The organism is Micromonospora sp. NPDC000207 (assembly GCF_040300925.1).
Lineage (GTDB): Bacteria > Actinomycetota > Actinomycetes > Mycobacteriales > Micromonosporaceae > Micromonospora.
Window position 1 is genome coordinate 1 of sequence record NZ_JBEPEQ010000031.1, and the last position, 50,723, is coordinate 50,723.

Here is a 50,723-nt window from a genome sequence, read left to right on the forward strand (position 1 = left end):
GGGCGGCTGCCTCTTCTCGCGGCCCCCCCGCCCCAAAAACGTTCCTCATCGTTGGGGAACGTTTTGTTTTTGTGGCCGCCGCCCTCGCGGGGTCGCGTGCCCCTGCCCCCTGGGGCACGCGACCCGGCCCCCGTCCCGCCTGTCGTCACGCGGTCCGGTCCTGTCGTCCCACTGTCGGGACGCGACCTGGGCCGAGCCTGGTTCAGGGGTCAGTACCGCCAGGGTTGGCCGGTCTCGCGGTACTCCTCGACCGGGACCAGTGGCACCCCGGGGGTCATCCGGTCGACGTAGAGCCGCCCTTCCAGGTGGTCGACCTCGTGCGCCACCAGGCGGGCCATGCCGAACTCGAACGAGGTGATGATCCGGCTGCCGTCCCAGCGGGCGTGTTCGACGTCGAGCCGCAGCGGCCGGGGCACCAGTCCCCGGTGGTCGAAGAAGGAGAGGCACCCTTCGTACTGCTCGTCGGTGTCGGGGGCGGCGTCGACGACCCGGGGGTTGAGCAGGACGACGGGTTCGGCGGGGCGGTCCGGGGGGCGGACCACTGCCGCCGCCCAGTCGATGCCGAGCTGCGGGGCCGCGATGCCGACCCCCTTGCGGAACGGGTGCAGTTCGTCGAGCCGGGCCAGGGCGGTGTTCAGCCGGTCGACGGTCTCCCGGGCGGCGGGCTCCTGTCGGGGCAGGTCGAACTGGCGGCTGGGCTGTCGTAGCAGGTCGGCACCGCGTTGGACGATGCCGAACTCCCGCATCCGGTCGCTGGCGCGTACCCGGGTGGGGGTCTCGGGGTGCTCCGACTCGGTGTCGGGCTGGGACCGGAACCGCCACTGCATCCGGTAGCGCGCGTTGAGCGGCGGGTCCTCGGTCTTCCAGTCGAAGACCGCCCGCCCGTCGACGTCCTGTCGGGCGACGGGGGTACGCAGTGGCCCCTCCTCGGAGGAGAGCGACGTCTCCGCCCCCCACACCTGCGGGTCGAGGTCGGCGGGGAGGTCCAGGCGGACGGCCAGGTGCCGGGTGGGCAGGCGTACGGCCCGCTGGAACCAGGTGCCCCACTTGTCCCGGCCCACCCGGTACGAGTACTCGATGGTGGCCCGGTGACCCGGGTAGAGCGGGAAACGCCTGTCGGCGTTCTCGAAGAGCAGCCAGATCTCCTTGAAGGCGTCCCTGTCGTGTTTGGCCCGCCAGTGCATCGGCTCCTGCTCGCCGGCGTCGTCGCGCAGGGCGCTCAGTTGCAGTTCGGCGAAGGTGAGGGGGTGTTCCCGGTGGTGCCTGTTGGAGCGGCCCGGGTCGTTGGGGTAGCGGTCGACGGCGACCCGGGCGAGGTAGCGGGTGACCGGTTCGGTGCCGGCGTTGTACAGCTCCCGCCGGATGACGCAGTGGTAGTCGTCACCGGTGTGGGTGAGGGTGGCGTGTTCGCGTTCGACGATGAGGCCGGTTCCCGGTGGCATCCACTGGCCGGGGTGGGGCGGTTCCCGGTGGGCGGGGAGGGACCGGGCGTGTCGGAGGTCGTCGTACTCGCGGTATCGCTGCCAGATGGCGCCGCTGGCTTCGAGGACGGCCTCGGCCCGGCGGGCGAAGTCCTCGGTCGGCCGGTGTCGGCGTCCCTCGACGTGGCTGACGTACGACGGGTCGAACCCCATCATGGTGGCGAGCTGTTTCTTGGACAGCCCCCGCCCGGTGCGGTGGCGGGCGAGCTCGGCCGCGAAGGAGTCGGCGGCCCGGTCGAGCGGGGATGTCGTCATCAGCTTCCTCAGGGCTGGGTAGTACAAGTCTCACGTTCGGTGTCCGTCGACCGAAGAAAGTGACGTCTTCTCGACTTTTGACTTGACATCACCCGGGAATCCCGATCGCGGGCACCAACTTCGACAAACCCTTCCGCTCGGCCGAAAGGTTGGTTAGGCTTGCCTTAGCTGAGACGGCCAAACGGTGACGAAGGGGGTGATTCCGGTGACATCGGTACTACCGAAGCCGGGAACTGACCACCCGCAGCTCACCGTCGGCGAGGCGCTGGCCCCGGTCACCGCCACCCTGCGCGCCATGTTCGGCACCGACGACCTGCCCGGGCTCACCCCCGGCCTGCTGGTGACCGACGAGTTCGGTTGGGAACCGGCCTCCACCCTGATCGACGGGACCCACCTGCCACGGGTGCTCGCCGAGGCGGCCCACCGCTGGGGCGGCACCCCGCACGCCTGCGCCGCACTGGCCTGGAAGTCGTACAGCTACTACGCGGCGCTGCCCGCGATCCTCGGCTGGGCCGCCGCCCGGCGGGTCCCGCTGCTCGACCCGGCCGACGTGCTGATCACCTTCGCCGACCCCCGCCCGCTGGTCACGCTGGGCCTGCGCGCCTCGACCCCCGTCGCGGTGCTGCCCACCGACCCGCTGGCCGGGCTGCCCGGGACCCGGGTGGTCGCCGACGAGTCCGAACTCCTGGCCGTCCTGCGCTCCACCCTCCTGGACGCCCACTTCCACCCGATGATCACCGCCTTCCAGCGGGAGGCCCGGGTCGGCACCCGTACCCTGCTCGGATCGGTCGCCTCCAGCACGGCCCACGCGCTGCTCCAGGCCGCCGACGCGCTACCCGGGCCCACGACGCGCAGCGTCGACACCCTGCTGGACGCCCTCGACCTGGCCGACCTCGTCGAGGTGGTGCCCGACGCCTCCGGTCGGCCGACTGTGCAACGCCGCACCTGCTGCCTGGCGTTCACCCTGCCGAGGCCGAAGGTCTGCCAGGGCTGCTGCGTCCGCTCCTGACCGCCGCTCCGTGACCGCCGGTGCGAGATAGAACACCTGGTCAACCCCGGTCACTCCCGTTCCCAGAAGCGGCATTTCATCCTATTTGATGAGTAGTCATGACAATTCATAGTGTAGTTAGCGCTCCGGGCGCCGTGCGGGGTTCGAGGCACTGGCGTAATATGTGCGGGGTTCGCTGACCGCCGATCTCGCGCCGCCCCCCGACCCACGATTCGGCCATCCTGGTCCCCCGGTTCCGGCACGTTCTGGGCGGGTGATTCACTCTGTCGGTTCAGGCGCGGGTCTAGTCATACCGTGAGGAATCGACGACGATGGCAGAAATCACTGGGGATCAGCGCATCCAGTCAGAGGTGCTCGAAGGCTTGGCCACAGCGGTCAACCACCGCAGATGGTTCGTCGAGCTGGCCCTGCCGTACCTGGGCGACGATCCCATCGAGATCGGCAGTGGCCTCGGCGACTACGCCCTGGAGTGGGCACCGCACGTCCCCCGGTTCACGGCCACCGAGGCCGACCCCGACCGGCTGGTCTCCCTGAAGGACCGGCTCGCCGACCACCCCAACATCGAGGTACGGCAGATGCTGCTGCCGCACTCCGAGGACGGCGGATACAGCGCCGCCGTGTCGTACAACGTCCTGGAGCACATCGAGGACCACGTCGGCGCGCTGAGCAGCATGAAGGACCTGGTCCGACCCGGCGGCGCCGTGATCATCATCGTTCCGGCGTTCATGTTCGCGATGAGCCCGGCCGACGTCGCCACCGGACACGTCCGGCGCTACACCAAGAAGACCCTGGGCGCGGCGATGACCCAGGCGGGCCTGCGGGTCGAGCGGATCCACTACGCCAACGCCCTCGGCCTGATCGGCTACTTCATGGCCACCAAGGTCTTCCGGCTGATGCCGAAGGAGGGCCCGATGGTGAAGGTCTACGACACCCTGGTCCTGCCCGCCACCAAGGGCGCCGAACAGGTCGTCCGCCCCCCGTTCGGCCAGTCCGTCTTCGCGGTGGCCCGCGTCCCCGGCTGAGGGTGCCCCTTCCCTCCACCCACCACACCGACCACCCCGCCTGTCGCCCGCGCCCACGTACCAGTGGGCCGCGCACAGGTTGTGGTGGCCTCCACCCGTCGGCGCAGGCCACCACAACCACGCGTGGCGCGGTCACCGACCGCGCCCGGCCTACTCCTTGACCTGGAACGTCGGGCGGATCACCGCTCGGGCCAGGGTGTGGAAGGCCAGGTTGAACCCGACGTACGCACACGAGACGTCCGGCCCGAGGTCCAGCTTCTCCACGTCCACCGCGTGCACGGCGAAGACGTACCGGTGCGGCCGGTCCCCGGGCGGCGGGGAGGCTCCGCCGTACCCGGAGTCCCCGTAGTCGTTGCGCACACTGAACGCCCCACCCAGCCCGGCCTCGTCGACCCCGCGCGGCAGCTCGGTCACCGAGGCCGGCAGGTTCACCAGCACCCAGTGCCAGAAGCCGCTCCCGGTCGGGGCGTCCGGGTCGAAGCAGGTGACCACGAAACTCTTCGTCTCGTCGGGGAACCCGGACCAGGCCAGCTGCGGCGAGACGTTGTCACCCCCGGCGCTGCCGTGTGCGTACGCCCCGTCCAACGGCTCGCCGTTGCGGACGTCCGCGCTGGTCAGCTCGAAGCTCGGGACGATCGGCAGCAGCTCGTACGGGTCCGGGGCGATCGGTCGTTCCAGGCTCATCGAAACGGGTCCTTCCGGTGTGCGGATGTCGTCTGCGCACCTTCATACCCCGTCGAGCGCGAGGAGCAGCTCTGGAACGCCGAGCAGCGCCTGTTGCGGCGGCGCAGCGCATGACCGGCCTACTGTCCGACGAGATGTATCCACCGGCCCTCGCCCGTCGACTCGTCGAACGGGCCACGACGTGGTGGCCGCCCTCGACGTCGAAGTCGGCCTCTCGTCCCCGGCGGGTGTCACAGGTGCGTGTGAGGATCGGCGCCGTGACTGAGTGGATCTACAACGATCGCCCCGAGGGGCTCAGGGTCCTGGACGAGCGGATCGCCGAGCCGGGCCGTACCCGGATCGAGGACGAGATCTGGGAGTGGGTGGTACGCGGCGAGGACGACCCCGACGAGTTCGTCGACTACCTCGACGGGGACGAGTACCGCCACGGCGCCACCGACGAGGACCTGCGTGCGGCGTACGAGAAGGCGCTGGCAGCCCGCCGGGACCAGCAACAGCAGTGGGGCGAGGTCCGGGGCAACCTGGACCGGGCCTTCGCCGAACTCACCGAACTCGGCGTGGTGGCCAGGGAGAACTTCACCTGCTGCGGCACCTGTGCGGACACCGAGATCCACGACGAGCGCGACGATTCCCGGCACTGGCACGGATACGTCTGGTTCCACCAGCAGGACACCGAAGCGCTGCTCACGAGCGAGGACGGCGAGGTCTACCTCGGCTACGGTGCATTCGCCCCGGCCGACTTCGACGAGGCCGCCTACGTTGCCCTCCCCGAATCCGAACAGCAGGCCCGCTACCAGGCCGACCTGGAACGGCTGCTCGACGACCTCGTGTTCCCGGTGCTCACCAGGAACGGGATGCGGGTGGAGTGGAACCGCCAGCAGAACAGGCGGGTCCGGGTGACCGGAGCACAGTGGTACGCGCCGTTGGTCTGAGGAGATCCGGTTGGGGCGGAGGGTGTGGGATTCGAACCCACGAAGAGATTGCTCCCTTACCGGTTTTCAAGACCAGCGCCATCGGCCACTAGGCGAACCCTCCCGGCCCGCGCCCCGTAGGACGCGACCGCCGACCAGTGTGCCAGAAGCCCGCACGGGCACCGCAGGCCGACCATGATCGTTGGCGGTTTTGCGACTCGACGCGCCGGGGAAGGGGTCGCTGAACCGCCAATGATCATGAGGAGACCGCAGGTGTGAGGAGCACGGGGTGGCGGGTGGGGTGGATCGGGTAAGACTGGGGGATGCGTGCTGTCACGATTCCGGAACCCGGTGGCCCCGAGGCACTCGTCTGGGCGGAGGTCCCCGACCCGGAGCCCGGCCCCGGTGAGGTGCTCGTGTCCGTCCGGGCCAGCGCTGTCAACCGGGCTGACCTGCTGCAACGGCAGGGGCACTATCCGCCCCCGCCGGGTGCGTCGGCGTACCCCGGGTTGGAGTGTTCCGGGGTGGTGGCCGAGGTCGGGCCGGAGGTGACCGGGTGGGCGGTCGGGCAGGAGGTCTGTGCCCTGCTGGCCGGTGGCGGGTACGCCGAACGGGTGGTCGTCCCGGCCGGGCAGCTCCTGCCGGTTCCGGCGGGGGTCGACCCGGTCGACGCGGCGGCCCTGCCGGAGGTGGCCTGCACCGTCTGGTCGAACGTGGTCCAGGTGGCGGGGTTGGCGGAGGGGGAGACCCTGCTGGTGCACGGGGGTGGCAGCGGGATCGGCACCTTCGCGATCCAGTTGGGGGCGGCCCTCGGGGCGACGGTGGTGGCGACCGCCCGGTCGGCCAAGCACGACCGGTTGCGGGAGTTGGGGGCCGCGCACCTCGTCGACTACCGGGAGCAGGACTTCGTCGAGGAGGTACGCCGGGTCACCGGGGGGCGGGGCGCGGACGTGATCCTGGACATCATGGGCGCGGCCTACCTGGGACGGAACGTGTCGGCGCTGGCCACCGGGGGTCGGCTGGTGGTGATCGGCATGCAGGGTGGTCGGAGGGGCGAACTGGATCTGGGGGCGCTGCTGGCCAAACGCGCCTCGGTGACAGCCACCGCCCTGCGGTCCCGCCCGGTGTCGGAGAAGGCCGCCATCGTCGCGGGGGTCCGGGGCGAGGTGTGGCCGCTGGTCGAGGCGGGGCGGATCCGGCCGGTGGTGGACCGGCGGGTGCCGATGGCGGACGCGGCGCAGGCGCACCGGCTGGTCGAGGCGAGTGACCACCTGGGCAAGGTCCTGCTCACCGTCGATCCGGTGGGGTGACCTCGGGTGGCCGGAGCCCGGCCCGCCGCCGGGTTCGGCAGCGGCACCGCCGGAGGGCGGCCCGCCGCCGGGATTCAGATCACCGAGGCCCGGCCCGCTCAGCCGGAGCGGGCGGCCCGGTGACGTGGGGTCAGCGGGGAGGGCCGTCGGACTTGCGGCGGGTCCGCTCCCGGCCGAGGATCCAGATCGCCTCGACGCCGTCCTTCCAGGTGATCTTCTTGCCCTCCTCGCGGCCCCGCGCCCGGTAGCTGATCGGGACCTCGAACGGGCGGATCCGGCGACGCAGCAGCTTGCCTGTCACCTCGGCCTCCATCCCGAACCCCTGGGATCTGATGTCGAGGGAACGGTAGAGGGCCACCGGCATCAGCTTGAAGCAGGTCTCCAGGTCGCTGATGTAGGAGTTGAACAGGACGTTCGCCGCCATCGTGACGCCCTTGTTGCCCATCACGTACCAGAAGCTGTAGGCGCTGTGGCTGCCGAAGGTCCGGTTGCCGTAGACGACGTCGGCCCGGCCGTCGAGGACCGGGTCGAGGAGCTTCGGGATGTCCTGCGGGTCGTACTCCAGGTCGGCGTCGAGGATGACCATGTACTCGCCGTCGGCGTTGTCGACGGCGGTCCGGATCGCCGCGCCCTTGCCCCGGTTGCGGGGGTGGGTGATCACCCGGAGCCGGGAGTCGTCGGCCCGCCCGAGGATCTCGCCCGTGCCGTCGCGGCTGCCGTCGTCGACCACCAGCAGCTCGATCTCACACGGGTAGTCCACCGCCAACGCCTGCTTGAGGGCGTCGGCTATGCGGTCCTCCTCGTTGTAGACCGGCATGAGGATCGAGAGCTTCACGAGGTTCTCCACGGTGGCGACAGTAAATCCGACCTAGCCTAGCCTGGTACCCCCGGCGGAGACGGTTGCCATCGCCAACGGTCGGCGCAGCGCCCCGAACGTGATGGTGTTTACTTCCCGCCATGTCCGCCGGCTTCCTGCTCGTCATCCTGCCGGTCGCCACGGTGGCCGCCCTCACCTACGCGCTGCGCCCGTTCGGCACGACACCGGTGGCTCCGCTCCGGCTGGCCGTGGTGCGCGCGGCGCTGCTCACCGGAGCGTACGCCGTCGGGGTGGTGGAGCTGCTCGGCGCGGTCGGCGGCCTGACCGCACCGGCGTTCGCGTTGGCCTGGGTGGTCGCCCTCGCCGCCGCCGGGGCAGCGGCCTGGCTGCGGCACCGTCGTGACCCGGTCCGTCCGACCTGGAGCGACGTACGGGAACGCTGGGGTACTGCCGGTCGGGGTGAACGCCTGCTCCTCGGCACCGTCGCCGGGCTGATCCTTGTCGAACTGGTCGTCGCCCTGCTCGCCGAACCGAACAACTTCGACTCCCAGACCTACCACCTGCCCAAGGTGGAGCACTGGGTGCAGCAGGGTGACCTGGAGTTCTGGGCGACGGCCATCCACCGGCAGGTGACGATCCCGCCGGGAGCCGAGTACCTGCTGCTGCACCTGCGGCTGTTCACCGGCTCCGACGGGTTGCACAACCTCGTCCAGTGGGCCGCCGGGGTGCTCGCCGTCGTCGTGGTCACCCGGATCGCCGCCCAGTTGGGCGGGGGGCGGCGGGCCCAGCTCATCACCGCGTTCCTGCTGGCCACCACGCCGATGATCGCCCTTCAGGCGACCAGCACCCAGACCGACCTGGTCTGCGCCGCCTGGGTCGCCTGCGCGGCCACCCTCGTCCTCGACGGGCTGCACCGCCGCAGCGGACCGGCCACCGTCCTCGCCCTCGGGGCGGCCACCGGGCTGACGGCGGTGACGAAGACCAGCGGCCTGATCGGGGTGGGACCGCTGCTGGTGCTCTGGGGCCTGGCCCAACTGCGCCTGGCGTACGCCGGCAGGGCCGACCGACGAGGCCGGGGGTACGCGACGACGGTGCTCGGGTCGGTGGCGATCCTGACCGTCGCCGCCCTCGTCGTCGGGCCGTTCCTGGTGCGGGTGACAGCCGAGTTCGGGCATCCGCTCGGGCCGCCCCGGCTGCGCGAATCGATCCCGATGGAGCGGCACGACCCGCCGGCGATCCTGGTCAACGCACTGCGGATCGGGCACACCGCGCTGGACACCCCGTTGGAGCCGCTGCGGCGGGGCTCGGCCGCCGCCATCGTCGCCCTCGCGGAGGCGATCGCTGTCGACCCGCAGGACCGGGAGATCACTTTCGGCCGGGAGATGTTCCCCGAACCGTCCTGGTATCCGGACGAGGACCGGGTGGCGTTCCCGCTCGCCGGGATGGCGGTCCTGATCGCCCTGGTGCTCGCGGTGGCCCGACCGGTGCGGGTGGCCCCGGCCATGCCACCGGCGGTACGGGCGTACGCGGTGGCGATCGGGATCACCCTCCTGCTGCACACCTCGATGATCAAGTGGCAGCCGTGGGGGAACCGGCTGCTGGTGTACGCCCTGACCATCGGTGTACCGCTGGCCGGTCTCTGGCTGGACACCCTCCTGCGCAACAGGTCCGGCGACGGCCGACGGTCGGTGGCGACCGGGCTGGTGGTCACGGTGCTGGCCACCTCGGCCCTGGCCGGTGTCCTCGCCGTGTCGTACGGCTTCCCCCGACGACTGGTGGGGGACGGATCGGTCTTCACCACCTCCGAGTGGGACACCAGGTTCCTGCGCCGCCCCCAGTGGACAGCGGAGTTCCAGTGGGCCGCGTCGGCGGTACGCGAGCACGGGGCCGGTCGGGTCGGGCTGGTGCAGCAGAACGACAACTGGGAGTACCCCTGGTGGCTGCTGCTGCGCGACGCCGACGGGCAGGCCCCGGAGCTGGTCGCGTTGCAGTCGGTGCTGCCCGACCGACCACCTGCCGACCCCACCTCGGTCGACGCGATCGTCTGCACCGGCTCCCGTACTGTCTGCGCCGACCTGGTCCCCGACGGGTGGCGACTGGAGTTCCGCGACCACGTCGGCTACGCCCTGCGCCCGCCGGGCTGACCGGACTGACCGGGCACCCGTCCCGGCCGGGCCGACGTCCCAGCGGGGGCCGAGGTGTCGGCGGGGGCCGAGGTGTCGGCGGGGGCCGAGGTGTCGACCGGGGTCGCTGTCTGGGCCGGGTCGACGGGTTCTCCTCGTACCGTGACGGTGAAGGCGGCGCCCCCCTCGGGGGCGTGCCCGGCGGTGACGTCGCCGCCGAGGCGGCGGGCCAGTCCGGCGGCCAGGGCCAGACCCAGCCCGCTGCCGACCTTGCGGACACCCAGGTAACGCCGGTGCAGGACCCCGCGCTCGAAGGCCACCGCCAGGTCGTCGTCGGTGAGGCCGGGGCCTGCGTCGCGTACCTCGACGAGGCCGCCGTCGGCCGGACCCGGCCCGCCGGCCCGGACCGCGACCACGACCGGCGCGCCGGGCGGCACCACCCGCAGGGCGTTCTCCAACAGCCCGTCGACCACCTGCCGGATCCGCCCCGGATCGGTGTACGCCCGGATTGGATGGTCGGGCACCTCCACCCGTAACGGCACCCCGAGGGTCGCGCACCGGTCCGCCCATCGTTCGCCGACGTCACCGACCAGCCGGGACAGGTCCACCGGCACCGGTTCCAGGGGAAAGTCGACTGCCTCCAGCCGGGCCAACGCCAACAGGTCGGCGACCAACCGGTCCAGGTGTTCGGCCTCGGCCAGCATGGTCCGCCCGACCCGGGCCGCGTCGTCGGCGTCGACCACACCGTCGGCGAGCGCCTCGGCGTACCCGCGCAGTGTCGTCAACGGGGTCCGCAGCTCGTGGGAGACCGAGAGCAGGAACTCCCGCTGCCGTCCCTCGCTGACGGCCAGTGCCGTGGCCAGCCCGTTGAGGGCGTACGCCAGGTCGGCGACCTCGTCGGGCGGGTGCACCGGCAACCTGACCCCCCGCTGTCCGGCCCGCAGCCGGTTGGCCGCGTCGGCCGCGCCCCGGATCGGCCGGGCCAACCGACGGGCGAGCAACGACCCGGCCACCGCCCCGGCGGCGAGCCCGGCCACCAGGGGCAGCCAGAGGCCCCCCGCCACCCGACGCCACAGTCCGGGGCTCGTCGGTCGGGTCAGCACCACAGCGTCGCCACCGGGCAGGGTCCGTCCTTCGACGAGGGCGCGGCGGCCGTCGACGAGCCGTCGACCGGAGACGTCCCGGCCCTCGGCGAGCCGGTTGACCACCTGCCGGGGCAGCCCGGACCGGTCGGTCGTACCGGAGGGCAGGACGTGGACCGTGACGTCCCGGTCGGTGAGGCGGGCCAGCAGCGGATCCCCGGCGGCGGTACGGACCCGGTCGGGCTCGGCGCGCAGCACGTCGGCGACGAGTCGGGCCTGGTCGGCGAGGGCCTCCCGGTCCCGCCGCTCCGCGCTGCGGACCGCCAGGGGAACCGCTACCAGGACCGTCACCACCACCGACACCAGGGCCACCGCGCAGGTCACCAGGATCGCGCGGGCGGTCAGCGTACTGGCGAACCGGCCCCGGGGTCGGGGGCCGTCGACCGGCGGGGACGGATCAGCCATCGGCGGCGTACCCGACGCCCCGGTGGGTCCGGATCACCGTGACCGGGGCGAGTTTGGCGCGTACCTGGGCGACGTGCACGTCGACGGTCCGGGTGCCGGCGTGCGCGGCGTACCCCCAGACCGCGGCGAGCAGTTCCTCCCTGGTGAACACCCGGCCGGGTCGGGCCATCAGGTGGGCGAGCAGGTCGAACTCGGTGGAGGTGAGCTGCACCGGGTGCCCGGCGGCGGTCACGGTCCGGCGGGCCGGGTCGAGCCGGACCGCGCCGACCACCCGGGACTTCCCGGTCGGGTCGGGCACCCCGGCGGTCCGCCGCAGCACGGCCCGGAGCCGGGCGACGAGTTCCCGGGGGCTGAACGGCTTCGTCACGTAGTCGTCGGCGCCCAACTCCAGGCCGACGATCCGGTCCACCTCGTCGTCGCGGGCGGTGAGGAAGACGACTGGGGTCCAGTCCCCGTCGGCCCGCAACCGGCGGCAGACCTCGGTGCCGGGCAGGCCGGGCAGGGCGATGTCCAGCACGCAGGCGACCGGGCGCAGCCGTCGGGCGGCGAACAGGCCCGCGTCGCCGTCGCGTTCCAGGTGGACGCCGAACCCGTCCCGGGTCAGGTAGAGCCGCACCAGGTCGGCGATGGGGGGCTCGTCCTCGACCAGGAGGACGAGCCCACGCCCTGCGGTGTCGACGCTCACCGGCTCATGATGACCGACCACCGGCCGCGCCGGGGGTCGATGGGTGTTCGGGTTCGGCAAGGAGCCGGGCCGGGGTGACTCAGCCGCCGAGCGCGACGGATCCGGCCGTCACCTGGGCGGCGAACGGCTGGCGTCGGTCCCGGGCCGGGCCGTCGGGCCGGAAGAGCTGGTCCGGGGCGGCGGTCACCGGCGGGCGGGCCGGGGTGCCCGGCGGGCGGAGTCGGAACGCCTGCCCGAGCAGGGCGTCAAGGTGCCACACCTGCTTGGCGTGGTGGGCCCGGATGACGAACCGTTCGCGTACCCCGTCGATCGCGGTGGCGGCCAGTTCCAGCGCGGGGGTACGCGGGTCGGGGTGCCAGGTCACGTGGCTCAGTTCCCGCAGCTCGCTGTTGAGGTGCAGGCGAAGCCGGTGCAGGACCCGGGTCTGCCGGGTGACCACCAGGCGGCGATGGGTCAACAGGAGCAGGTACTCGCCGGCCATCGGCCGGTCGGGTCGACTGCACCGGGCCACCATGACGGTGGCGTCGCCGGAGCCCACGCACCGGCGAAAGATCGGCATGTGCCGGCTGACGGTCTGCACCGCCAGGCCCGCCTCGGCGGCGGCCGGCAGGAACGTACGGGAGAAGACGTCCATGCTGGTACCAACGACGGTGTCGTAAATGTGACGTGGGACACGCCAAGATTCTGCGGAACTTCCACGCCACGCGGCGCGGATCGCGGTTCCCGGGCGCGCCGACCGGACTTCCCGACGGGCCGGTCGGATCCCGCCTCAGACCGCAGTCGGACAACCCCCGCTGCCGCCGGGACAGCGGGTCAGACCGGATCCGGCTCGAACAGCTCGGTCAGCCAACCGGGGACCGCAGCGACGTAGCCGTCCCGGGCCGGATCGCCGGTGTCCACCGCCCGACGCCAGGACAGCGCCCGGCTGACCTTCGTCACTGTCATCGCCGGGGCGACCGCCGCCCGCAGGTCACGCCGGTCGTGACGAACGGTCCAGGGCTCCAGGTACGCGTCCCGGAGCCGGAGCAGCGCCGGATCGCCGGGCGGCAGGTCGAAGGCGTACGCCACCGAGCGGAGGGTGACCAGCAGGGTGCCGAACGGGTGGGCGACGGAGGCGTCGCCCCAGTCGAAGAAGCGGTACCCGGTCGCGGTGGCGAAGACGTTCCCGTCGTGCAGGTCGTCGTGCTGGACGGTGGCGGGCAGACCGGACTCGGCCAGCCGGACGCACAGCTCCACGAAGCTCGGCCGGTACGCCCTCAGCCGTTCGTACGCGCTCTCGGTGAGCCCGTCGGCCTCCCCGACGAGCAGCGCCGTGGCGTCGTCGAGGAGGTCGTCGAGCAGGTCGGGCAGGGCCGTCGGCCGGTGGTCCGGCACCCCGGCGGCCAGCAGCTCCCCGACGTGCGGGGCGGAGGCGAGTTGCAGGGCGGCGTACCCGGCCAGGGCGTGTTCCCATCGGGCGAGCCCGGGGCGGCCCTGCTCTGCGGCGGTCCGGCCGTCCGAGCCGAGCACCGCCCGGAGGGTGGGACCCCCGTCGGGCAGCAGTGCCCATCCCCGCTCGACGTCGACGGCCAGCGGGGTGAGCAGCGCCTCCGGGGCGATCCGGGCCAACGTCGCCACCAGGGGGACCTCGTACCGGGTGGCGGGGTTGTTGGCCTTGAACCAGACCGGCCCGGCGTCGGTGGGCACCCGCCACACCACCGACCACGGGCGGACCCGGGGCTCGACCGGGCCGGTGACCCGCCGCCCGGCCCCGGTGGCGAGTCGGTCGGCGATCCACTCCTGTGCCTGTCGGCGCCAGGAGGTCGCCGACCAGGGCGCTCCGACGGCGGGATAGGGCGAGTCGGTGGCGGCGGCGGACGGCGAGGCGGTCATCGGCGCAGCGTAGGCGGGCCGGTGGCGCGTCGGGAAGCCGTTTTCCGCGGGCTCCCTCAGCCGAGCAGGGCGAACGTCCGGCCGAGGGCGAGCACCAGCAGGAGGACCAGGATGGCGGTGGTGCCGACCGACTGGACCAGGGTCCGGTGCGACCTCGGGGCGTACGCCATGACCAACGCGACCATCGCCCCGGTCACCAGGCCGCCGAGGTGACCGGCGATGGAGATGCCCGGCACGGCGAAGGTGAAGATCAGGTTGATCACCAGGATCGGCAGGATCGCCGAGGTGTCCCGCCCGAGCCGTCGCATGATCACGAAGGTCGCCGCGAAGAGACCGAAGATCGCTGTGGAGGCACCGGCGGTGGCCTGGTTCTCCGCGCTGAACAGGTAGGCGGCGACGTTTCCGCCGAGCCCGGCCACCAGGTAGAGCGCGACGAACCGGGCCGGGCCGAGGACCGCCTCCAGGGAGCGTCCGAGGACCCAGAGCGCCCACATGTTCAGCAGCAGGTGGAGCACGCCGTAGTGCAGGAACATCGCGGTGACCAGGCGGTACCACTCGCCCTGGGCGATGCCGCCCACGGTGCCGTCGAGGAAGACCGCCTGCCCGAGGACCGCACCCCAGTTGGTCAGCGGGGTGCTGCCGCCCATCAGGCCACCGAACCCGGACCCGCCCGCCACCGCGTCCCCGCCCCGGTCGGAGAGGATGGACACCAGCATCATCATCAGGTTCAGCCCGATGAGAACCTTCGTCACGTAGCCGTGACGGCCGGCGTCACCGCCACCGAAGGCGGTACGCGCCGGCCGTACACTGCGACGGCCCTCGTCGACACACTCCGGGCACTGGTGCCCCACAGCTGCCTCGCGCATGCAGTCCGGGCAGATCGGACGGTCACACCGGTTGCACCGGATGTACGTCTCCCGACCCGGATGCCGGTAGCAGACCGGCGTGGTCGGCGGGGATTCGCTCACCGTGCCCGCCCTGCGGAGCGCTCAGTCATGCAGGCAAAGGTACCTCGCGGTCCTCGATCAGGCGTCGTTGCGTTCGATGGTGACGCGCTCGATCACGACGTCCTGCAACGGCCTGTCGCTCGGGCCGGTCGGGGTGTTGGCGATCGTGTTGACGACCTTGACCGAGTCCTCGTCGGCGACCTGGCCGAAGATGGTGTGCCGGTTGTTCAGGTGCGGCGTCGGGGCCACGGTGACGAAGAACTGCGACCCGTTGGTGCCCGGTCCGGCGTTGGCCATGGCGAGCAGGTACGGACGGTCGAACCGCAGCTCCGGGTGGAACTCGTCACCGAACTTGTAGCCCGGTCCGCCCCGACCGGTCCCGGTCGGGTCACCCATCTGGACCATGAAACCGGAGATGACCCGGTGCGAGATGGTGCCGTCGTAGAACGGCCCGGAGCCCGGCTGACCGGTCCGCGGGTCGGTGTACTCCCGGTTGCCCTCGGCCAGGTCGACGAAGTTGCGGACGGTCTTCGGGGCGTGGTTCGGGAACAGCTCCAGGCGAATCGGCCCGGCGTTGGTGTGCAAGGTGGCGTAGACAGCCTCGGCCACGGGTACTCCTCAGTCGTTGGTCAGTTCCATGCGGATCCTCCCATGTGCCCGATCTGGCAGTGCGGAGGCATCCGAAGGTGGAGGATGACGGAGGAACGACTCCCAGGAGGTGGGAACGTGTTTGGAATCGCGCGACGGAAGACCCAGGGGCAGTTGGCCAGGGCCGAGCTCAACCAGGGTGTCGGTCACCTGAGGTCCGCCGCGACGCACGCCGCGAAGGGTGCGGGCGCGACTGTCGGCCCACGGGTCCGGGCGGCCCAGAGCTACGTCGCGCCGACCGTCCTGGTGGTGCGGGACCGGGCCACCAGCGGTCTGTCCACCACGGCCGCCGCGATGGCACCGCTGGCCCTGGCGGTCCGCACCGCACAGGCCGAGGCGGCCGGGCGGGCGAAGACCGGGAAGAAGGTCGCCGCGGCGAAGACCTCCGCGATGAGCAAGAAGGCCAAGGCGAAGACCCGCAAGGCCACCGGCCGTCGGCAGAAGCGGTCCCGGGGGATGCTGGTCGGGCTGCTCGCCGTCGGCACCGTCGCCGGGGTGGCAGGTGCCATGGCGGTACGGCGTCGCCGCGAGCAGCAGGAGTGGGCCGAGTACGACCCGGGCCACACCCTGGAGCCGATGCACGACGAGGTGGAGACCCTTGAGGTCCGGACGGCGACCGGGCGTGACTCCTCGTCGGTGCGGACCTCCGACGCGTCGGCGAAGGTGTCCGACGCGTCGACCATGTCGAGCAGCTCGCCGGTGGCGGGTGGCCCGACCGGGGCGGGCAGCTCCCCGGTGGCCGGTGGCGACAGCGCCTCCACCACGCGGCCCGGCACCCAGCCGGTGATCCACGAGAACCCCGGTGTGCCGTCGGTCGCCGAGGGTGCCCGGAACGTCTCCGGCCGTCCGGCCGACGACCTCAGTGAGGCCCTGCGCAACGGGGCCCAAACCCCCACCCCCCGCTGACCCGCACCACCCGTTCGCCTCGTCGATCAAGGGGTTTGCGTCACGGTAGTCGGCCTACCTGACGCAAACCCCTTGATCGACACATCGGTAGGGGGTGGTGCCGGGCGGGCCGGCCCGATTCAGGGGGGTGATGGGCGACCCGACCCACCCGGCACCCTGTGGGGGCGGGGGTGATGCTCACCGCACCGTCCAGGTCGGGCCCGGTCGCACCCTGGGCACAGAGGTGACCACGACCACAACGTGAATGGCGCTCGCGACATTGTCGGGTCGTCGACCGGCCCGGCGGGACCCCCGGGCCGGTCACCATCCGATAACTTTCCCCGGCTACCGCCGGTGGAGTCAGCGGCCGCGGACCTCGGCGACCGCCTCGGCGAGCCGACGGACCCCCTCGTCGATCCGGTCGGCGGTCACCGCCGAGAAGGCCAGCCGCACCGCGTGCCGACCCCCCTCCTCGACGAACTCGCTGCCCTTGACCACTGCCACCCCGCGCTCGGCGGCGGCCGGGGCCACCAGCTCGACGTCGACGTCCTCCGGCAGCTCGACCCAGAGGAAGTAGCCACCGTCGGGCTCCACGAACCGGGCGTCCGGAATGTGCCGTCGCAACGACTCGGCGAGGACCCGCGCCCGCTCCCCGAGGGCGGTCGAGACGGTCGCCACCGAGCGGTCGATGTCACCGGAGACGCAGAACTGGTACACGATCGCCTCGGAGACCATGCCCGGGGAGATGTAGAGGTTGGTCGCCTTCTCGGCGATGTCGGCGATCAACGCCGCCGGTCCGACCAGGTAGCCGACGCGGACGCCGGGGCAGACCGTCTTGGTGAAGCTGGAGGCGTGCACCACGACGTCGCGGGTGTCCAGGGAGAGCATCGACGGCAGCGGCTCGCCCCGGAACCGGACGTCGGCGTACGGGTCGTCCTCGAAGATGGTGAAACCGTACTCGGCGGCCAGGTCGAGCAGCTCCCGACGCTTGTCCAGCGACAGCGTCACCCCGGCCGGGTTCTGGTAGTTCGGGATGATGTGGGCCAGCCGGGGGCGGACCCCGGAATCCAGGAGCTTGCGCAGCTCGGCGGTGTCGATCCCGTCCGGCTGGATGGTCACCGCGTGCACCTCGCTGCCGAGCTGCTTGAGGTTGAACAGGGTCCGGTCGTACGTCGGACGCTCCACCACCACCGCGTCGCCGGGGCGGATCAGGTGGTCGAAGAGGAACGCGTCGGCCTGCAACGACCCGTTGGTGATCAGGACCTGGTCGGCCTGGACGCCGTGCTTGTCGGCGATCCACTTCCGCAGGGGCGGGTACCCGACGGAAGTACCGTACGCGGTGATCCCGGCGGGGTCGGTGTCGAAGGCGCGGACGGCGGCGGCCTTGAGGCCCTCGACGTCGAGGATGTCCAGCGAGGGAGCGCCACGGGCGAAGGAGATCAGCTGCTCGGCGGTCATGGTTCCAGAGCGTACGGGCGGTCCCCGGCCCGTCGTCGACGGCACGGCCGTGTCCGCATCATGAGCCACCTGTCGGGTGACCTCCGACCAGCGGCGCAGCGGGTCCGGGAGCGTTCAGGCGGCGACGGCCAGGGGCTCGTTCCGCAGCTGACGGGAGAACCCGGACAGCTGCACCCCGAGCGCCAGGTAGAACTGACCCCAGTCGAAGTAGGACCGCCACGCCACGATCCGGCCCCGACGGGCCCGGACCACGTCCACCACGTCCCAGCTCACCGTCCGGCCGGTCGGCGCGACGGTGCCGAGCGGGGTGTGCAGGACCCCGGTGTGGGTCCCGGTGAGCCGCTGCTCCAGGGCCAGCCCGCCGGCTGTCTCCACCCGTCCGGTCACCTCTGCCCGCAGGTCGGGGAAGGCCCCGGTCCAGGTACGCAGGAACGCGGGCAGCTCGGTCGGCCGGAGGGTGGCGCCGGGGATCGTGTAGGCGGCGTCCGGCGCGTACAGGCCGGGCAGGCGGGCGAGGTCCCGGCGCAGGATCATCGCGTACTGCTGGCCGGCGAGGCGTTCGGCGGTGCTCATGGTGTGCCCTCCTCCGCGGGCTCGGTGCCCTCCGCGGGTTCCTGCGGCCCGTCCGCACCCGCAGTCAATCTCTACCCGTCGATGGCCCGTTCACACCTGCAAACCGCTGTGACCTGGGCGGAGTCGACCGGTCGCCCACCGTGTGTGGTCGACGCGAAGCAGACCGGCCGTCGCGCGACCGTCGGCCCGCTCGCTACTGTCGTGACGTGTCCACCGAGCCCCTACGCTGCGCCGGCGTGCTGGTCGTCGGCGACGACGGCGCATCCGCACACCTGCGACGGCCCCAGCACCGACGCCTCGTACCCGTCGGTGACGGGCCGATCCGGTGGCGCGTCACCACCGCCACCGCCGCCGGCTGCGCGATCGGTCGGTGAGCGACGCGGTCGAGCTGGCACCGCACCGATTCGCGGGGCTGGTCAACCCGGTGATCGACAGGGTCTTCGTCGCCGGTGTCCTGGCCGGTCGCGACGGTGGCGGTGCCGAGCTGAGCCAACGGTACGGCGGCCCGACCGCCACCGCCTTCCTCGTCGAGTTCCGCACCCGGCTCGCCGCACCGGGCGGGATCGTCGACGCGGCGGGGTTCGCTGCGGTGTGCCGGTACCGGAACCCGGCGGCCAGCCGACGGGCCCTGGACAAGCACGTGGCGCACGGGATGCTGCACCGGCGGGGCAACGGGGCGTTCTCCGCCACCGAACGGGGCACCGCGTTCCTCGGCGAGCTGTACCAGGTGCACGCCGAGGTCACCGAGGAGTTGTGGGCCGGTCACGACGACCGGGTGCTCCGGCTGGTGGAGGCGTTCGGGCGGCTGCTGGAGTACGCGCTGGTGGCGGTGGAGTCCGACGAGACCGCCGAGGCGAGCGCGTTCTGCGCGCTGGCGCCCCCGTACGAGCCGGACGGCACCCCGCCCGGGGTGGTGCTGCTCAACCGGCTCGGCGCGCTGCGGTCCCACCGGGCGGACGCCCACGCCGCCGCCTGGAGCGCCGCCGGGCACACCGCGCAGAGCGTCGACGAACTGTCCGACGGGCCGGAGCGGGTGGCGATCGAGTTGGAGACCGACCGCCGGGCCGCGACGCCGTACGCCGCGCTGACCGCCCCGGAGCGCCTGTCGGTCCTGGCCGACCTGGCCGCCCTCCCCGGCTGACCTGGCCGTTCTCCCCCGGTGACCCGGCCGCCCGCCCCGGTGACCTGGCCGCCCTCCCCCGGCTGACCGGTTGGCCATGGGGCGCGCCGACGGCAGCGCTATCCTCCACCGGTGACCGCAGTCGTACGAGGGAGGACGTCGGCATGATCGGGATGGTGCTCGCCGCCGGTGCCGGACGCCGGCTGCGGCCGTACACAGACACACTGCCCAAGGCGCTGGTGCCGGTGGACGGGGAGACCACGATCCTGGACATCGCGCTGCGCAACCTCGCCGAGGTGGGGTTGCGGGAGGTCGTGATCGTCGTCGGGTACGCCGCCGACGCGGTCCGGGACCGTCAGGCCGACCTGGAGCAGACCTACGGCGTCACCCTCACCCTGGTCCACAACGACCGGGCCGAGGAGTGGAACAACGCGTACTCGCTCTGGCTGGCCCGCGAGCACTTCGCCCGGGGCGTCCTGCTGGTCAACGGGGACACCGTGCACCCGGTCAGCGTGGAGAAGACCCTCCTCGCCGAGCGGGGGCCGGGGGTCCTGCTCGCCGTCGACACCCTCAAGGTGCTGGCCGAGGAGGAGATGAAGACCACCTTCGACGCCGCCGGTCAGCTGACCCGGATCACCAAGCTGATGGACCCGGGCGAGGCGTACGGCGAGTACATCGGCGCGACGCTCATCGAACCGCAGGTGGCCGAGGCGCTCGCCGACGCGTTGGAGGCCACCTGGCGACGGGACCCGAACCTCTACTACGAGGACGGCTACCAGGAGTTCGCCGAGCGGGGCGGCGAGGTCCGGGCGGCCCCGATCGGGGACGTCGCCTGGGTGGAGGTCGACAACCACGACGACCTGGCCCGGGCGCGGGAGATCGCGTGCCGCTACTAGCCCGTACGGTAAACACCCCACTGGCGATCGAGGTACGCCGGGGTGCGGTGGCCGACCTGGGTCTGCTCCTTGCCGATCGGCGGATCTCCGCAGGTGGGGACGTGGCGGTGGTGGTCGGCCCCGGGCAGGGCGAGAAGATCGCCGAGCTGTGCCGTCCGACGCTCGGCTCCGCCGACGTGTTCACGGTGACCGGGGGCACGGTCGACTCCGCCAACGAGTTGGGCGACCAGCTCCGGCTGCGCAACTACGACGCGGTGGTGGGCATCGGCGGCGGGAAGACCATCGACACCGCCAAGTACGCCGCCAGCCGGTACGCCATCCCGATGGTGACAGTGGCGACCAGCCTGGCCAACGACGGGATCGCCTCCCCGGTGGCGTCGCTGACCCACGAGGGCGGCAAGGGCTCGTACGGGGTGCACATCCCGATCGCCGTCATGGTCGACCTGGACTTCGTGGAGAACGGGCCGGACCGGCAGACCCAGGCCGGCATCGGGGACGCGGTGAGCAACCTGAGCGCCTGCGCCGACTGGGAACTGGCCCACGAGGCACGTGGCGAACCGATCGACGGGCTGGCCGTCACCCTGGCCCGGACCGGAGCCGAGGCCCTGATCAACCACCCCGGGAAGATCACCGACGACGGGTTCCTCACCACCCTGGCCGAGGCCCTGATCCTGGGCGGGATCTCCATGTCGATCTGCGGGTCGAGCCGCCCGGCCAGCGGCGGGGACCACGAGATCTCACACGCCATCGAGCACCTGCACCCGGGCCGGTCCTCGCACGGGGAGCAGGCCGGGCTCGGTGCCCTCTTCTGCACCTTCCTCCGGGGCGACCTGGAACGCTTCGGGCAGCTCGCCCGCTGTCTGCACCGGCACGGACTGGCCACCACCCCCGCCGACCTGGGCCTGACCGACGACCAGTTCGTCGAGGTCGTGCAGCACGCGCCACGGACCCGACCGGACCGCTACACCATCCTCGAACACCTCACGCTCACGCCTGCGGAGACCCGGAGGCGGCTTGGAGAGTACGCCGATGAACTACGCCAGCACGTTGGCTGAGCCGACCAAGCCCTCCGTCGCCGACTTCCACCGGGTGAACCGGGGCGGCGGCCTGTTCAGCGAGTCGGTGAGCCAGTGGCTGGGGGCGGTCTTCGCGCTCGTCGCCCAGCGGCTGGGGCTGCGTCCCACAGTGCTGACCATCGTCAACCTGATCCTCGGGCTGGCCACCTCGGTCAGCGTGGTGGCGCTCGCCCCGGCCGTCGCCGAGGGGTCCGTACCGGCCTGGCTGGTGGGGTTGGTGGCGCTGGTCGGGTGGCAGGTGGCGTACGCCCTGGACTGCGCCGACGGTCAGCTCGCCCGGGTGACCGGGCAGGGCAGCCCGGCCGGTGCCCGGGTCGACGTCCTCTGTGACGTGGCCGCCCAGATCGCCCTGGTGGCCGCCCTGGCGGCGACCGCCGTGGCCCAGCGCCCCGAGACCCCGACCTGGCTGGTGGCGATCTTCGCCGGCACCTGGATGGTCAACCTGGTCACCTCGGTCATGCAGTCCGGCCCCAACGCGGCCAGCATGGTCACCTCCACCTCCCTGCCGGTACGCCTGGTGAAGCTGGTCCGCGACTACGGGGCGGTCATCTTCGCCGCCGCCCTGGTGCTGGCGTTCGCCCCGGCCCTGGTCCTCTGGGTGATCATCGCCTTCACCGTCGTCAACGGCGGCTTCCTCCTCGCCAGCATCGCCTTCTCGGCCCGCGCCTCGCTCTGACCGCGCGGGGGGAAGGGGGCGGATTTCGGCCCCTCCGGGGGCCACTTCCTTCCAACATCCGTCGAGGACGAGCGGTACGGTCCTGTCGAGGCGGCTTCCTCGGGTGCGGCGGCGGAGTCACAGGAACTCGGCGGCGGTCCGCTCCACGTCAGCAACGAAGTCTTCGAGCTGGTCCTCGGTCATGCTGCGGTCCCGCAGGAGTTTGCCGAGAAGAACGATCTGGATCTGGAGCGCGGTCTCCGGGCTCATGTGCTCGACCAGGTGCGTCTCGCCGAGCGCCGCTCTGACCAGACCTTCCATCTCCAGCGCCGACAGGGACTCACTGGCCGGAAACTGCGCCCGCGTCTCGGTCACGTAGCGGGCGACCTCGGTCGGCGAGTGCCCCGAGGCGAAGCGGTCGTTGACCGCAATGGCGAACGCCGCACCGATCACCTGACTGCCGCCCTGCCATCCCGAGGTTTCCAGGGTGTCCAGCAGTTGGTCCACGGTGCTCCAGTCACGCCGGGCCATCGCGCGGATCAGGTCGCTGAGTTCCGTCCGTACGCTCACGACTTCGTAACCGCGACGACCCCTCGCCAGTTACACGGCGGGACAGCTCTGCGAGGCGGGTTTGACGATCCCGACGGACCGCGCCACACTCCTTGTATGACACCTGTACGACAGGACTCACCGGCCAGCACCAGCGGAAAGGTGCGCAAGCCAGCCAGAGACACCACCAAAAAGGGACGCGCCGTGGCGACCGACGGACGTGCGACCAAGAAGCGCGAGGCAACTCATCCGACGCGCGGAAAGGGACAAAAGGGCACCTCCGGCGCTAAGGTCGCTCAGGTTCGACTTCAACCAGACGAGGTCGCCGACCTGGAGATGGTCGTCCGGCACCTGAACCTCGGCTCAACCTCCGAAGCCCTGCGGGAGGGGCTCCGTCTGCTGGTTCGAGAGGCGGCGGAGGAGCAGGCAGCAGAGGAAATCCGCGCTTTCTACGACGGCAAGCAGGCCCCCCGGCCCGCAGGTGTCGCCCCCGCCACAGAAGCCGAACTCAGGGCAGCGGACGACACTCAGTGGTAGGTCTGGACATCGCGATGCGGGGTGAGGTGTGGGTATGCGCCATGCCGCAACCGATCGGGCCGCACCCAGCGATCATCCTGACCGTCAACAAGATCGCTCTCCCGCTGTCCTCGGTGACGGTCGCACTGGTGACGGGAACCGCTGGCCCACCCGCCACCCACGTTCCCGTCGGGCGTGAAGCCGGCCTGACCAAGTACGACCAGTCATATGTGAACTGCACCGACCTGCACACCATCGACAAGCCTCGTCTGCGCCGACGACTCGGCCGACTGGCCCCTGCCGAGCTCCGCCGAATCGAGGAACGCATCCGACAGGTCCTCGGCCTGTAGGCGATTTCGCGGTCGAGACGTGGTCACACCTTCGTCTGATAGCGAAGGTGTCGGCCGGTGGCCGTCATGGTCATGACGCTGTACTCGAACGGGGTGCCGTCTGCGGTGAACGTGAGCCGGGTCAACACGATCACCGGATCTCGCTCGGAGATTCGGAGCTCGACCTGCTCCCCGGGAGTGGGGAGGCGGGCGGTGACGTCGTCCACCGCCCGATCGGGGGTAAAACCGAGGTTGGCGAGCAGGGTTACGGCTCCGCCGGGGATCTTGGCAGGTTCGGCCAGCGGGGTGCCGGTGGCGATGCCGCCCGGGTAGTAGGAGTCGGTGAGTTCGACGGGGTGACCGTCCAGCAGCATCACGCGCCGCCGGAGCACGACGGGCGTATTCGGAGCCAGACGCAGGGCCTCGGCGACCTCCGCTGATGCGGCGATTTCTTCCGCTGCGGTGATGCGCTGGGTTCCCCGCCTGCCTGTCGAGGCTGCCTCCTGTGCCCACGCGTCCCCGCCACCCGGGGTCACATACCGGTCTGACGTGCTGTCCTGTCGCATCCGCTCCGGCTCCGTCCCGGGATAGCGAGAGTGCCCCGACTCCAGAGGTGGGAGCCGGGGCACTTCACGAGAGGTCGGGCTAGTTGCTCTTGAGGGAGTCGACGAAGGTGCGCCAGCCCTGGGCCTCGAAGGCCAGCACCGGACCGGTCTTGTCCTTACTGTCCCGAACGGCGACCCCGTCCCGGACGTCCGCCACCTCGACGCACTGCCCGTTGCTCTGGCTTCTGCTGCTCTTGCGCCACTTCGGCTCCACGGCTGCCCCTCCTCCTGGTTACGCCAGACTCCTGGCCACCTCTTCAGCAACGAAGGACCTCGCCAAGCTGAGGCCCAAGGTTATGCGGCTGTGCCTGCGGGAAAGGTCGGTCTAGTTGCTCTTGAGGGAGTCGACGAAGGTGCGCCAGCCCTGGGCCTCGAAGGCCAGCACCGGACCGGTCTTGTCCTTGCTGTCCCGAACGGCGACCCCGTCCCGGAGGTCCGCCACTTCGACACACGCGCCGCCGTTGGCGTCGCTGCGGGTGGACTTGCGCCACACCACGCCGGTGAGGTCCGGGTTCGACATGTCAGCCTCTACTTCATCTCGTCGGCGATCCGCAGGATGAGTCTGCGGGACTCCGCTGGCCCCAGGGCCGCAGCCCGGAGACCATCCCACAGCCGATTGTAGGCCCGGAGCGCCTCGGGGCCGTCGAGGTAGTCCGCGTCGGTGAAGGTCTCCAGGTAGACCACATCCGAGGCGATCTCCTCCCCGAACCGGAGGATGATGAAATTGAACGAAGCGACCACATACGTCTCGGCATCCAGCGGAAAGACCTGAATGGTGACGTTGGGACGCTTGCCGAGGGTGGCGATATGGGACAACTGCTCCCGCATTGCCGCCCGGTCACCGAGGTCGCGCCGCAGGGCGGACTCGCTGAGGATGAAGTTCAGCTCCGGCCCGTCCGGGCGATCGATGACCTTTTGTCGTTCGAGGCGGACTGTGATCTGCTGCTCGACGTCCTCGCCGTCGATCATGGCCCGGATGTAGGGCTCGGTCTGGAGGATGCCGGGGACGACCTCGGGTTGGTACCAGCGGATCTCTGCCGCGTCCGCCTCCAGGTCGAGGTACTGCCGGAACCAGTCCGGGACGACGTTCCGGTACCCGCTCCACCGGCCACGCTGTCGCCCGGCCCGTGCAAGCTCCCGGAGCGGCTCGACCTCCTCCCCGGTCACTCCGTAGAGATCGAGCAAAAGCTTCAGGTCGGTCAGCCGGATGCCGGACTGCCCCAGCTCCAGCCGACTGATCTTGCTTGATGCGGAGTCGATGACCTCCGCCGCCTCGTCCGGGCTCTTACCTGCGGCCTCTCGGGCTCGTCTGAGGGCATTGCCCAAGCGACGTCGCTGGATCGTCGGGGTGACCATGCCGACGAGTATTCCGCCTCACCGACCGTAAGCCCGACGACACGCCGTAGGTTCCCAAAGCATCTCTCTCGTCGTAGCATCCGTTGCTAGGATCCTAATTTGCGAAACCAGAGTCGCTGTCACCTTCCGGGAGGTCCCATGGCTCGGCACGCGAAGACCCCGTCAAGCGGCGGTCTGCTGTGGAGGATGCGCAGGATCTGGCCGTTCGGGCGACCTCGGGCGAGACCGATAGACCGCCCGGGGCTGGCGACGATCCATGCCGAGCGGGTGGCGGCGTACCGGGCGATCGGTGTGGCCCGGGTGGTCTACCTGCCGGAACGGCCGTTGCTGACCCTCGCCGGGGAGTACCGGGCTGGACTCTGGTCGTGACGGTACGACGGCTGCCCTACCTGGTCCGACGGGCCTGGTACGTCCTCGACTTCCACCGGCACCACCGCTGCCCGCGCTGCACGACCGGCGGGTGGTGCCCGGCCGTCCAGGTGGCCCGGACCCGGATCACGGCGTGGCGTCGCTACCCGAGCCGATGACCGGGCTCCGGGCCGGGGACCTGCTCCACCTCACCCGGGCCGCCAGCGTCCAGTTCGGTACGCCGATCAGGTTCCGCCTCATCCGGGTGCTGGACCTGCCGACGTACCCGGGCTGGTCCTGGCTCGACGGCTACCAGGTGAACGAGAGGGGCGAGGCCGTCGCCCGGCGGGAACTCCTCGTCCGGCTCGCCGGACTCCGAAAGCTGCCCACGCGGAGCAGATCCGCTCCGAAGCCACGGCATCCGTGAGGGGATGGCGATGATCAGACGTACCCGGAAAGATCATGACCGGCCGACGGCGGCCGAAGTGCGGGCGGCCGAGGTGCAGGCCGCCGAGCACGAGGCCGCCAGGCAGCGGATCCTCGCCCAGGCCGAGGCGGAACGGACCCCCCTCGACGACACCACCCGGGCAGTGCCGGACCGGCGGTGGCGGGATGGCCGATGAGCTGCCGGTCGGCCGCCAGGTGGCGTACTGGCGGAACCGACGCAGGCTGTCCCAGCAGGTGTTCGCCGACCGGCTCGGCAAGTCCAAGTCGTGGGTCGACAAGGTCGAGCGTGGGGTACGCCGCCTGGACAGGTGGTCGGTGCTGCGGGAGGTGGCCGAGGCCCTCGGCGTGGACCCGGGCATCCTCCTTGGCAGGGCCGCCCCGCCCACACCCCGCCGACCTACCGACGAACCGCCCGCCCATGCCCATCCAGGGGACGAGCCAGCCACCGGGGTCGGCACGGTCCGGGCCGCCCTCACCCGCCACCCCGGGCTGCTGCCGCCAGCCTGTCGCAGCCCCGTCGACCCGAGCAGGTACCGGGTCGGCATCGCCCACGCCGAGGCCGGGTACCACCGCGCCGACTACCCCTCGCTGCTGCGCCTGCTGCCCGGCCTGCTCGACGAAAGCCACCGCCGGGAGGTCCCCGTCGACCTGCGCGTTCGGGCGTACCGGCTCACCGCCCAGGTCATGGTCAAGCTGGGTACGCCGGAGCTGGCCTGGCTGGCCGCCGACCGGGGCCTGGCCCTGGCCACCGGCACCGACGATCCGGTGCTGGTGGCGGTCGCGGCCCTGCCCTTCGGCCAGGCACTGCGGGCGGCCGGTCGCCACCGGGCCGCCTTCGAGACGGCGATCACCGCCGCCCACCAGGTCGCACCGCCAACCCCTGATTCTGGTACGCCGTCCGAGCGGTCGGCCTGCGCGGCGCTGCTCGTCCAGGCCGCCCTCGCCGCCGCCGCACACGGGGACCCCCCGACCGCCCGGGACCTGCTCGACGATGCCAGCGCGTCGACAGAGCCCGACGGGACGCAACGGGCAGCGGTCGACGCGGCCCGGGTCACCGCCGCCACGGCACTCGGCGATGACCGGCTGGCCGTCGAGTTGCACGAGGCGCTGACGACACGGCCCGGGTGGCGGGGGCTGCCGATCGAGCACCGGGCCGCGTGCCTGCTCGACGCCGCCGGGGCGTACCTGGGAAACGGCGATCCTCGCGGGGCCTCCCGGGTGCTGCTGGACGCCGACCGGCTCGCCCCGACCGAGGTGCGGATCCGCCCCGCCGGACGGGCGGTGCTGGCCGAAGCGCTGACCAGGTCGAACGCCCCCGACCCGCATCTCGGGAGTTGTTCCACGTCACCTACTGGATCGCCCGGCACTACACCCGGGATGCGGCCCACCTCCCGGCGAGCGCCCTCACCTTCGACCCGAAGCTGATCGCCCCATCGGACGCCACCGACGTGCGGCAGCAGAGCCAGGCCGAGGTGCAGGCCCTCGCCGAGAAGCTCGCCGCCCGGGACGCGGCCCTGGCCGCCGAGCGGGAGAAGCGTGCCACCCTCGACGCCGAGCTGGCGAAGCTGCGGGCGGAGGTCGCCGCCGCGAAGGCCGCCAACGAGGCCCGCCCCGACGACCACGACTACGACGAGAAGCAGACCCGGGACCTCTTCATCGATCTGATGCTGGCCGAGACCGGCTGGCGGCTCGACGGCCCGGAGGACCGCGAGTTCCCCGTGACCGGCATGCCCAACGCCACGGGCACCGGCTTCGTCGACTACGTCCTCTGGGGTGACGACGGCAAGCCCCTCGCGGTGGTCGAGGCCAAGCGGGCCCGGCGGGACGCCACCGACGGCAAGCAGCAGGCCAAGCTCTACGCCGACTGCCTGGAGCGGCGGTACGGCCAGCGCCCGGTGGTGTTCTACACCAACGGGTACGACGTCTGGCTCTGGGACGACACCGCGTACCCGCCCCGCTCGGTTCAGGGCTTCTACACCAGGGACGAGCTGGCCCTCCTGATCCAGCGGCGCAGCATCCGCCTGCCTCTCGCGGAGGTACCCGTCCGGCAGGAGATCGTCGAGCGGCACTACCAGCACCGGGCGATCCGGAAGATCGGCGAGGCCTTCGAGCGGGACGGGCAGCGGCAGGCCCTGGTGGTGATGGCCACCGGCGCCGGGAAGACCCGGACGGTCATCGCCCTGGTCGACGTGCTGATGCGGGCCAACTGGGTGAAGAACGTGCTTTTCCTCGCCGACCGCAAAGCACTGGTCAAGCAGGCGACCGATGCGTTCAAGGCCCACCTGCCCAGCGCGGCCACGGTCAACCTGGTCACCGAGAAGGACACCGAGGGCCGGGTGTACGTCTCGACGTACCCGACCATGATGGGCCTGATCAACACGACCGGGAGCGGTGGGCGGCGCTTCGGGCCGGGCTACTTCGACCTGGTCATCATCGACGAGGCGCACCGGTCGGTGTATCAGAAGTACCGGTCGATCTTCTCCTGGTTCGACGGCCTGCTGGTCGGGCTCACCGCGACCCCCCGCAACGAGATCGACCGCAACACCTACAGCCTGTTCCAGTTGGAGGACGGGGTCCCCACCGACCACTACGACCTCGACGAGGCGGTGCGGCAGAAGTACCTGGTCCCGCCGCGCGCCTTCTCCGTGGCGACCGACTTCCACCAGCGCGGCGTCCGCTACGACGACCTCAGCGAGGAGGAGAAGGACGAGTGGGACTCGGCCGACTGGGGTGACGACGGCCCGCCGGACAGCGTCGACGCGGACGCGGTCAACAAGTGGCTGTTCAACAACGAGACCGTGGACAACGTCCTGGAGACCCTGATGACCCACGGCCACAAGGTGGCCGGTGGGGACCGGATCGGCAAGACCATCATCTTCGCCCGTAACCAGGCCCACGCCGACTTCATCCAGGAGCGGTTCGACCTGGCGTACCCGCACCACGCCGGGCACCGGGCCCGGGTCATCACCTACAAGACCACGTACGCCCAGAGCCTGATCGACGCGTTCTCGCAGTCGGAGAAGGACCCGCACATCGCGGTCTCGGTGGACATGCTCGATACCGGCATCGACGTGCCCGAGGTCGTCAACCTGGTCTTCTGCAAGCCGGTCCGGTCGAAGTCGAAGTTCCTCCAGATGATCGGCCGGGGCACCCGGCTCTGCCCGGACCTCTACGGCCCCGGGCAGGACAAGAAGGACTTCCTGGTCTTCGACTTCTGCCGGAACTTCGAGTACTTCAACGAGAGCCCCGAGCAGGCGCAGGGGAAGCTGACCGAGTCGCTGACCGAGCGGCTGTTCAAGGCCCGGCTCGACCTGGTCCACCGCCTGGACCAGCGGATTCCCGCCGACTCCGGCCCGGAGACGGAGGCCGACGGCACCCAGAGCGAGGCGGGCCTGCGCTGGGATCTGGCCCGGGGTCTGCACACCCAGGTGGCGCAGATTCACCTGAACGACTTCGTGGTACGCCCCAAGCAACAGCTCGTGGAGTACTACGTCGACTTCTCGAAGTGGCACCGGCTCACGTCGGAGGCGGTGCACGAGATCGGCGGCAACCTCGCCGGACTGCCCACCACAGTGCAGGACAGCGACGAGGCGGCCAAGCGGTTCGACCTGATGGTGCTGCGCCTCCAGCTCGGCCAGTTCGAGGTCGTGCCCGGGTACGACCGACTGTGCAGGCAGGTGCAGGAGATCGCCTCGACCCTGCTGGAGCAGACCAGCATCCCGGCGGTCCGCGAGCGGCAGCAGCTCCTCGACGAGGTGGCCGGGGACGAGTGGTGGGTCGACGTGACCCTGCCGATGCTGGAGCTGATGCGTCGGCGACTGCGCGGTCTGGTCCGGCTGATCTCGAAGGCCAAGCGGGCCATCGTCTACACCGACTTCAGCGACACCCTGGGCGAGATCTCGCTCGTGAAGCTGAACGACATCCGGATCGGCACCGACTTCGAGCGGTTCCGCCTGAAGGCCCGGGCGTACTTGCAGGCCCACGAGGATCACCTGTCGTTGCAGAAGCTGCGCCGCAACAAGCAGCTCTCCCCCACGGACCTCGATGAGCTGGAGCGGATGCTTCTGGCCAGCGGGGGCGGCACCGAGGAGATCGACCAGGCCCGTCGCTCGGCCCAGGGGCTCGGGCTCTTCATCCGCTCCCTGGTCGGGCTCGACCGGGAGGCGGCGAACGAGGCGTTCAGCGGATTCCTGGCCGGTCGTACCCTCACCGCCAACCAGATCAGCTTCGTCGACCTGATCGTCGCCCACCTGATCCAGAACGGGGTCATGGAGCCCATGCGGCTCTTCGAGTCCCCGTTCAGCGACATCGCCCCGGATCCCGACTCGCTTTTCCCGTCGGCCGACGTGGACCGCCTGATCACGATCCTCAAGTCGGTCCGGGAGACCGCCGCGCCGGCCAGCGAGGTGGCCTGACGAAAGAGCCGGACGCCGAGGACCGGTTGGCCTGCTCTGTCAGGTCAACCGGGCAGGGTGTCAACCGGACGCATCGCACCTCTTGGGTGTCGCGATCGGTGGCCGCCCCGGCGGCGACCGCCGTGGCCCAGCGCCCCGAGACCCCGACCCCGGAGGAAAGGCCCCCTGTCGATGCTGCGCGTACAGCGGGGCACCCCTCTAACGACCCCTGCCCTCCATTAGGGGGACAAGGTTCGAACCGAACCGCGCCCCGGCACGTAGGAGGGTCCGTCGACGCCCCCCAGCCCCCACGAACGGAGACCAACAGTGCCTGACGACAGGAACCCATCCCAGGAGAAGAAGCCCTGGGAGATGACGGCAAACGGTCTACGGGACCGGGCCAATATGAGGGCCTTCTCGGGGGACTACGACACTGTCGTTGCGGCAAGAGGAGAACTTGCAGGGCAGGGGATCGACAGCCCTGTGGTGAATCACGTCCAAACCACAATGACCGGGGCTTGGCTGGCCGCATACCGAGACGCCGCGAATTCGGCTGCCTCAAGCAGTTCACCGCAGGCTGACACGTCGTACGTCGCCGGCATGACCTCGCCCTGGGCCGGCGGCACCGTCGCCTCGACGGCTCAGCAGGACGCCCGGTCGAACCCTTCCGCCCCCACCACCCCGGCCAGTACGACGACGCAGGGACCCCACCAGAACAGCAACGGGCACAAGCCCTGACAACCGCTTCTCCCAGCTCGCCAGAGGTCTGCGCATCTGCGGTCGCCCCCGGCGAGCAGGGGACGGAGCGGCCGGGGGTCCCGGCGCGACTTCAGCAGGTGGCACCGGCTCACCCCGGAGGCGGCGAACGAGGCGTTCAGTGGATTCCTGGCCGGTCGTACCCTCACCGCCAACCAGATCAGCTTCGTCGACCTGATCGTCGCCCACCTGATCCAGAACGGGGTCATGAAGCCCATGCGGCTCTTCGACTCCCCCTTCAGCGACATCGCCCCGGACCCTGACAAGCTCTTTCCGCCGGCCGACGTGGACCGCCTGGTCACGATCCTCAGCTCAGTCCGAACCACCGCCGCGCCGACCAGCGAGGTTGCTTGACGGGAAAACCTCCGCCGGGGACCTGTCTGACCTGCTCTGTCGGGTCAGCCGGGCAGGGTGTCGATGGGCTGACCGGTGACTGCGGCGATGAGGTCGAAGTCCTTGTCGACGGCGAGGACGGTGAGCCCCGTCTTCTCCGCAGTCGCCGCGATCAGCAGGTCCGGGATCGAGGGAGCCCGGTGCTGACCCCGATCGGCGAGCAGCATCTGCACCTCCAGGGCTCGGTCCTCGATGGCGGGTGTCAGGTGCTCGATGGGCATCAGGGACAGGGGTGGGGCGCCGAACTGACGACGCCCCACCACCCCGGAGCGTGCCGAGTAGCCGAGTTCGAGCCGGGTGATGGTGGAGAGCCGGACCAGTCCACGACTGATGCGTGCGCTCCACTCGTCGCGGTTCACCGCTTCACCGAGCTGGAGCCGGACGTACGCGGACTTGTCGATCAGCCAGCTCGTCACCGCCACGCGGCCTCCATGAGCGCCGGGTCGGCCAGATCCGCAAACGCCTCGGCGGACCGGTCCCAGTCTTCGGCGGTGACGGTCTGCTCGCCGACGGGGGTGAGGTTCTCCTCGAACTTACGGCGTAGGTACTCGTTGCGGGACAATCCGAGGTTGGCCGCCAAGGCGTCGATCCGGTCGACGGCTTCCTGGCTGAGATCACGAACGAGGATGTTGGGCATGGTGACACCTCCGATCCAGAGCCTGCTATCACGATATCACGGTGACAACGAGCAGGATCTCCGAGCGTGACGGGTCGACTACCAACGGAGCACCCGGAGGGTGGACGGCCACTCGCCGGCCGAGAAACTCGGCACCTCCAGTTGAACCGACGACCCCTCGCATCCGTCCTGACGGTATCCGGCCGGCATCACCACAGTGGGAGCAACGACGAACCAGTCACCGCCACGCGGGCCGCGTCCCGGTGGAGAGCCAAGAGATCTTCGAGCCGATCTGACAGAGGTGAAAGATGAAAGAGAAGTACAGCGCCGAGGAACGCAAGCAACACGTCCTGGGGTGGGCGCAGGCCAGACTCGACGAGGGAAAATCGAGGGACGCGTACGCGAGGGAGAACGGGATCTCGACCGCCTCGCTGGCCAATTGGACGAACGGGGACAACGGCGTCAGATTAACCACTGAGGAAAAGAAGCTGGTAAACCAAGCGAGACGAGTTGCAGATCACCAGATCTACTCACCCGAAGACCGCATTCGACACGTTATGAAATGGACCCAGGAATGCCTGAGGAGTCCAATGTCAACGATCGAATACGCGGAGATGAATGGCATTGCATCCTCAACCTTCACCCGGTGGGTCAACGGGAACGGCACCACCTTCACGCCCGCCGAACAAGAAATCATAAACCAAGCAAAACAAGCGGCCTCCCACCGGATCCACCCGGTCGAGGAACGCATAAAACACGCCGTCAACTGGGCAGAAGAAGGAATTGCAAACGGAACAACCATGGCCGAATACGCCGCAGCGCACGACCTTCCGATAGGAACGCTAAACAATTGGACCAACGGGAACAACGGCGTCACCCTCACACCCCAACAGCAGGATGTCATCGACCAGGCAAAACAAGCCACTCGACGGATTCTGCCGGTCGAGGAACGCATCAAACACGTCGTAAGCTGGGCAGAAGAAGGCGCTGCACGCGGAACGACCATGGCCGAATACGCCGCAACGCGCGGCCTTTCGCTCGAAGCACTGAGAAGTTGGGCGAACGGGGGCACAAACGCCACCTTCACGCCCGAACAGCAGAAAACCATCTACCAGGCGAAACAAGCCAGCTCCCAGCAGACCCCCGTCGCGGAACGCGTCGAACACGCAGTGAGCTGGGCAGAAAAACGCATTGCACACGGAACAACCCTGGCCGGATACGCCGAAGAGAACAACCTTCCACCCCAAACACTGAGCAATTGGGTAAACGGGAAATTCGTCACCTTCACACCCGAACAGCAGAAAACCATCGACCAGGCGAAACAAGCCGGCTCCCAGCGGACCCAAGCACAGGCTCGACCGGATGAAGACCGACGTGCAGCCGACATCGCGAGTACGAATTCGATGGTGGCGTTCGCGGCTGGGAGCAGAGGGAGGAAATACGCCTGGATGTCCCCAGGAGGGGCCGGTGCCACCTCCAGCGCCGCGGAACCACCTGGTAGAGCCTGGCGCACCGACCAGAGCAGGCCGGAACGGCGGAGCCAGTCGCCCAGATCCTGAGCGATTCCCGCCCCGGCAGACCCGGGGCGGTCACCGTTCGTCGGATGACTCCGTAACTGTCTCGACCAGGAATCAGGCGGTGGGGGCGAGTGAGGCGTACACGTCGATCAGGCGCTTGGTGACCACGTCGGGGTGGAAGGTGCGCTCGTAGCGGGACCGGGCCGAGGCCGACAGGGCGGCGGCCCCCGCCGCCGCGACCGGGAGGGCGGCGGCCAGGGCGGCCGGGTCGGCCGGGACCACCCATCCCGCCTCGCCCTGCACCAGGGCCGCCCCGACGGGTGAGCCTGGGTGGTCCGCGCCGACCAGGAACGGGATGCCGCCGAGGTTGGTGCCGAGCACGGGGCGGCCACTGGCAAGCGCCTCGATGATCACGGTGGGGAGGACGTCGTGCCAGGTGGAGGTGGCCAGGACCACGGCGCTGGCGTCCAGGGCGGCGCGGACCCCCGCCCGGTCCAGGGGGCCGAGGAAGGTCACGTCGGCGCGCTGGGCGGCAGCCGCCTCGACCAGCGGACGCAGCTCGCCGTCACCGGCGATCCGCAGCGGGCCGAGCGAGCCGTCGGGGTGCCGCCGCCAGGCGTCCAGTAGCAGGTCGAGGCCCTTCTCCGGGGAGAGCCGCCCGAGGAAGAGGAACCCCTCGCCGAGCGAAGCGGGCGGGCCGGGGTCGGGGATCGCGTTCGGCTTGACCACGATCCGGTCGGCCGGTACGCCGTAGTCGCGCAGGTGGTCGGCGACGGCGGAGGTGAGGGCGATGAACCGGTCCACCGAGTGCCAGGTGCCCCGGTGGACGGCGAGGGTGGTGGCCATCAGGGCGCTCTGCACCGTCGAGCCCCGGTAGCACCGGTTCTTGATCGCCGGGACCCCGAGCGTCTTGCCCCGGCAGTCCTGGCAGATCTTGCCGTCCCGGAAGTAGAGCCCGGAGGAGCAGACCTGGCGGTAGTTGTGCACCGTCTGGACCACCGGGACCCCGTGCCTGTGGGCGGTCCGGACCACCCAGGGCGAGAGCAGCGGGTACGGGTTGTGCAGGTGCAGGACGTCCGGCCGGTGCTCGGTGAGCAGCCGGGACAGGTCGGCCTGCGCCTTCGGGGCGTAGATCGGGGAGATCGGCAGCAGCGCCTTCGACGTCTTCGACATCGAGGGGATCTCGTCGGAGCTGCGGACGAACTGCAGCACCTCGACTCCGGCCGCCCTGAGCTGGGCGGTCTCCACGTCGACGATGGTGTTCTCCCCGGACGGCTGAGCTTCCCGGTACCGGTTGTGCGCCACCACGATTCTCACGCCGTGACACGCTACCGTTAGGTTCGTGCCCGAACTACCAGAGGTGGAGGCGCTCGCCGGCTACCTGCGACAACGAACTGTGGGGCGGCGTGTCGACCGGCTGGACGTGGCGGCCGTCAGCGCCCTGAAGACGTACGACCCGCCGACGAGCGCGGTGGCCGGCCGCACCGTCGTCGACGCCCGGCGGCACGGCAAGTTCCTGGACGTGGTCGTCGACGCAGGGCTGCACCTGGTGGTGCACCTGGCCCGGGCCGGGTGGCTGCACTACCGGGAGGGGTTCCCCTCCGCCGCACCGCTGCGCCCCGGGAAGGGGCCGATCGCCCTGCGGGTACGCCTCGACGACGGCTCCGGTTTCGACCTGACCGAGGCGGGCACCCAGAAGAGCCTCGCCGTCTACCTGGTGACCGATCCCGCCCAGGTGCCGGGGGTTGCCCGGCTGGGGCCGGACGCCCTGACGGTGGACCAGTCCGTCTTCGCGGAGCGGATCCGGAGCCGCCGGGGGCAGGTCAAGGGGGTGTTGACCGACCAGCAGGTGCTGGCCGGGGTCGGCAACGCGTACTCCGACGAGATCCTGCACGCGGCGAAGCTTTCGCCGTTCGCCCTCACCGACCGGCTGACCGACGAGCAGCTGGCCACCCTGCACGCCGCTACCCGTCGGGTGTTGACCGAGGCGGTGCAGCGGTCGGTGGGCCAGCGGGCTGCGGAGCTGAAGTCGGAGAAACGGTCCGGTTTGCAGGTGCACGCCCGGACCGGCCTGCCGTGTCCGGTTTGTGGTGACACCGTGCGCGAGGTCTCCTTCAGCGGTTCCAGTCTCCAGTACTGCCCCGCCTGCCAGACCGGCGGCCGGACGCTCGCTGACCGCAGGTTGTCCCGACTTGTACGGTGAGTGACGCCACCGGCCGTTCGTCGGCGGGAAACGCCCATCAGGCGGAGAACCCCCCGCTCGCCGCTGCCGCCCGCCCGGTCTCCGCCGGTATAGTGGCCCGGTCCCCGGCTGCCGAGCGTGGCAGAACCGGCCAGATCCCATCGAACTCCACCGAACACAGCAGGTCGAGCACGTTCACGTCCGGTCGGGGTACGCATGGGGAACGGAACCGGTGGGCGATCCGCGCCCTCACGGCACGTGAGCGGTACGCGTCAGGGAGGACAGGGTTGAGGTGACGACTAGCCTCCAGCGCCCAGTATCCAACTCAGGCCGGAGCAAAGCCGTGCGGCATGTCGACAGCTTCGAGATCCAGCCGCCCACACCTGCGTCTCCCAACGGGGTGCCCCGGTCGGCCTGGGCTCGGGCACGGCGGCGGGTGTCCCGCTGGCACCGCCCGTACATCGTGCTGCTCATGCTGCTGGACTTCGGGGCGGCGGCGGTCGCCAGCCTGATCGCCATCGAGTCGTTCGACCAGTCCCGGGCCGGGTTCTACCAGGCAGCCGAAGACCCGACCTGGTTCTACACGGTGGCGTTCGGCCTGCTCCCGCTGGGCTGGATGGTCATCCTGTGGGGCAACCGGGCGTACGACCGGCGCTACCTGGGACTCGGACCCGACGAGTTCAAGCGGGTGATCCGGGCCGGGGTGGCGGTGGTCGCGGCCGTCTCCTTCCTCGCCTTCGCCACCAAGACCGACCTGTCCCGGTTCACCGTCGGCACCGCCCTGCTCGGCGCGCTGCTGCTGGTCCTGCTCAACCGGATCCTCTGCCGCTTCGTGCTGCACGTCATCCGGCGCAACATGAGCCAGGCCGGGCACCGGATGGTCCTGGTCGGCACCCTCCCGGAGTGCCTGGAGGTCTACACCGCAGTCACCCGGGTCCCGAGCGCCGGTCTGGTGCCGGTGGCCATCCACCTCACCGACGGCTACACCGCCACCCGGGGAGTGGAGACCCCGGTCCCGGTGTACGCCGGGCGAGACGTGCTCGCCCTGGTCCGGGAGGTCGGCGGGGACACCATCGCGGTCTGCGGTTCGGCCAGCGCCGAGCCCGGTGAGCTGCGCCGGTTGGCCTGGCAGCTGGAGGGCTCCGGGGTCGACCTGGTGGTGGCCCCGCAGCTGACCGACATCGCCGGTCCCCGGGTGCACATCCGCCCCATCGAGGGCCTGCCGCTGCTGCACGTGGAGGAGCCGACCCTGTCCGGGCCGGCCCTGCTGGCCAAGAACCTGATGGACAAGGCCGCCGCCGGGCTCGGCCTGCTGGCGCTCGTCCCGCTCTTCGTGGCCATCGCGATCGCCATCAAGATCTCCGACCGGGGGCCGGTCTTCTTCCGGCAGCCCCGCGTCGGCCACGAGGGGCGTACCTTCCGGGTCTGGAAGTTCCGGACCATGTACGTCGACGCCGAGGACCGACTCGCCAGCCTGGTCGACCAGAACGAGACCGACGGCATGCTGTTCAAGATGAAGGAGGACCCCCGGGTCTTCCCGGTGGGCCGGTTCCTGCGTGCCTCGTCGATGGACGAGCTGCCCCAGTTGATCAACGTGCTCAAGGGCGAGATGTCACTGGTCGGGCCGCGTCCGCTGCCCGCCGACGACGGTGACTTCCTGGGCGACGTCCGGCGGCGGCTGCTGGTCCGGCCGGGGATGACCGGGCTCTGGCAGGTCTCCGGGCGTTCCGACCTGTCCTGGGACGAGGCGGTCCGGCTCGACCTCTACTACGTCGACAACTGGTCGCTGACGTACGACCTGAGCATCCTGTGGCGCACCGTCGGTGTGGTCCTGGCCAGCAAGGGCGCGTACTGACCGGCACCCGGGATCCGGGGTGACCGCCGCACTCGGTGGGGCGGTCCTGGTCGGTGCGTTGGGCGCGGCGCTGTGGGCGTTGGTCCGGCTCCGGGCCCGTCGGGGGATCGCCACAGCCACCCAGCGGGCCACCTACGAGGTGCTGCACACGGTCGGGCTGGCCGCCGAGCCGCTGCGTACCGGGTTGACAGAGGCGGGGGCGGCGAAGGCCGTACGCCATCTGCGGACCCTGGTGGGCGCTGCCGGGTTGGCGCTGACCGACCGGGCGGAGCTGCTCGCCCTCGACGGGCGGGGTGGCCACCACGCCGGGCAGCTACTCGCGGCGGCCCTGCGGACCGTGGCGACCGACCGGTCGACGGTCCTCGGTCAGGCGGAGCTGCGCTGCGACCGGGTCGACTGCCCGGTACGCGGGGCGGTGCTCGCCCCACTGCGCGCCGCCGGACGGGTCGTCGGGGCGCTGGTGGCGGTCGCCGACGACGCCCCCGCGCCGGGGCTGGTGCAGGCGACCCTGGAGACGGCGTACTGGGCCGGCAACCAGATCGCCCTGGCCGAGCTGGACGCGTCCCGGGAGCGGCTGGCCCGCGCCGAGGTACGCGCGCTGCGCGCCCAGATCAGCCCGCACTTCATCTACAACGCGCTGACGGCGATCGGCTCGTTCGTCCGCACCGACCCGGAGCGGGCCCGGGAGCTGATCCTGGAGTTCGCCGAGTTCACCCGCTACTCGTTCCGGGCCCACGGCGAGTTCACCACGCTGGCCGAGGAGCTGCGCTCGATCGACAGGTACCTGACCATCGAGCGGGCCCGGTTCGGGGACCGGTTGCAGGTGCGGTTGCAGATCGCCCCGGAGGTGCTGTCGGTGACCCTGCCGTTCCTCTGCCTGCAACCGCTCGTCGAGAACGCGGTCCGACACGGGTTGTCCGGCAAGCCCGGCACCGGCATGGTGAGCATCGAGGCCCGGGACGCGGGTGCCGAGTGCCACATCACGGTGGAGGACGACGGCGTGGGGATGGATCCGACGACCCTGACCTCAGGGATCGCCGACCTGGCCGGGAGCGACCCCGGCGACGACTCCGGCCAGCACGTCGGCCTCTCCAACGTCGACGAGCGACTCCGGTCGGCCTTCGGGGACCGGTTCGGCCTGGTCGTCGAGACAGGTGTCGGCTCGGGTACGAAGGTCAGCCTCCGGGTGCCGAAGTTCCATCCCGGCGTACGGGTCACCTCGTGAACGGTTTCCTGCGGGTGCTGGCTGTCGACGACGAACCGCCGGCCCTCGACGAGCTGGCGTACCACCTGCGGGCCGACCCCCGGGTCGCCCGGCTGCACACCGCCTGCGACGCCACCGAGGCGCTGCGGGTCCTGCGCGACGACGACGTGGACGTGGTCTTCCTCGACATCCGGATGCCCGGCCTGGACGGCATGGAGCTGGCCCGGGTGCTGCAACGGTTCGCCAGACCCCCGGCGATCGTCTTCGTCACCGCGTACGACGACGGGGCGGTGGACGCCTTCGACGTGGGGGCGACCGACTACGTCCGCAAGCCGGTCCGGGCCGAGCGGCTCGCCGAGTCGCTGCGCCGGGTGATCGGCGCCCGGGTGGTGCCGAGTCATCCGGCCGCGTTGGCGCGGGCCGAGGAGGATCCGACGATCCCGGTCGAGCTGGCCGGGAGCACCCGGATGCTGCCCCGTTCGGCGGTCCGGTGGGTGGAGGCGCAGGGCGACTACGCCCGGCTGCACACGGGGGACGGCTCCCACCTGGTCCGGGTCTCGTTGGCCACCCTCGCCGAACGGTGGGCGGACGGCGGCTTCGTCCGGATCCACCGGTCGTTCCTGGTCCAGCTCCGGCTGATCACCGAGCTGCGACTGGTCAACTCCGGTTACGTGGTGGTCGTCGACGACACCGAACTGCCGGTCAGCCGACGACACACCCGGGAGTTGAAGGACCGCCTGGTCCGCGCCGCCAAGCAGGACTGGTCCCGCTGACGCCAATAACAAGACTTCTTGTACGTCATTCGTTGTCGGTCTAGGGTGTCGGTATGTCCGAGCCCTCTCCCGCCCTGCACCTGACCGACCCCCGGGCGATGCGCGCCCTGGCCCATCCCACCCGGCTGCGCCTCCTGGGCGAGCTTCGAGCACGTGGACCGCAGACCGTCGGCATGCTCAGCGACCTCGTCGACGAGGCGGCGGGGTCGGTCAGCTACCACGTCGGCAAGCTCGCCGAACACGGCTTCGTGGTCCAGGCCCCGGAGCTGGCCCGTACCCGCCGGGAACGGTGGTGGAAGGCGGCACACTCGCGTACGACGTGGGAACCGCTGGAAACCCTCGACAACCCTGAGCGCAGGGCCGCCTCGGACCTGCTCCGCCGCGCCGTCCTCCAGCGGTACGCCGACCGGTTGCAGGCGTACCTGGACACCGAGGCCACCCTGGAGGCGCGCTGGGTCGAGGGCACCACCAGCGGCGACAACCTCCTCCACCTGACCAGCGACGAGCTGGTGGAGCTGCGCGCGGACGTCGAGGCGCTGGCCGCCCGGTGGGAGGCCCGCAGCGATCCGGAGCGCGCCGGGGCGGAACGGGTCGCGCTGATCTACCACGCGTTCCGCTGGCCCCGGTGAACGCCGCGCCGCACCGTCGAGGCCCGCTGGCCGGGCTGCTGATCGGGCACGCCGTCTCGATGACCGGCAACATGCTGACCTTCATCGCGTTGCCGCTCTACGTGCTAGCGCAGACCGGCTCACCGACCGCCACCGGCATCACCGGCGCGTTCGCCACCGCCCCCGTCGTCCTCGGCGGCGCGTTCGGCGGCGTCGTCGTCGACCGGATCGGCTACCGTCGCGCCAGCATCCTGGCCGACCTGGTCTCCGGTGTCACAGTCGCCGCGGTGCCGCTGCTCGACGTGACGATCGGGCTGCCGTTCTGGGCGCTGCTCGCCCTGGTGTTCCTCAGCGGCCTGCTCGACACCCCCGGTCAGACGGCCCGCAACGCACTGCTCCCCGAGGCGGCTGCCACCGCCGGCGTACCACTGGAACGAGCCGTCGGCTGGTACGAGGCGACCGAACGCGGTGCCCGACTCGTCGGCGCACCCGTGGCCGGTCTGTTGGTCGCGGCCCTGGGAGGGCTGACCGTCCTGGCCATCGACGCCGCCACGTTCGCCCTGTCGGCGGCCGTCGTCGCCCTCCTCGTACCCGCAACCCTCCGTCCCACCGAGCAGGCGTCCGGTGGCGACGGCTACTGGCGGGAGTTCGGTGCCGGGCTCCGCTTCCTGTTCACCGAACCGCTGCTGCGCGCCGTCGTCCTGCTCGTGCTCGTCACCAACTTCTTCGACGCGACGAAGTCCAGCGTCCTGCTTCCCCTGGTCGCCGAACGGGAACTCGGCGGAGCAGCCGCCTTCGGCCTGCTGGTCGGGGTGATGGGCGGCGGTGCCGTGATCGGTTCCCTGACGTTCAGCGCCGTCGGACACCGACTACCCCGACGCGCCACGTTCGTCACCGCCTTTGCCCTGGCCGGGGCACCACCGTTCTGGAGCCTCGCAGCCGGGTTTCCCCTCCCCGTACAGGCGGCCGTCTTCGGCCTCGCCGGACTCGCCGCCGGTGCCATCAACCCCCTCATCGGTGCTGTCAAACTCGAACGGGTACCGGCCCACATGCGGGCCCGCGTCTACGGCGTCATCGGTGCCGGTGCGTGGGCCGCCATCCCCCTCGGGGCTCTCGGCGCCGGCCTCGCCGGCGACCACCTCGGCGTCACGCCCACCCTGGTCGCAGTAGGTGTCGGCTACTTCCTCGTCGTCCTCACGCCCCTGCTCGGCGGCCCCTGGCGCACCCTGGACCGTCCGCAGCCGGACCGACGACCCCACGACCGCGCGACCGTACCGACCTGAAAGCGCCGACCTCCCACCCGCCACCGACGACGACGGGCGCGCGTGCGGCGTGCGGGTGCGGTGGTGCGGGTGCGGCGATGCGCGTGCGGCGTGCGGCGTGCGGGTGCGGCGGCGGGTGCGGCCCTATCGACCGACACTGCCGACCACCAGCAACAACGATGAGTTGTCCACGGGGTTATCCACAGCTGTGGAGAGTTCTCCACAGGTTTGTTCACAACCTGTCCGACCGTCCAGATCGTCGCCCATCCCCTGCCTTCGACCGCCCTTCCTCCCATCGACGCCCACCAACGGCCCGAACGAACGGCACTCCACACGGCCGGAACTCCCCACAGCCGGCACTCCGCACGGCCGGCAACCAGGCCCGGCAGGCACCCCGGTCGTGCGCGGCCCCGGCCCCTGTGGCCGGGCCGGGGTAGGGTCCCCGGCGCGCTGTCGAACTGCCCCCACCAACGAGACCGGCGCTCGGTGCAGGGGCGGGCGTCCGAGGTCGGGTGGTGGGGCTCTCCCTGGTCGACCCGTCGGACGAACGCGGTCCCGCCAGAGCTTCGGGGCACCTCAGCCGACGGTCTTGCACCCGTCCGGGGACTTCTGTCCCGCCTGATGCCTGCCAGCCTGCTTGTGCTGTTCGGGCCGGCGATGTTTTTCAGCCCGCCTGGTTCCTTCCAGCCCGCCTGAGGGATCGGCGTCTCCTCGTCGATTTTCACGAGGTGTGCGTGCCCCGACTGTGGGGGCAGCTCTACAGCGTGCACGAGACCTATCCTGACCTGCGACCAAGCACCGGGGCAGACCCGCCAGGAACGCCGGTTACGGAGGCCAGGCGGGGTGCCTGCGGACGGACGGGAACGCTTGACAATCCGGCGAGGGCGGTGAGACTGCGTCAGTGGCCGCCCTCGATCCCCTCCCTCCCCACCGGCCCCGGGGCGACGGTCACCGGACCCGGATCGTGCTGGCCGAGGTGTCTCGTCGGGCACCGTCGGCCGAGCTGACCCGGACCGAGTTGACCGAGCAGACGGGGGTGGGCGAGGCGCTGGTGCGGGGGCTGGTCCGGGCGCAGCTCGCGCTGGCCGTACGGATGTCGCTGGTGGTGGCGATCGGTCTCGGCGGTCTGCCGTTGCTGTTCGCGATCGCCCCGGTGGTGGGGCGGACCACAGTCGCCGGAGTCAACCTGCCGTGGCTGCTGCTCGGGGTGGCCTCCTTCCCCTTCCTCATCGCCGTGGGCTGGGGATATGTTCGGCTCGCCGAACGCAACGAGCAGGATTTCACCGACCTCGTCCAGCGGCCGGAGCCCTGAGTTGGACGGTAACGCCCTCGTGGTCCCGGCGATCGTGACGGTCACCCTGATCACCCTGGGCATCGGCTTCTACGGGCTGCGACTGGCCCGGACCACCTCCGACTTCCTGGTCGCCTCCCGCAGGGTCAGCCCCACCTGGAACGCCGCAGCGATCGGTGGGGAGTACCTGTCGGCGGCGAGCTTCCTCGGCATCGCCGGGCTGGTCCTCAAGTATGGCGTGGACGTGCTGTGGTACCCGGTCGGATTCGCCGCCGGATACCTCGCCCTGCTGCTGTTCGTCGCCGCCCCGCTGCGTCGCTCCGGGGCGTTCACCCTCCCCGACTTCTGCGAGGTACGGCTCCGGTCGCAGCGGCTGCGTACCCTGGCCACGGTTTTCGTGATCTTCATCGGCTGGCTCTACCTGGTGCCGCAGTTGCAGGGGGCGGGGCTCGTCCTGGCCACGTTGACCGGATCGCCGTACCCGGTCGGGGCACTGGTGGTGGCGGCGGTGGTCACAGCGAACGTGGCGCTCGGCGGGATGCGGGCGATCACCTTCGTCCAGGCGTTCCAGTACTGGTTGAAGTTGACGGCCCTGGCCGTACCCGTGATCTTCCTGGCGTTGCAGTGGCAGGCCGACGGCCGCCCGGCGGTGACCCCGCCCGACGGGCCGACGTTCCGGACCGCGACCACCGTCGTGGTCGAGGACCGGGCGACCCTGACCTGGCCCGACGGCGCGACCCGGCAGGTACGCCCCGGCGACGAACTCGACTTCGCCGCCGGTGACCCGGTGCCCGAGGTGTCCGGGGTGGCGACCGGAGCCGCCGACTGGCTGCTGCCCAGCGCCGCCGGGGACGACGACCGGGGGCTGTTCGCGACGTACTCGCTGATCCTGGCGACCTTCCTCGGCACCATGGGGCTTCCGCACGTCCTGGTGCGGTTCTACACCAACCCGGACGGGGCCGCCGCCCGTCGGACCACCCTGGTGGTGCTGGCCCTGGTCGGGGCGTTCTACCTGCTCCCCACCCTGTACGGGGTCCTCGGCCGGATCTACACCCCGCAACTGCTCGTCGCCGGCGGAACCGACGCCGTGGTGGTGCTCCTCCCCGGGGCGGCCCTCGGCGACGGCACCACCGGTCGGGCCCTCGCCGCGCTCGTCGCCGCCGGGGCCTTCGCCGCCTTCCTCTCCACCTCCTCCGGGCTGCTCACCAGCGTCGCCGGGGTGATCTCCACCGACGTTCTCGGACGCGGGTCGGTACCCGGATTCCGGCTGGCCACAGTCGTCGCCGGTGGAGTCCCGACGGTCCTCGCCCTCAACGTCTCCGGGCTGGACGTCTCCCAGGTCGTGGGGCTGGCCTTCGCTGTCGCCGCGTCCAGCTTCTGCCCACTGCTGGTCCTCGGGATCTGGTGGCGGGGACTGACCGACGTCGGAGCCGCCGCCGGGATCCTCGCCGGAGGTGGAGCGGCAGTCTCGGCGGTCCTGGTCACGGTGCTCGGGCCGCCCCTGTCCGGCTGGCCGGCCACCTTCGTCGCCCAGCCGGCCGCCTGGACGGTGCCGCTGGCCTTCTCGGTGATGATCCTCGGGTCGCTCGCCTCCCGCCGCCGCACCCCCGGCGACGTCGGCACGATCATGCTCCGGCTCCACGCCCCCGAAGCCCTCCGCTTGTGACCTGGTCACTTCCCGATACGGTCGGGGCATGAGTGAAGAGCACCCGGCGCTCAGCCTGCGCGGCCTGGCCAAACGGTTCGACACGAAGGTGGCTGTCGCGGGCGTCGACCTCGACGTGCCGACAGGCTCGTTCTACGGGCTGCTCGGTCCCAACGGCGCGGGCAAGACCACCACCCTGTCGATGGCCGTCGGCCTGCTCCGCCCGGACCACGGACAGGCCCGGGTGCTCGGGTACGACGTCTGGACCGACCCGGTCCGGGCCAAACAGCTGCTCGGCGTGATGCCCGACGGGGCTCGCCTCTTCGACCGGCTCACCGGGGCCGAACTGCTGGCGTACCAGGGCCTGCTGCGCGGCATGGACCCGGCGGTGGTGGACCGGCGGGCCACCGAGCTGCTCGACGTCCTCGCCCTCGGCGACGCCGGGCGGACCCTCGTCGTCGACTACTCGGCCGGGATGAAGAAGAAGATCGGCCTGGCCTGCGCGCTGCTGCACGGCCCCCGACTGCTGGTGCTCGACGAACCGTTCGAGGCGGTCGACCCGGTCTCCGCCGCCCTGATCCGCGACATCCTCCAGCGGTACGTCGTCGGCGGCGGAACGGTGATCTTCTCCAGCCACGTGATGGAGGTCGTCGAGCGGCTCTGCTCGCACGTGGCGATCCTCGCCGACGGGGTGATCAAACGGGTCGGCACCCTCGCCGAGGTGCGCGCCGACCGGCCCCTGGAGGAGGTCTTCGTCGAGGTGGTCGGCGGGCGTACCGCCACCGGCGAGGAGCTGTCGTGGCTGTCCCGGTGAGTCCGACCGGGAGCCTGCCGGTCGGCACCGACGTCGGCCCGGTACGCCCGGTCAGGGCCCGACACTTCGTCCGCCTGAAGCTGCGGGTCACAGCGAACAACTTCAAGGGCCAGAGCTGGCGGATCGTGCTGTACGTCGTCGGTGCCTTCTTCGCCCTCTGGTTCGCCCTGGGCGGGTTCCTCGCCCTCGCCGCCCCCGGCCTCCTCGGCGAGCACCAGGCCGCGATCATCGTCACCGGGATCGGCGGGGGTCTGCTCACGATGGGCTGGCTGCTCCTGCCGCTGGTCTTCTTCGGGGTCGACGAGACCCTCGACCCGGCCCGTTTCGCGTTGCTGCCGCTGTCCCGCCGTACCCTGCTCCTCGGTCTGTGCGCCGCCGCCCTGGTCAGCCTTCCCACTGTCGCCGCGCTGCTCGCCCTCTGCGGCCTGGTGGTCACCGCCGCCGCGCTGGGCGGCTGGGCGGCGGCCGTCGCCGCCGGGGTCGGGGTCCTCGCCGGGGTGCTCCTCTGTGTCGCCGGCAGCCGCGCCCTGACCAGTGCCTTCGCCGCGATGCTGCGGTCCCGTCGGGTCCGTGACCTGGCCGCCGTCGGACTCGCTGTGCTCGCCGCGCTGCTCGGGCCGTTGCAGATCGGCCTGGTGGCCGCGATCGCCGCGGCCGACTGGGACCGGATGGCCGCTGTGGCCCGGGTGGTCGGCTGGACGCCGTTCGCCGCACCCTGGACCGTCGGGATCGACGTGGCCGAGGGTCGGGCCTGGGCGGCCCTGGTGAAGCTGCTGATCACCGGGGTCACGGTGGTCGGGCTGCTGCTGTGGTGGTCCAGGTCGTTGGAGAGCGCGATGGTCGGTACGGCCACCGCCGGCCCGGCCACCGTGAAGAACAGCGGCCCGGTCGGCAGCCCCGTCACCCAGCTCTTCCCCCGCAGCCTCGGCTGGCTCGGGCGGACCCGGTTCGGCGCGTTGACCGCCCGGGAGTGCCGGTACTGGTGGCGGGACGCCCGGCGGCGGGCCAACCTGATCACCCTCGCGGTGGTCGGGGTGTTCGTGCCGGCGGTGGTCAACGTCGGCGGGTCCGGGTTCCAGTTCGACGGGGCCGAGGGATTCGACGTCCTGACCTCGGCGAGCCCCGTCGCCGTCAGCCTGTCGATGGTGATCGTCGGGGCGCTGGCCGCCGTCACCATCGCCAACCAGTTCGGTTTCGACGGCAGCGCGTACGCGGCGAACGTGGTCGCCGGGGTGCCCGGCCGGGTCGAGTTGCTGGCCCGGATCGCCGCCTTCTCGGTGTACGTGCTGCCGATGCTGGGCGTCGTCTCGATCGTCCTGGTGGTGGTGCTCGGCGAGCCGGGCTGGATCGGGTTGACGCTGGGCGTCCTGCTGGCCACCTACGGGGGTGGGCTCGCTGTCAACACCTTCCTGTCGGTGCTGGCCGCGTACGCGCTGCCGGAGACGAGCAACCCGTTCGCGATGAGTTCCGGTGCCGGGGTGGCCCGCAGCATGCTGACCCTGGTGTCGATGGTCGTCGCGGCGATCACTGCGGTGCCGATCCTGGTGGCGGCGCTCCTGCTCGGCGACGCCTGGTACTGGCTGGCCCTGCCGGTCGGTGCCGCGTACGGCGTCGGTATGGCGTGGCTCGGGGCGTACCTGGCCGGTGACGTCCTGGACCGTCGGATGCCGGAGTTGCTCGCCACCGTCACCCCGCGCCGCTGACAGGTGGAGGAGTAGGACGTGCCAGTCGTCGAGTCGGTGACCACCGTCGCGGTCCCACCGGAGTTGGCCTTCGCCGTGTCGCAGACGGTCGCGCCGGTGCGGTACCGCTGGGACCCCTTCGTCCGGGAGCAGCACTTCGTCGACGGGGCGACCCGGCCGGGCCGGGGGGTCCGCACCTTCACCCGGTCCCGGCACGGCCTGACGATGGTCAGCGAGTACGTCTCGTTCGCCCCGCCGACGAACGTGGGCATGAAGATGGTCCGGGGGCCGTGGTTCTTCGAGATGTTCGCCGGGGGTTGGCGGTTCGCCCCCGGCCCCGAGCCGGACACCACCGTCGCCACCTGGCGGTACAGCTTCCGCTGCCGACCGGCGTGGCTGCGACCGGTCGCCGACCGGATCGGGACGTGGCTGCTGGGCCGGGACATCCGACGGCGGATCGCCGGGTACGCCGCCGGCTGCGCCGACGAGGAGGTGCTCGCCGCCGCCCGCCGGTCCCTCGACCCCCCGCCCGACCGACCGGTGGACGCCCGAGAGGCGGACCGGCCCGTGGACTCCCCGCCCGACCGGCCCGTGGACTCCCGAGACGCAGACGGGTGACGTTCGCGGCGGCACAATGTTTCACGTGAATCATCAGAGGCCAGGCGCCGAGATCCACCACACCGACCCGTTCGCCGTACCGACCGGGCAGCGGTCCCCCGCACGGCGGCTGCGTGGCCGACTCGCCGCGCCGGTCACGCTCTGGACCGCCCCCGGACCAGCCGGGCTGACAGTCTCCTCCACCCTGGTCGCCGAGGGGGAGCCGGATCGGCTCCTCGGGCTGGTCGACCCCGAGTCGGACCTGTGGGCGGCGGTGGAGGACTCCGGCCGGTTCGCCGTCGCCCAACTGGGTCCCGCGCACCGGCAGCTCGCCGACCGGTTCGCCGGTCTCTTCCCCTCCCCGGGTGGCCTCTTCGCCATCGGCGAGTGGACCGACACTCCGTACGGGCCGGTGCCCGCCGACGCCGGGGGCTGGGCCGGGTGTCGCCTGGACACCTCCCGCGAGTACGGCTGGGGCCTGCTCGTGGAGGCCACCGTCGAGGTTGTCGACCTGGCCGAGGAGAGTGCTCCCCTGCTCCACCACCGAGGCCGTTACCGCACCCTCGACACCTGACCCCGCCCCGCCTCCGGCGGCGGTCCCGCCCGGCGTGGCGTGGCGGGAGGGGGACCGTTCGTCGGAGTGAGCTGTGTCACTGGGCGCAGGGGGTGGGCCGTTCGGCGCAGTCGTCGACCGGTGCCGATCCAGACCTTCCCGGGCAGGGACGGCGCTTTCTACGGTGCGCCAAACCCCACGCCTGCCGAAGGTGGTGATCCACGATGTCAACGGACCAGTCCGCCGCGTCCACCGACGACGCCCAGCGGTACCTCGCCGTACAACGGTCGGACGAGTTCGGCGCGCTCCGTCGCGCGCTGCGCGGCTTCGTCTTCCCGATGACCGTCGCGTTCTTCCTGTGGTACTCGCTCTACGTCATTCTCTCCGCGTACGCCCGGGGCTTCATGAGCGCGAAGTTGTTCGGCACGAACATCAACGTCGCCCTGGTCTTCGGCCTGTTGCAGTTCGTCTCGACGTTCGGGATCGCCTGGCTCTACTCCCGGTACGCCGGTCGACGGATCGACCCGATCGCCGACCGGATCCGGGACGACCTCACCGGGGGTGAGAAGTGAACGCCCTCCTGGCGGCCGAGGCCGGCAACAGCGACACCGCCCGTACGCTGACCATCACCCTGTTCGTGGTGCTGGTGGCGGGAACCCTGGCGATCACGATCTGGGCCAGTCGGCAGACGAAGACGGCTACCGACTTCTACGCCGGTGGCCGCTCCTTCTCCGGGTTCCAGAACGGTCTGGCGATCGGCGGGGACTACATGTCCGCCGCGTCGTTCCTCGGGATCGCCGGGTTGATCGCCCTGTACGGCTACGACGGGTTCCTCTACTCCATCGGGTTCCTGGTGGCCTGGCTGGTGGCGTTGCTGCTGGTGGCGGAGCTGTTGCGCAACTCGGGCCGGTACACGATGGCCGACGTGCTGGCCTTCCGGATGCGGCAGCGGCCGGTCCGGACGGCGGCTGCCGTCTCCACCATCACGGTGTCGATCTTCTATCTGCTGGCCCAGATGGTCGGGGCGGGGGCGCTCGTCGCCCTGCTGCTCGGCATCAGGCCGGGGACCACATTCCTCGGGATGGGCGCCGACACCGCGAAGGTCGCCACGATCATCCTGGTCGGGGCGCTGATGATCATCTACGTCACGGTCGGCGGGATGAAGGGCACCACCTACGTGCAGATCGTCAAGGCGGTGCTGCTGATGGGCGGCACCCTCCTGATGACCCTGCTGGTGCTGGCCAAGTACAACTTCAACCTCTCCGCCCTGCTCGGCGACGCGGCCTCCGCGTCCGGCCAGGGCAGCGCCTTCCTCGAACCCGGGCTCCGGTACGGCGTCGAGGTCGCCGGCAACGCGACGCAGACCTTCTACAACAAGGTCGACCTGCTCTCCCTCGGCATCGCCCTGGTGCTCGGCACCGCCGGCCTGCCGCACATCCTGATCCGGTTCTACACGGTGCCCACGGCGAAGGCCGCCCGGACCAGCGTGCTCTGGGCGATCGGCATCATCGGCACCTTCTACCTGTTCACCCTGGCGCTCGGGTTCGGGGCGGCGGCACTGGTCGGCGGGGAGGCGATCCTGGCCCAGGACCGGGCCGGCAACACCGCCGCACCGCAGCTCGCCGAACGACTGGGCATCGACTTCTTCGGCGGCGACGTCGGCGGGGCCGCCATGCTGGCGATCATCGCGGCGGTCGCCTTCGCCACCATCCTGGCGGTGGTCGCCGGGCTCACCCTGGCCTCCTCGTCCAGCCTGGCGCACGACTTCTACGCCAACGTGATCAAGCGGGGGGAGGCCTCCGAACGTCAGGAGGTACGGGTCGCCCGGATCTCGGCCTTCGGCATCGGGGCGATCTCCATCGTCCTGTCGATCTACGCGCAGAACCTGAACGTCGCCTTCCTGGTGGCGCTGGCCTTCGCGGTGGCCGCCTCGGGGAACCTGCCGGCGATCCTCTACAGCCTGTTCTGGAAGCGGTTCAACACCTCCGGCGCGGTGTGGGCGATCTACGGCGGCCTGCTCTCCGCGGTGCTCCTGGTGTTCTTCTCCCCGGTGGTCTCCGGCGCGGCGACGTCGATGTTCCCCGACCACGACTGGCAGTGGTTCCCGCTGTCCAACCCGGGCATCCTCTCCATCCCGTTCGGTTTCCTCTGCGGCTGGATCGGCACCGTCATCTCGAAGGAACACGACGAGGACAAGTACGCCGAGCTGGAGGTCCGGTCGCTGACCGGAGTCGGCGCGCACTGAACGGCCCGGTCGTCGTCGCCGGTCCGACCGCTGGTCGGCGACGACGACCGGGCGGCGTGGCTGTCGCGACCCGGTGATCCGGCGTGGGGGGGGCCGGGGTGGTGCCCCCGTTGGGGGGGGCCCCCCCCCCCCCCCCCCGCCCCCCGGGGGGGGGGTGGAGGTGCCCCCAGAGTGTGGGGTGGGGGGTGGGCTACGGTCGACCCCGCCGGGTG

53 protein-coding genes, 1 tRNA gene and 2 pseudogenes are annotated in these 50,723 nt (G+C 71.0%); 36 read left to right on the forward strand and 20 right to left on the reverse strand.

Annotated features, from left to right (window positions below):
• Positions 1 to 209: 209 nt before the first annotated feature.
• Complete coding sequence (locus ABT336_RS10245) at positions 210 to 1,736, reverse strand: peptide deformylase (protein ID WP_350896212.1); 1,527 nt, start codon at positions 1,734 to 1,736, stop codon at positions 210 to 212.
• Between the two features lie 295 nt (positions 1,737 to 2,031).
• On the opposite strand from ABT336_RS10245, the gene ABT336_RS10250 reads away from it, so the two are divergent.
• A complete protein-coding gene (locus tag ABT336_RS10250) occupies positions 2,032 to 2,745 on the forward strand; it encodes an IucA/IucC family C-terminal-domain containing protein (protein WP_350896262.1) in 714 nt (237 codons plus the stop codon).
• A gap of 311 nt (positions 2,746 to 3,056) precedes the next feature.
• Positions 3,057 to 3,767 carry a class I SAM-dependent methyltransferase gene (locus ABT336_RS10255; RefSeq protein WP_350896214.1) on the forward strand — a complete coding sequence of 237 codons (711 nt, stop codon included), beginning with the start codon at positions 3,057 to 3,059 and terminating at the stop codon, positions 3,765 to 3,767.
• A 150-nt stretch (positions 3,768 to 3,917) separates the two neighbouring features.
• On the opposite strand, the gene ABT336_RS10260 is transcribed toward ABT336_RS10255, so the two are convergent.
• Positions 3,918 to 4,451, reverse strand: a complete 534-nt coding sequence (locus ABT336_RS10260; RefSeq protein WP_350896215.1) for a YbhB/YbcL family Raf kinase inhibitor-like protein — start codon at positions 4,449 to 4,451, stop codon at positions 3,918 to 3,920.
• A 257-nt stretch (positions 4,452 to 4,708) separates the two neighbouring features.
• Between ABT336_RS10260 and ABT336_RS10265 the strand changes: the two genes are divergently transcribed.
• A complete protein-coding gene (locus ABT336_RS10265) occupies positions 4,709 to 5,383 on the forward strand; it encodes a DUF6891 domain-containing protein (RefSeq protein WP_350896216.1) in 675 nt (224 codons plus the stop codon).
• A 16-nt stretch (positions 5,384 to 5,399) separates the two neighbouring features.
• On the opposite strand, the gene ABT336_RS10270 is transcribed toward ABT336_RS10265, so the two are convergent.
• Positions 5,400 to 5,486 (reverse strand) — tRNA-Ser (locus ABT336_RS10270).
• Positions 5,487 to 5,685: 199 nt separating this feature from the next.
• Between ABT336_RS10270 and ABT336_RS10275 the strand changes: the two genes are divergently transcribed.
• The gene (locus tag ABT336_RS10275) at positions 5,686 to 6,672 is read left to right on the forward strand and encodes an NAD(P)H-quinone oxidoreductase (protein ID WP_350896217.1); all 987 of its coding nucleotides are present in this window, start codon (positions 5,686 to 5,688) and stop codon (positions 6,670 to 6,672) included.
• Between the two features lie 130 nt (positions 6,673 to 6,802).
• Here the strand turns inward: ABT336_RS10275 and ABT336_RS10280 are convergent, their stop codons facing one another.
• Positions 6,803 to 7,507: a glycosyltransferase family 2 protein gene (locus ABT336_RS10280; protein WP_350896263.1), complete on the reverse strand. Its 705-nt coding sequence runs from the start codon at positions 7,505 to 7,507 to the stop codon at positions 6,803 to 6,805.
• Positions 7,508 to 7,629: 122 nt separating this feature from the next.
• Between ABT336_RS10280 and ABT336_RS10285 the strand changes: the two genes are divergently transcribed.
• Positions 7,630 to 9,633, forward strand: a complete 2,004-nt coding sequence (locus tag ABT336_RS10285; protein WP_350896218.1) for a glycosyltransferase family 39 protein — start codon at positions 7,630 to 7,632, stop codon at positions 9,631 to 9,633.
• A 95-nt stretch (positions 9,634 to 9,728) separates the two neighbouring features.
• On the opposite strand, the pseudogene ABT336_RS10290 reads toward ABT336_RS10285, so the two are convergent.
• The 6 genes and pseudogenes from ABT336_RS10290 to ABT336_RS10315 all read right to left on the reverse strand — a co-directional run.
• Positions 9,729 to 11,159: pseudogene (locus tag ABT336_RS10290) on the reverse strand (sensor histidine kinase); the annotation flags it as partial.
• Positions 11,152 to 11,844 carry a response regulator transcription factor gene (locus ABT336_RS10295; RefSeq protein WP_350896219.1) on the reverse strand — a complete coding sequence of 231 codons (693 nt, stop codon included), beginning with the start codon at positions 11,842 to 11,844 and terminating at the stop codon, positions 11,152 to 11,154. The gene ABT336_RS10295 and the pseudogene ABT336_RS10290, both read right to left, overlap by 8 nt.
• A gap of 79 nt (positions 11,845 to 11,923) precedes the next feature.
• Positions 11,924 to 12,478 (reverse strand): hypothetical protein, encoded by a 555-nt coding sequence (locus ABT336_RS10300; protein ID WP_350896220.1) that lies wholly within the window; start codon positions 12,476 to 12,478, stop codon positions 11,924 to 11,926.
• A gap of 179 nt (positions 12,479 to 12,657) precedes the next feature.
• The gene (locus ABT336_RS10305) at positions 12,658 to 13,716 is read right to left on the reverse strand and encodes a phosphotransferase (RefSeq protein WP_350896221.1); all 1,059 of its coding nucleotides are present in this window, start codon (positions 13,714 to 13,716) and stop codon (positions 12,658 to 12,660) included.
• A gap of 56 nt (positions 13,717 to 13,772) precedes the next feature.
• Positions 13,773 to 14,684 carry a rhomboid family intramembrane serine protease gene (locus ABT336_RS10310; RefSeq protein ID WP_350896222.1) on the reverse strand — a complete coding sequence of 304 codons (912 nt, stop codon included), beginning with the start codon at positions 14,682 to 14,684 and terminating at the stop codon, positions 13,773 to 13,775.
• Positions 14,685 to 14,741: 57 nt separating this feature from the next.
• Positions 14,742 to 15,272, reverse strand: coding sequence for a peptidylprolyl isomerase (locus ABT336_RS10315; RefSeq protein ID WP_350896223.1), 531 nt, complete (start codon positions 15,270 to 15,272; stop codon positions 14,742 to 14,744).
• An 84-nt stretch (positions 15,273 to 15,356) separates the two neighbouring features.
• On the opposite strand from ABT336_RS10315, the gene ABT336_RS10320 reads away from it, so the two are divergent.
• On the forward strand, positions 15,357 to 16,217 hold the full coding sequence (locus ABT336_RS10320) for a hypothetical protein (protein WP_350896225.1): 861 nt from the start codon (positions 15,357 to 15,359) through the stop codon (positions 16,215 to 16,217).
• 339 nt (positions 16,218 to 16,556) lie between these two features.
• On the opposite strand, the gene ABT336_RS10325 is transcribed toward ABT336_RS10320, so the two are convergent.
• Positions 16,557 to 17,654 (reverse strand): aminotransferase-like domain-containing protein, encoded by a 1,098-nt coding sequence (locus tag ABT336_RS10325; RefSeq protein ID WP_350896226.1) that lies wholly within the window; start codon positions 17,652 to 17,654, stop codon positions 16,557 to 16,559.
• Between the two features lie 114 nt (positions 17,655 to 17,768).
• Entirely contained in the window at positions 17,769 to 18,227 is a 459-nt protein-coding gene (locus ABT336_RS10330) for an ester cyclase (RefSeq protein WP_350896227.1), read from the reverse strand.
• A 206-nt stretch (positions 18,228 to 18,433) separates the two neighbouring features.
• On the opposite strand from ABT336_RS10330, the gene ABT336_RS10335 reads away from it, so the two are divergent.
• From ABT336_RS10335 to ABT336_RS10355, 5 genes are all read left to right on the forward strand, one after another.
• Entirely contained in the window at positions 18,434 to 18,601 is a 168-nt protein-coding gene (locus ABT336_RS10335; RefSeq protein ID WP_350896228.1) for a hypothetical protein, read from the forward strand.
• The gene (locus ABT336_RS10340; protein WP_350896229.1) at positions 18,598 to 19,368 is read left to right on the forward strand and encodes a hypothetical protein; all 771 of its coding nucleotides are present in this window, start codon (positions 18,598 to 18,600) and stop codon (positions 19,366 to 19,368) included. The genes ABT336_RS10335 and ABT336_RS10340 overlap by 4 nt, the downstream gene beginning before the upstream one ends.
• 143 nt (positions 19,369 to 19,511) lie before the next feature.
• Positions 19,512 to 20,243 carry a phosphocholine cytidylyltransferase family protein gene (locus ABT336_RS10345; protein ID WP_350896230.1) on the forward strand — a complete coding sequence of 244 codons (732 nt, stop codon included), beginning with the start codon at positions 19,512 to 19,514 and terminating at the stop codon, positions 20,241 to 20,243.
• Complete coding sequence (locus ABT336_RS10350; protein ID WP_350896231.1) at positions 20,231 to 21,298, forward strand: iron-containing alcohol dehydrogenase family protein; 1,068 nt, start codon at positions 20,231 to 20,233, stop codon at positions 21,296 to 21,298. Before ABT336_RS10345 ends, ABT336_RS10350 begins: the two co-directional genes overlap by 13 nt.
• The gene (locus ABT336_RS10355; RefSeq protein ID WP_350896232.1) at positions 21,273 to 21,995 is read left to right on the forward strand and encodes a CDP-alcohol phosphatidyltransferase family protein; all 723 of its coding nucleotides are present in this window, start codon (positions 21,273 to 21,275) and stop codon (positions 21,993 to 21,995) included. Before ABT336_RS10350 ends, ABT336_RS10355 begins: the two co-directional genes overlap by 26 nt.
• A 117-nt stretch (positions 21,996 to 22,112) precedes the next feature.
• On the opposite strand, the gene ABT336_RS10360 is transcribed toward ABT336_RS10355, so the two are convergent.
• Positions 22,113 to 22,544 carry a hypothetical protein gene (locus ABT336_RS10360; RefSeq protein WP_350896233.1) on the reverse strand — a complete coding sequence of 144 codons (432 nt, stop codon included), beginning with the start codon at positions 22,542 to 22,544 and terminating at the stop codon, positions 22,113 to 22,115.
• A gap of 141 nt (positions 22,545 to 22,685) precedes the next feature.
• Here ABT336_RS10360 and ABT336_RS10365 point away from each other — a divergent pair, with 141 nt between their 5' ends.
• Positions 22,686 to 23,060, forward strand: a complete 375-nt coding sequence (locus tag ABT336_RS10365) for a hypothetical protein (protein WP_350896234.1) — start codon at positions 22,686 to 22,688, stop codon at positions 23,058 to 23,060.
• A 14-nt stretch (positions 23,061 to 23,074) separates the two neighbouring features.
• A complete protein-coding gene (locus ABT336_RS10370; protein ID WP_350896264.1) occupies positions 23,075 to 23,389 on the forward strand; it encodes a type II toxin-antitoxin system PemK/MazF family toxin in 315 nt (104 codons plus the stop codon).
• Between the two features lie 23 nt (positions 23,390 to 23,412).
• Here the strand turns inward: ABT336_RS10370 and ABT336_RS10375 are convergent, their stop codons facing one another.
• The 4 genes from ABT336_RS10375 to ABT336_RS10390 all read right to left on the reverse strand — a co-directional run bounded on the left by ABT336_RS10375 (position 23,413) and on the right by ABT336_RS10390 (position 25,329).
• Positions 23,413 to 23,934, reverse strand: a complete 522-nt coding sequence (locus ABT336_RS10375; protein WP_350896235.1) for a UTRA domain-containing protein — start codon at positions 23,932 to 23,934, stop codon at positions 23,413 to 23,415.
• Between the two features lie 79 nt (positions 23,935 to 24,013).
• Entirely contained in the window at positions 24,014 to 24,187 is a 174-nt protein-coding gene (locus tag ABT336_RS10380; RefSeq protein WP_350896236.1) for a DUF397 domain-containing protein, read from the reverse strand.
• A 111-nt stretch (positions 24,188 to 24,298) separates the two neighbouring features.
• On the reverse strand, positions 24,299 to 24,493 hold the full coding sequence (locus ABT336_RS10385) for a DUF397 domain-containing protein (RefSeq protein WP_350896237.1): 195 nt from the start codon (positions 24,491 to 24,493) through the stop codon (positions 24,299 to 24,301).
• Positions 24,494 to 24,501: 8 nt separating this feature from the next.
• A complete protein-coding gene (locus tag ABT336_RS10390) occupies positions 24,502 to 25,329 on the reverse strand; it encodes a helix-turn-helix domain-containing protein (protein WP_350896238.1) in 828 nt (275 codons plus the stop codon).
• 138 nt (positions 25,330 to 25,467) lie between these two features.
• Between ABT336_RS10390 and ABT336_RS10395 the strand changes: the two genes are divergently transcribed.
• The 8 genes from ABT336_RS10395 to ABT336_RS10430 all read left to right on the forward strand — a co-directional run bounded on the left by ABT336_RS10395 (position 25,468) and on the right by ABT336_RS10430 (position 31,628).
• Positions 25,468 to 25,698: a hypothetical protein gene (locus tag ABT336_RS10395; protein ID WP_350896239.1), complete on the forward strand. Its 231-nt coding sequence runs from the start codon at positions 25,468 to 25,470 to the stop codon at positions 25,696 to 25,698.
• The gene (locus ABT336_RS10400; protein ID WP_350896240.1) at positions 25,695 to 25,856 is read left to right on the forward strand and encodes a hypothetical protein; all 162 of its coding nucleotides are present in this window, start codon (positions 25,695 to 25,697) and stop codon (positions 25,854 to 25,856) included. The genes ABT336_RS10395 and ABT336_RS10400 overlap by 4 nt, the downstream gene beginning before the upstream one ends.
• A complete protein-coding gene (locus ABT336_RS10405; protein ID WP_502891148.1) occupies positions 25,832 to 26,104 on the forward strand; it encodes a hypothetical protein in 273 nt (90 codons plus the stop codon). Before ABT336_RS10400 ends, ABT336_RS10405 begins: the two co-directional genes overlap by 25 nt.
• 10 nt (positions 26,105 to 26,114) lie before the next feature.
• Entirely contained in the window at positions 26,115 to 26,300 is a 186-nt protein-coding gene (locus tag ABT336_RS10410; RefSeq protein WP_350896241.1) for a hypothetical protein, read from the forward strand.
• A complete protein-coding gene (locus ABT336_RS10415; protein WP_350896242.1) occupies positions 26,290 to 27,549 on the forward strand; it encodes a helix-turn-helix domain-containing protein in 1,260 nt (419 codons plus the stop codon). Before ABT336_RS10410 ends, ABT336_RS10415 begins: the two co-directional genes overlap by 11 nt.
• The gene (locus tag ABT336_RS10420; RefSeq protein WP_350896243.1) at positions 27,459 to 30,539 is read left to right on the forward strand and encodes a type I restriction endonuclease subunit R; all 3,081 of its coding nucleotides are present in this window, start codon (positions 27,459 to 27,461) and stop codon (positions 30,537 to 30,539) included. Before ABT336_RS10415 ends, ABT336_RS10420 begins: the two co-directional genes overlap by 91 nt.
• A 579-nt stretch (positions 30,540 to 31,118) precedes the next feature.
• Positions 31,119 to 31,256 carry a hypothetical protein gene (locus ABT336_RS10425; RefSeq protein ID WP_350896244.1) on the forward strand — a complete coding sequence of 46 codons (138 nt, stop codon included), beginning with the start codon at positions 31,119 to 31,121 and terminating at the stop codon, positions 31,254 to 31,256.
• 36 nt (positions 31,257 to 31,292) lie between these two features.
• Positions 31,293 to 31,628, forward strand: a complete 336-nt coding sequence (locus ABT336_RS10430; RefSeq protein WP_350896266.1) for a type I restriction-modification enzyme R subunit C-terminal domain-containing protein — start codon at positions 31,293 to 31,295, stop codon at positions 31,626 to 31,628.
• 44 nt (positions 31,629 to 31,672) lie between these two features.
• On the opposite strand, the gene ABT336_RS10435 is transcribed toward ABT336_RS10430, so the two are convergent.
• On the reverse strand, positions 31,673 to 32,089 hold the full coding sequence (locus tag ABT336_RS10435) for a PIN domain nuclease (RefSeq protein ID WP_350896245.1): 417 nt from the start codon (positions 32,087 to 32,089) through the stop codon (positions 31,673 to 31,675).
• Positions 32,080 to 32,304: a type II toxin-antitoxin system VapB family antitoxin gene (vapB, locus tag ABT336_RS10440; RefSeq protein ID WP_350896246.1), complete on the reverse strand. Its 225-nt coding sequence runs from the start codon at positions 32,302 to 32,304 to the stop codon at positions 32,080 to 32,082. Before vapB ends, ABT336_RS10435 begins: the two co-directional genes overlap by 10 nt.
• Positions 32,305 to 32,591: 287 nt before the next feature.
• Between vapB and ABT336_RS10445 the strand changes: the two genes are divergently transcribed.
• Positions 32,592 to 33,842 carry a hypothetical protein gene (locus tag ABT336_RS10445; RefSeq protein WP_350896247.1) on the forward strand — a complete coding sequence of 417 codons (1,251 nt, stop codon included), beginning with the start codon at positions 32,592 to 32,594 and terminating at the stop codon, positions 33,840 to 33,842.
• 72 nt (positions 33,843 to 33,914) lie between these two features.
• Here the strand turns inward: ABT336_RS10445 and ABT336_RS10450 are convergent, their stop codons facing one another.
• Positions 33,915 to 35,117 carry a glycosyltransferase family 4 protein gene (locus ABT336_RS10450; protein WP_350896248.1) on the reverse strand — a complete coding sequence of 401 codons (1,203 nt, stop codon included), beginning with the start codon at positions 35,115 to 35,117 and terminating at the stop codon, positions 33,915 to 33,917.
• A 25-nt stretch (positions 35,118 to 35,142) separates the two neighbouring features.
• Here ABT336_RS10450 and ABT336_RS10455 point away from each other — a divergent pair, with 25 nt between their 5' ends.
• The 14 genes and pseudogenes from ABT336_RS10455 to ABT336_RS10520 all read left to right on the forward strand — a co-directional run bounded on the left by ABT336_RS10455 (position 35,143) and on the right by ABT336_RS10520 (position 50,511).
• Positions 35,143 to 36,003, forward strand: a complete 861-nt coding sequence (locus ABT336_RS10455; protein WP_350896249.1) for an Fpg/Nei family DNA glycosylase — start codon at positions 35,143 to 35,145, stop codon at positions 36,001 to 36,003.
• A gap of 322 nt (positions 36,004 to 36,325) precedes the next feature.
• Positions 36,326 to 37,837: a sugar transferase gene (locus tag ABT336_RS10460; RefSeq protein ID WP_350896250.1), complete on the forward strand. Its 1,512-nt coding sequence runs from the start codon at positions 36,326 to 36,328 to the stop codon at positions 37,835 to 37,837.
• A 19-nt stretch (positions 37,838 to 37,856) separates the two neighbouring features.
• The gene (locus ABT336_RS10465) at positions 37,857 to 39,062 is read left to right on the forward strand and encodes a sensor histidine kinase (RefSeq protein ID WP_350896251.1); all 1,206 of its coding nucleotides are present in this window, start codon (positions 37,857 to 37,859) and stop codon (positions 39,060 to 39,062) included.
• Positions 39,059 to 39,814, forward strand: a complete 756-nt coding sequence (locus ABT336_RS10470; protein ID WP_350896252.1) for a LytR/AlgR family response regulator transcription factor — start codon at positions 39,059 to 39,061, stop codon at positions 39,812 to 39,814. Before ABT336_RS10465 ends, ABT336_RS10470 begins: the two co-directional genes overlap by 4 nt.
• Positions 39,815 to 39,867: 53 nt before the next feature.
• Complete coding sequence (locus tag ABT336_RS10475) at positions 39,868 to 40,443, forward strand: helix-turn-helix domain-containing protein (protein ID WP_350896253.1); 576 nt, start codon at positions 39,868 to 39,870, stop codon at positions 40,441 to 40,443.
• A complete protein-coding gene (locus ABT336_RS10480; protein ID WP_350896254.1) occupies positions 40,440 to 41,705 on the forward strand; it encodes an MFS transporter in 1,266 nt (421 codons plus the stop codon). Before ABT336_RS10475 ends, ABT336_RS10480 begins: the two co-directional genes overlap by 4 nt.
• Positions 41,706 to 42,585: 880 nt before the next feature.
• A complete protein-coding gene (locus tag ABT336_RS10485) occupies positions 42,586 to 42,996 on the forward strand; it encodes a DUF485 domain-containing protein (protein ID WP_350896255.1) in 411 nt (136 codons plus the stop codon).
• Between the two features lies 1 nt (position 42,997).
• The gene (locus tag ABT336_RS10490) at positions 42,998 to 44,641 is read left to right on the forward strand and encodes a sodium/solute symporter (RefSeq protein WP_350896256.1); all 1,644 of its coding nucleotides are present in this window, start codon (positions 42,998 to 43,000) and stop codon (positions 44,639 to 44,641) included.
• Positions 44,642 to 44,669: 28 nt separating this feature from the next.
• Positions 44,670 to 45,434, forward strand: coding sequence for an ABC transporter ATP-binding protein (locus ABT336_RS10495; RefSeq protein WP_350896257.1), 765 nt, complete (start codon positions 44,670 to 44,672; stop codon positions 45,432 to 45,434).
• Positions 45,419 to 47,137, forward strand: a complete 1,719-nt coding sequence (locus tag ABT336_RS10500; protein WP_502891149.1) for an ABC transporter permease — start codon at positions 45,419 to 45,421, stop codon at positions 47,135 to 47,137. Before ABT336_RS10495 ends, ABT336_RS10500 begins: the two co-directional genes overlap by 16 nt.
• 18 nt (positions 47,138 to 47,155) lie before the next feature.
• Positions 47,156 to 47,734 (forward strand): SRPBCC family protein, encoded by a 579-nt coding sequence (locus tag ABT336_RS10505; protein ID WP_350896258.1) that lies wholly within the window; start codon positions 47,156 to 47,158, stop codon positions 47,732 to 47,734.
• Positions 47,735 to 47,738: 4 nt separating this feature from the next.
• A pseudogene (locus tag ABT336_RS10510) lies at positions 47,739 to 48,287 on the forward strand (flavin reductase family protein); the annotation flags it as partial.
• 203 nt (positions 48,288 to 48,490) lie between these two features.
• On the forward strand, positions 48,491 to 48,838 hold the full coding sequence (locus tag ABT336_RS10515; RefSeq protein ID WP_350896260.1) for a DUF485 domain-containing protein: 348 nt from the start codon (positions 48,491 to 48,493) through the stop codon (positions 48,836 to 48,838).
• Entirely contained in the window at positions 48,835 to 50,511 is a 1,677-nt protein-coding gene (locus ABT336_RS10520) for a monocarboxylic acid transporter (protein WP_350896261.1), read from the forward strand. The genes ABT336_RS10515 and ABT336_RS10520 overlap by 4 nt, the downstream gene beginning before the upstream one ends.
• Positions 50,512 to 50,723 lie beyond the last annotated feature (212 nt).

What these genes read in the sequence shown, in the direction of transcription:
- ABT336_RS10245 (WP_350896212.1), bottom strand. Translation starts at nt 1,736, where the DNA reads ATGACGACATCCCCGCTCGACCGGGCCGCCGACTCCTTCGCGGCCGAG.
- ABT336_RS10250 (WP_350896262.1), top strand. Translation starts at nt 2,032, where the DNA reads ATGTTCGGCACCGACGACCTGCCCGGGCTCACCCCCGGCCTGCTGGTG.
- ABT336_RS10255 (WP_350896214.1), top strand. Translation starts at nt 3,057, where the DNA reads ATGGCAGAAATCACTGGGGATCAGCGCATCCAGTCAGAGGTGCTCGAA.
- ABT336_RS10260 (WP_350896215.1), bottom strand. Translation starts at nt 4,451, where the DNA reads ATGAGCCTGGAACGACCGATCGCCCCGGACCCGTACGAGCTGCTGCCG.
- ABT336_RS10275 (WP_350896217.1), top strand. Translation starts at nt 5,686, where the DNA reads ATGCGTGCTGTCACGATTCCGGAACCCGGTGGCCCCGAGGCACTCGTC.
- ABT336_RS10285 (WP_350896218.1), top strand. Translation starts at nt 7,630, where the DNA reads ATGTCCGCCGGCTTCCTGCTCGTCATCCTGCCGGTCGCCACGGTGGCC.
- ABT336_RS10300 (WP_350896220.1), bottom strand. Translation starts at nt 12,478, where the DNA reads ATGGACGTCTTCTCCCGTACGTTCCTGCCGGCCGCCGCCGAGGCGGGC.
- ABT336_RS10305 (WP_350896221.1), bottom strand. Translation starts at nt 13,716, where the DNA reads ATGACCGCCTCGCCGTCCGCCGCCGCCACCGACTCGCCCTATCCCGCC.
- ABT336_RS10320 (WP_350896225.1), top strand. Translation starts at nt 15,357, where the DNA reads ATGACGGAGGAACGACTCCCAGGAGGTGGGAACGTGTTTGGAATCGCG.
- ABT336_RS10325 (WP_350896226.1), bottom strand. Translation starts at nt 17,654, where the DNA reads ATGACCGCCGAGCAGCTGATCTCCTTCGCCCGTGGCGCTCCCTCGCTG.
- ABT336_RS10330 (WP_350896227.1), bottom strand. Translation starts at nt 18,227, where the DNA reads ATGAGCACCGCCGAACGCCTCGCCGGCCAGCAGTACGCGATGATCCTG.
- ABT336_RS10345 (WP_350896230.1), top strand. Translation starts at nt 19,512, where the DNA reads ATGATCGGGATGGTGCTCGCCGCCGGTGCCGGACGCCGGCTGCGGCCG.
- ABT336_RS10355 (WP_350896232.1), top strand. Translation starts at nt 21,273, where the DNA reads ATGAACTACGCCAGCACGTTGGCTGAGCCGACCAAGCCCTCCGTCGCC.
- ABT336_RS10370 (WP_350896264.1), top strand. Translation starts at nt 23,075, where the DNA reads ATGCGGGGTGAGGTGTGGGTATGCGCCATGCCGCAACCGATCGGGCCG.
- ABT336_RS10375 (WP_350896235.1), bottom strand. Translation starts at nt 23,934, where the DNA reads ATGCGACAGGACAGCACGTCAGACCGGTATGTGACCCCGGGTGGCGGG.
- ABT336_RS10385 (WP_350896237.1), bottom strand. Translation starts at nt 24,493, where the DNA reads ATGTCGAACCCGGACCTCACCGGCGTGGTGTGGCGCAAGTCCACCCGC.
- ABT336_RS10390 (WP_350896238.1), bottom strand. Translation starts at nt 25,329, where the DNA reads ATGGTCACCCCGACGATCCAGCGACGTCGCTTGGGCAATGCCCTCAGA.
- ABT336_RS10395 (WP_350896239.1), top strand. Translation starts at nt 25,468, where the DNA reads ATGGCTCGGCACGCGAAGACCCCGTCAAGCGGCGGTCTGCTGTGGAGG.
- ABT336_RS10410 (WP_350896241.1), top strand. Translation starts at nt 26,115, where the DNA reads ATGATCAGACGTACCCGGAAAGATCATGACCGGCCGACGGCGGCCGAA.
- ABT336_RS10415 (WP_350896242.1), top strand. Translation starts at nt 26,290, where the DNA reads ATGGCCGATGAGCTGCCGGTCGGCCGCCAGGTGGCGTACTGGCGGAAC.
- ABT336_RS10425 (WP_350896244.1), top strand. Translation starts at nt 31,119, where the DNA reads ATGACCTCGCCCTGGGCCGGCGGCACCGTCGCCTCGACGGCTCAGCAG.
- vapB (WP_350896246.1), bottom strand. Translation starts at nt 32,304, where the DNA reads ATGCCCAACATCCTCGTTCGTGATCTCAGCCAGGAAGCCGTCGACCGG.
- ABT336_RS10445 (WP_350896247.1), top strand. Translation starts at nt 32,592, where the DNA reads ATGAAAGAGAAGTACAGCGCCGAGGAACGCAAGCAACACGTCCTGGGG.
- ABT336_RS10475 (WP_350896253.1), top strand. Translation starts at nt 39,868, where the DNA reads ATGTCCGAGCCCTCTCCCGCCCTGCACCTGACCGACCCCCGGGCGATG.
- ABT336_RS10495 (WP_350896257.1), top strand. Translation starts at nt 44,670, where the DNA reads ATGAGTGAAGAGCACCCGGCGCTCAGCCTGCGCGGCCTGGCCAAACGG.
- ABT336_RS10515 (WP_350896260.1), top strand. Translation starts at nt 48,491, where the DNA reads ATGTCAACGGACCAGTCCGCCGCGTCCACCGACGACGCCCAGCGGTAC.